A 57,671-nucleotide genomic window follows, 5' to 3' on the forward strand; every position below is an offset into this window, starting at 1 on the left:
TCGAGCGCCGCACCCCAAGCCCGCTGCGCCGCAACACGATCCTGCCCCGCCAACCACGTCACAAAACTGCGGTAGGGCGTCGCCGCGGGCAGTCGCTGCCCGTAGTACGCGGTGAACACTTCCTGCAGCAGGATCGGCAGCGACCAGCCGTCGATCACGATGTGATGCGCGGTCAGGACAAGGCGGTGCCGATTCGCGCGGTCGCTATCAGAGCTGCCGAGCCCCGAGACCAGCGTCGCCCGAAACACCGGCTCGGTGCGAATTCGGCAGACCGCGGCACGCTCGGCGGCGCATAGCTGGTCCACCTTGCCGTCGGTATCACCACTCAATTCGACATGCTGCCAAGCGATTACGGGCTCGACCGCGATGACCTGCACGGGCTCGCCGAATTCCTCGCTAAATCGGGGAGCCAGATTCGGGTGTCGTTTCACCACGGTGTACACCGCATCGCGCAGGCGGGCGGCATCGAGTGGGCCGCTCACGGTGAGCGCAAGCTGCACCGCATACACATCATCGTCTCCGGAGTCGCCGGTCTCCTCGGCGTAACCCGCCTGAAAAAGCAGCCCTTGCTGCAGCGGAGTCAGCGGGAGCACATCGGCGATCTCGTACTGCTGCACCAACACATCGATCTGCTGCTGAGTCAACCGTGCCGGCGCGAGATCCGACGGCGTCAAACCACCACCACCGGAACGCACATGGGAGCAGATGCCCTTCAACGCCTCAAACCAGAGCTGGCTCAACCGACTCACCTGCACGCCATCCAGCGCCGAGGGAGCCCATGCCCAGTTTGCCTGCAACTGAGGCCCAGCCCCGTCTTCCGAGTCTGTGTCTCCGCCCATTTCAAGGACGCCGGCATTGAGTTCCACCGAGTGGGCCAACGGCATCGAAATCGCCGCGGCCACATCGGTCATCGACAGGCTGTCGTGACTTATCCGCCAGAAATCGTCGGAGAGATCTGCCGCCCCGGCGCCGAGGCGTCCCAGGTAGTTGAATCCGATGGTCGGCTCCGGCCCCGCCAACTCGACATCGGTGTTGAGGTAGCGCAGTAGCCCATAGGTCAATCCGTCGGGCAACGCACGCAACTGTTCCTTGGCGGCCTTGATCGCCGGGCCTAAAGCAGCCTCGCCGGCCGTTACCTGTGCCCACGACAGCGCACCCACGGTCAACGATGCGGGGTACTTGGTGGTGAACCAGCCCACGGTGCGGGACAGATCGATTCTGGAGGAGAGCTCTCCTAATTCCTCTACGCGCCCGTGACCCTCGACATCGATACCGATCGGCCCCCCACCGGTGCCCAGGAATTCATTGCAGGCCAATCCGAAGGCGATCAGCAGAATGTCCTGCACCCCAGCGTGAAACGCGGCCGGGACCTCACCCAATAGCTGCCGCGTGGTCTCGGCATCTAGGGACACCGACAGTCGCCCCGCGTTGTCGTAGGTGTCGGTTGGTTGCAACGCCGACACCCGGGCCGGGACCGTCAAAACCTGCCGCCATACATCGGCGTGGTCCACCACCTCCGCGGCATGGGCATAGTCGGACAGCAGCGCGGACCATCGGGCAAATGATGTTCCACCCGTCGGTAGCGCCACATCCTGTCCGCTGTGGTGCTGCGCCCAGGCAATGTTCAAGTCTTCCAACAGAATTCGCCAGGACACCCCGTCGATGGCCAGGTGGTGAATCACCAAGGCCAACTGGCAGGTGCCGGGCACCCACACAGCGTTCAGCATCGAGCCGGAGGCAGGGTTCAGCCGAGAACGAGCCGTCACCAGCGCCTCATCGGACAAGGCATCGACAACACGCACGCAATCGCGAGCATCGACGGTCCCCGTCTCGGGTACCAACGCCGACCACTCACCATTGTTATCCGCCGTGTCTTCCCGCACGCGGAGTCGCAACGTCGCATGGCGATCGAGCAGTGCCTGCAGCACCACGATCACGTCGTCCTCGGTGACCCCCGACGGCGCCTGGACCACCAGGGTCTGGTTGAACTCGTCGGTCGGTCCATCCACTCCTTGCAGCCAGCGCATGATCGGGGTGATTTCCACGGGACCGATGCCTTCGTCGACGACATCTTCTTCACCGCCGGAGAAGGTCGCCAGCCGAGCTAACCTGCTGATGCTTTGCTCGATGAAGACATCACGCGGCCGGAACAACACACCAGCCGCCCGGGCACGGGAGACCACCTGCATAGACAGGATGCTGTCGCCACCCAGATCGAAGAAGGAATCGTCGATTCCCACGCGTTCCACACCGAGCACCTGCGCGTACACGCCGGCAAGGATCTCTTCCACCGCAGTACCCGGAGCCCGGTAGTCGGTGCCCAGGCCACCGTATTCGGGAGCGGGCAACGCCCGGGTGTCCAGCTTGTTGTTGGAGGTCAAGGGCAACGCTTCAAGTAGCATCACCGCCGCCGGAACCATGTACGGCGGAAGATGTTTGGCCAAAACGCTGCGCGCCTCGGCGGGATCGACGGTCCCCGTGACGTAACCCACGAGGCGCTTATCCCCGGGGCGGTCTTCGCGAGCGATCACCGCCGCCTGATCCACCCCGTCGAGCGCACTCAACGCAGCTTGCACTTCGCCGAGTTCGATGCGGTACCCGCGAATCTTGACCTGCTCGTCGGCGCGGCCGAGGTATTCGAGCTGCCCGGCTGTCGAACCCGAGCCCCACGCCACCAGATCCCCGGTGCGATACATCCGCTGACCTGGCTCGCCGAACGGGCATGCCACAAAGCGAGATGCCGTCAGATCGGAGCGGCCAAGGTATCCAACTGCGACACCGTCACCGGCGACATAAAGCTCGCCGATGACACCCGCGGGCACGGGTTGCATCCAGGTGTCCAACACAAAAAGGGCCGCCCCGGGCACCGGCGAACCAATCGGCACCGGACTGGGTTGCTCTGCATTGAGCGGTGCACTGATTGCCACGCACATGGTGGTCTCGGTGGGACCGTAGGCGTTGATCATCAGCCGGCCCGGCGCCCATTGCTCGACGACCGTGGCAGGGCAGGCCTCGCCCACTACCGCCAACGCAGTGGACTCCAGTCCTTCCGGTGACAGCATCGCCACCGCCGATGGGGTCTGAGTCAGTACGGTGATCTGTTCGGATACCAGTATCTCGTGGAAGTCCTCGGGCGAGCTGGCGACCGTTTCGGGCACCACGACCAACCGGCCGCCGCGCAACAGCGGTCCCCAGATCTCCCAGACAGAAACGTCGAACGCCAGGGAATGGCACAGCGGCCACACCCCGGGGTTGGGCAGGCCGGCATCGACGGACGCCATCAGCTGAGTGACATTGTGATGCGTGACCGCAACGCCTTTGGGTGCGCCGGTAGTTCCCGAGGTGTAAATGATGTAGGCGATGTCATCGGGCTCTGGCGCCGATGGCGGCACGTCCGACGATGCGTCGACTCCGACATCTTCGAGGTCAATGACGGTGAGGCCGGAACCGTCCAGTCGCGACCTGAGACCGGAGGTGGTGATCGCCGCGACAGGCGTGGCGTCCGCGAGGATGAATTCCAATCGCGACGCCGGAACGCCCGGATCGATGGGCAGATAGGCGGCCCCGGTCTTCAGCACCGCCAATATTCCGATAACGGCCTGAGCCGATCGCTCGGATAGCAGAACTACCCGTTCACCTGGGCCCACGCCCTGGGCCACAAGATGATTCGCCAGCCGGTTGGCTGCGTCATCAAGGTCGCGGTAGGTAAGTGTGTTGTCTGCGAAGGTCAGGGCGGCCGCCTCGGGAACGGCGGCCACTTGTGTTGCGAACATCTCCGCAATCGATATTCGCGTGGGTGCGGGCTTGGTCAACACGGTGGTGTTTCCCATGCCCTCCAGAGCGGCATGCTCGGCGATATCGAGCGCATTCAGCGCGGACAACCGCCGATCCGGGTTGGCCGACATCTCCGATACGAGCCGCTGCAACCGCGCGGCCAGATTCGGCACCCCGAATTTTGAGAACGGCAGTCCGTCGCCCGACGTGCTGAGGAGCAGCTGGTCACTGGCTCCGATAAAGAAGAGTCCGAAATGCCCCATGGGGCCGTGGTTCGTGTAACTCGCGGTGGCAGGCACCCCAGCGAGGTCCAAGGTGAGTCTCATGGGAATGAAATTGATGGCTACGCGATTTCCCGCCTGGCGGGGGCCCCGGAGACCGAATTCCCCGCCTTCGAGAATATGCGCGGGGAACCGTTGATGCTTCAGCAGTTCGCGAATGCGCACATCAACGTGCTGGCAGAATTCGGCGACCGTAGATTCCGGCGGAGCGCTGAGCACCAGCGGCACCACACCGGCCAGCATGCCGGGCAGCATCTTCGACTCGGGACGCACACGTCGGCTGACCGGGAAGTCAAGCGCCACTTCCGACCCGCTCGTGGACCATCCGCGCACCAACAATGCACAGGCTGCCGTGATAACCGAGTACCGGCGAACACGCAAAACCTTTGTTAAATCTTTGATTTGGCCGACTACGGCGTCATCTATCTGAACCGTCGCGGATGGCGTGTAGCCGTCGTGACCCTCATGGGCGTGCGGCGCCCGAGGATCGAGCCCGCTGTCCGGTGGAAGATTGCGGCTCCAGTACTCCCGATCCTCGATGTAGTCGCTGGACGCCTCGTACTCGGTCTCCAAATCGACCAGATCCTGCAGCGTGCCGAAGTAAGCATCGGGGACCGGCTCTCCCGCGACCAGCGCGGAGTAGATCGAGGCAACTCGGCGGCTCACGATCGCCATGCCCAAGCCATCCAGGTTGATGTGATGGCACAGACCGAATAGGTAGTACTCGTCGTCCGCAGTCCGGATTAACGCGAACTTCAAGAGCTGGTCGGTCAAGGGCATCAGTGCGCGTTGGATCGATGAGGCGATCTGGCGAGCGTGCCCGACAGGGTCCTCTGAATCGCGCACGTCGTGGAAGGCCAATTCCAGATCCGAACGGTCCATCGCCTTCTGGACGATCCCACCATCGACTTCGAGGAACGCGGCCCGTGCGGGTTCAGCTTCACAGATTGTCTGACGGATAGCCTGCCCAAGTAGAACTCGTTCTACTTTTCCCTCGATCCGAACCAAAAGGCCTAGCTGCCACTCCGCACCGACGAGTCCGCTTTCCTGTGAAAGCCAGATATCCAATTGTCCGCGCGAAAGCGGCAATGCACCGCCTTCAGACTCCAACACTCGACTGCCGCCTCTCCGAAGGTTCAGCGCTCGACGCCCCCACCCTGCGCCAATCTCTCACGCAGGCTCTTCGGCCGGATATCGGTCCAGTTCTGTTCGATGTACTCAAGACATGCGGCGCGGTCCGCCTCGCCGAAAACCACCCGCCAGCCGTCAGGGACATCGGCGAACCCTGGCCATAGGCTGTGCTGCTCCTCGTCATTGACCAAGACGAAAAAGCTTCCCTTGTCATCATCGAATGGATTGATGCTCACGCTTTCTCCAGGTTGCTTGGGTGGACATCGCAAACATACGACTGAATTTATAGCGGCGTACGGGGTTTCACAAAGTTCTAATCTTCGTAACTTTGACACATCGACGCTCACTGCCGCAACTAATTAGCCATAATCTCAATCGAGCCATATAAAACCAGGTCAACGATGTTAATGACAAATCCAGCCGTTGCGAAGATCGTGCATACGAGTATACCAAGTCTGCACGCATTGCGTAACCTGAACGTAGGCCCACCCCCGGGAGCAATCGGATCCCGCGAACCCTTCATGATCTACAGCAAACTATAGTGCTAGAACTGGAGACGGCTGTTACCTGATATGGAATCTCCCCAATGGCTCTTGATTAATTAACTTGAAGAAGTAGCCGATACTTCAATAGTGCAGAAGTTTTGCGAGCTCAAAGACACCTCCAAGAACGGCGCTACATAGCGAGTCGCGCTGCCAGAGTTACGACTAGGTGCGCACCAAATGAACTCATCGCGACCTGAATTGAGATTCAACCTAAAAACGTCGACACGAGGGCCACGCTAGCAACGGGCACCGGCAGAAGCGCGGATACTCGGAAGTAAATGTGGTGACAGACCACTACGAATTAAGTTCTCATCCATAAGAAATGCCGTATAAATCCACAATCGTTTGGCGGCACGAGCGCCCTCGATCGGCGACCCATCGAATTCCAAGGAAAACGTCGTTATGGGCGTATGACCGATAACGAGACGACCACGGCGACGATCATCCATTGCGCCACCCGAGGCACGCGCACAGCGTTCCGCGTCGCGCACCGACAACGGTCGCCGAAGAACCCGGGACGACCGCTCGGGGAGTGGTTAGAGGTGCCCGATGAGGCAATATCGAACGAACCGCATCCGACGAATGTCTAATCCGTCGGATGTGCTACGAAGCTGGCTGATCGCCTGGCTGCTCGGAGCGAGCCTGGGAACCGTCAATCGGAGACGATCCGGCCGGCATCACCATCATGAACACCGGAATCCGCACCACCGCGCCGTCGCCGATCGGCAACCGGATGGCGAGCGAAACAACTTCCAGCTCGAGACGCCTGCCCCGGCGAGTCTCCATCTCTAGGCGCCCAGGTAAATGTCGGGGCGTCGCCAGCCAATCCAGACCGCGCTCTATTGACTCGACGACGTTCATGATTCGACTATACCTACCGAACTGTGCGGGCATGCGATGAAATTCCTTGCCGTACGAGGAATCTGCCGCATCGCCTACGCTTTCGTGAAGTTGTACATCCGGTACTCGACCGACCCGCCGCTACGCAGGTCATCGTAAGCGCGCTGGGCCGGGGCAAGGCGGCGGATCAGACCGCGCAGTAGTGCAGGCGTGGCGCGATCGATCACGTACCGCCACCGTTCCAGGTTCTTTTCCATCCCCCGCCTGACCTCGACGTTGATTCCTCTCTCGGACACCATCCGCAGCGGCGCATTCCCGAGCGCCACGTTCCACCCGGCCACGTCCGGGGCGCTGCGCGCATCTGCGTAGAGGAAATGCCCACCCGGGCGAAGCACGCGCGCCACCTCGGTGAGGAAGACCGGAAACTGGGGGTAGAGGTGTGACGACTCGATATTGATTACCGCATCGAAGGACTCGTCCGCGAACGGTAGATTCTCGGCGTCTCCCTGGGTGAACTCCAGGCCCGACTGCTGATGGCGTCGACGGCAGAACTCGATCCCGTCCGGGTTCAGATCAAGCCCGGTGTACGAGGTCGGATGCAAGGTGCGTACGAGGTAGGAGGCCCCGCCGCCATGGCCACAACCGACCTCCAACACTCGCCGACCATCGAGCTCCGTCTGCGTAGCGGTGCTGTGGTACAGCTGAATGGAATACCGGTCCGGCTCATCGGAAGCCGACAATGGCACACCCATCGCCGGGTCTTCTTCGTAACCATAATTGAGGAAGACGACGTCCTCAGTTTCGAGCTTACGGGTGGCATGCCGATAGATGAACTTCTGAACCCGCTGCGTGAACTGTGCGTTCAGCTTGAAGATGACCCAATCTCGCGACTTCTGAACCGGACGACTGCGCACCATGGGCGAATTATGACAGAGTTTCTCTGTTTAGGACTGCCGTATCGAACTCCGAACTGCCTTGCGACAGTTGGAGTACCAGAGATAATGGCAGTACTCGAGTCGACCGACTCGGGTAACAATTGAAGGGCCTGGGACGGTATGAAGTTTGCGCTGGCGTGCTACGGGACTCGCGGCGACGTCGAACCGTCGGTCAGCGTGGGATGCGAGCTCACCCGCAGAGGGCACGACGTGTGTCTCGCCGTGCCCCCCGATCTCGTTACCTTCGCAGCATCGGCCGGACTCACCGCTGTCCCCTACGGACCGGAATTGCAGGATTTCCTGCAAGAGGAGTTCCTACGGAATTTCTGGAATCATTTGGTACGCAACCCTGTCGGCTCGCTGCGCGAACTGTGGGCGCCGATCGCTCGGTACTGGGGTGACACCAGCGCGACGCTCACATTGCTGGCAGACGGTGCCGATCTGCTGTCGACAGGACTGAATTTCGAACAATCCGCCGCCAACGTTGCCGAATACTTCGGCATCCCATTGATGATGCTTCACCACTTCCCGATGAGGCCCAACGGCCAATTGCTGCCGATGCTCCCGGCGCCCCTCGTCCGATCGGGTGGAATGCTGTCCGAATGGCTGCTGTGGCGCGCGACGAGGGACGCCGAGGACGCGCAGCGGCGCGAGCTCGGCCTCCCCAAGGCGATCGGACCCTCGCCGCGCCGCATCCCGCGCGGCGTGGCGGTGGAAATCCAGGCCTACGACGCGGTTTCCGTGCCCGGACTGGCGGCGGAGTGGGCTAGATGGAACAGCAAACGACCGTTCGTCGGAGCACTCACGATGGGGCTGAAAACTGAAGCCGACGGGGCCGTCGCCTCCTGGATCGCCGCGGGGACGCCACCGGTCTGCTTCGCCACCGGCAGTATTCCGCTCGAATCTCCCTCCGACACAATCGAAATGATCAGCTCTGCATGCGCAGAACTGGGCGAGCGGGCATTGGTCTGCGCGGGCGGCACCGACTTCGGTGACATCGCGCTTCCGGACCATGTCAAAGTTGTCGGCGCGGTCAACTACGCGGCCGTCTTCGCGGCCAGCCGAGCCGTTGTTCATCACGGCGGCTCGGGCACCACTGCCGCAAGCCTACGGGCCGGCGTCCCCACCCTGATCCTGTGGAGCTCGGCAGATCAGCCGTATTGGGGAAACCAGCTCGGCAGACTGAAAGTTGGTGCGGCCCGTCGTTTCTCGGCGACTGACCGGAAATCACTAGTCGCCGATCTGCGCCGGATACTTGCCCCGAACTACGCGGTTGCGGCCAGCGAGCTCGCCACCCGGATGACCAGCCCCGAGGACAGCGTCACCAAGGCCGCCGATCTCTTCGAAAGCGCCGCCCGCCGCTAGCCATACAACCTTCGCGCAAGCGGCTCATGCTGTCCGGTGAGAATCCCTCGCTATTGGGGCGGCTTGATGATCAAACCCTGGCCCGTGGGCAACGCGACGACATACACACCCAATTCCCGGGCCACGTCATCCACGGCAATACGCTGCTCATCGCGACCACGGTTCGCGTAATCGTCCAGGAGCACAAACGCCCCTGGTGACAATCGCGGCCAAAAGTACCGTAGCGTCGCGACTTCAGGTGGGGCACAGTTCATATCGATATGCAGGAACGCCACCGCATCCGCGTCGACTTCCTCGAGCGTTTCGGGAACGGCGCCGGCGATAACGCGCTGATTCTTCCACTGCGCGAAGTTCGCCTTGACGCTGTCCACCGAGCTCACGTACATGCCGTTGCGTACCAGCTCCTCGCTCTTCTCAAGCGCACCGGCATCGCGCTCACCCGCGCTGACGAAGCGGGGATCGAGTCCGGCGAAGGTGTCGAGCAGGTAGAACGTCCTACCCAACCGATCCCAGTCGAGGTATTCCATGATGGCGCTGCTCAAGAATCCGTAGCTGACACCGCATTCGACGAAGTCGCCCTTCACCTTGCTGGCACTGGCAGCCGCCCACAATCCGACATGCACTCGCCAATGCCACTGGTACCAGTCCGTGCCGCCAAGCGCGCGGACTCCTCGCGCATAAGCGCGTTGAAAGTCCGGGTCGTCAAGGAACGCATGACTGTTGAAACAGATCAGCGCGTCATTCGAGTAGACATCCGGCAAGAGCTTGCGCGCAAGCCAGTATTCCGCGCGAACTGCCCGCAGGAAGATACGAGTACGAAGCGATAGCTCATCTGCCACAACGGAAACGATAGCATTCGCGGGCGCAGCGACGGCCAGGAACCCGGCACGCAAGTTTATTCCCGAATTCCCCGAATCACTGTGGCTCACAAGCCGATCGGTTCATGATCCGTATTGGACTCATGATGAACGGCCCCGACCACACAGCACTCCACCGAGTACCGCACGTCATCGGCGGTCGGGGCTGTCGCCCCGGCACCGAGTTCGGCGTTGCGCGGGGAAAGTTCGGGTGGAACGCCCGCGCTTAACCCGCCTCGCGATCCGCCGGCACCGACTGTGCCGCCGTCGAGCTATCCACCTCTGCGGGAGGCTTACGTATGAGCCGAGACTTCAACGAGATCGCATGCTTTTCCACCACAAACCAACTGAAGGCCGCCAGCGGCACGGTAGCCGCCGTCGCAATAACGAAGAACAGCAACAGATTCAGACTACCCAGGCCCAGCACAACCAACAGCTGCTGCATCGGATAGGCGTAGATGTACGTGCCGTATGACAGATCGTTTCGCAGATTCAATCGGTGATTGTGAATGAGAGCACCCGAAACGATGACCGCGTACGCCAAGGGCAGCGCCGCGATATCCCGATAGTTCTCCAACAACCCGGAAACCAGCACGATGGCGACGCTGAGCGCGACCAGCGACCACCGTGCAGGGATGAGATCCTTGTACTGGTTCAGCAGCGCGCCAGCTGCGAACATCACCGCGAACCGAGCCACCATCTGCGGAATAGACGTCGCGGCGAAGACCGGGTACGAGAGATACGCCGTCGCACAAAGGAAAAAGACAAAGGCCGCCGGAACAACCCATTGCCGCTTCAGTAATCCGCACACGCCCAAAACAGCTACGGCGATGTAGCAGATCAGCTCGAAAACCAGGGTCCAGATCGACCCGTTCCACACCCCGGGCCATGGAACGCCTCTCGGTGTCCCATCGACACCCGCGTAATACACGTTCATCAGACCGTTGTTGATGACGTAGTCGATCGGCTTGTGCGAGGACATCAAATCCCCGACGGAGCCCCCCTGGATGAGAACGCTGACCGGAGCAATGACGAATGCAATGATCAGGAGGCACACCCACAGCCCCGGGAAGATCCGCAGGCCGCGGGCAATGGCGAAGTCTCGAAGCTTCGGCTTGCGCAACCAGCTTGCGGTGATGAGAAACCCCGAAATCGCGAAAAAACCGTCTACCCCAACCTGTTCGATGAGCTGCTCAAACGGCCGGTAGGTGATCGTTCGACCGGTTAGCGGCCATGAATGCCAGAAGATGACGCTCACTGCCAGCATCAACCGCCACGCGTTCAGCGCGTTGTTTCGCGGGTCGAACACCTCACCAAGCGTCGAGCGCCCGACTGGTTGCGATCCGCCTGCCCCGCTCACGCGGAACACCTTGAGAGCGCGAACCTCTCCATGGCATCGGCAGCGGCGACAGCACTTTCACCGGGTTTGGTCATGCCGTTCGCCAGCTCACGCGCCCTGTCGACGTAATCCGGAGCAAGGATCCGTCGCAGGTCTGCGACCAGAGATTCCCGGGTCGTTGTCGAAAAGCGTCGCGTAGTACCCACTTTCAGCTTCTTGACCTGACCACCCCAGAGCGTTTGATTGGCATCCATCGATAAGATCAAGGTGGGGACTCCAGCACGCAGACTCGCTGCCGTAGTACCTGATCCACCGTGATGCACGACCGCTCGACAGGCCGGAAAGACGGCCGCGTAATTGATCGCACCCACCACCTTCACGTGGTCCGGAAGCTGCGCATCGCTGAAGTCAGTCCATCCGGCACCCACCAACGCCCGCTCCCCGAGCTCCGCGCACGCCGAGCCGATCATTTCGAGTGCGGCAGATGGCGATTCGACCGGCATGCTGCCGAATCCAAAAAAGATCGGCGGAGTCCCCGAAGCGATCCATGACGCAACGTCGTCATCAGCCTCGGCAGTCAACGCCATTGTCAGCGAGCCGACAAACGGCCGCAGGCCGTCCCATTTCGTCCACTCGGCCGCCAACCCCGGAAAACACACCTCGTCGTAGCCCTGTATCTCCAACGATCCGCGCTCGGCAATCCGTTCCGGCGAGGGCGCTGACGCCCTCGGCAAGCGCAGTTCACGCCGCTGGGTGTCCTCCACTTTCTTATTCAGACGCCAAGCCAGCCAATCAAATACGGTCATCGCCAGGCGGCCCAATCGCGACGGCAGGATAGTGACAAGCTGACCATTAGGTCGCATCGGGATGTGATGCAATGTGACCAGCGGAATGTCGTGGTACTCAGCGACGTTGGCGGCCGGCTCCTGGTAGCTCTGCCCGGCGAACAACACGTCGGCGTCCTCGGCCGCGGACATCAGCGTGGTGTTCATCTGCGCCCAGCACTCGTCGCTGAGCTCCCACATCTGACGCCACATCCGCCGTATGTCCCGCACCCGCCAGAAGGTGTGAAAGAAGAACGTCCAGAAACTGCGGTACACATCCAGCCAGGTCTTGGTGTCCAGCCCGTAGGAAACCGTCTCCAGCCCCGCCGCCTCCGTGAACCCCATCAAGTCGGGCGGGACCGCCATGACCACATGGTGGCCCCTGCGCTGTAGCTCACGAGCAACGACGACGGAGGGCTCGACATCACCCCGCGTTCCGTAGCTCGCCAGCACAAACTTCATCGCCTCTAACGCCTTTCGGGTGTCGCGGTTCAGTAGAGCGGGGTCAGACTCATTCCTTGCGCCAAAACACACCGGTACCGTCAATTTCCACGATCTCCGCAGTTATCCCGTGCTTCGTGCGGTAGTCCGTAACGGCCTGCTTGCACGAGTCGAGGGCGTGGTAATCGTCAATGATGCAAAAACCACCGTGAGACAAACGCTCGTAGAGCCCGTCCAACGCCTGGATTGTGGATTCATACAGGTCGCCATCGAGGCGCAATACGGAGATTTGTTCAATCGGGGCGTCATGCAGCGTGTCTTTGAACCAGCCAGGAACAAAACGCACCTGGTCGTCCAGCAAGCCATAGCGCTGGAAATTGGCCCTGACATTCTTTTCAGTCACTGCCAGGATGGGCGCTGCGAGATGCAGCCTATCGCCCTTGTCTGCCTTGTAATTCGCGGTATCCGGAGGAGGCACTCCCTCGAACGAATCACAGAGCCAGACGTTGCGCGAGGTGTCCCCATATGCGGCCAAGACCGCGCGCATCAGGATGGACGCGCCACCGCGCCACACTCCACATTCGACCAGGTCCCCGGGTACGTTGTCGGCGATCGCCGTCTCCACGCACTGCTGCAGGCTCGTCAGGCGGCGCATCCCGATCATCGTCAGCGCGTCCGCCGGCCAGTCCAGGCCCAAGTCGCGCTTATGCGCGTCGAACGGACGCTTACGCACGAGCACGTAGTCACCGAATTTGAAAAAGGGGCGGTGCAGCCAGTTCCAGCCCACTGGCACTAGTTCGTCGACTCCGTATCTCGTGAGGTCCTGCCGTAGCAGATCCAGATAAGCGGATCGAGTGTCGTAATCGGTCACGGTCAAGAACTGCCCCTATCTCCAAATGCCGGTGTCCCGTCCCAGCGCTAAGAATAGCGGTCCTGCGACGCCGTCGACACCTTTCGGTGCCGTCCACTCCCCTTGTGGGGAATACATTTTCGTTAGTATCTGTCAAGAATTCTTATGAACAAATGTAGCCAAATATCGGACGCCCACTCCGAGCGAAGGCCACACGGTCTTTCATTAATATTCAGCCTCATCGGAACACCGCGCGCGGGAGCCGCTTCGGCTCCTCCGCCCGGTGAATCACAACCACGGAGTCGTACACCTCGATCCGGTCGATGATGGTGGCCGCGAACGGCACCTGAACCTCCCCGATCCGCTTGGGATGGTCCTCCATGATCTGGTAGACCGAGCGCATATCCAGATAGTGAGCGTGCATCGCATCCATCAGCCACTTCGTGAAGTCTATGAACGATTCGCGCTGGTCGCGATAGATCGTCCAGTAGTTGGCGCATACGTCCTCCACGATGTAGACCCCACCGGGTCGCAACCGCGGAAACAAGTACTGAAAAGATCCGATCATCTGCTTGGGCGTGTGCCCGCCGTCATCGAGAACCGTGTCGAACGGCCCGAATTCGTCGACCACGGTTCCCAGAAAGCCGGTGTCCGTCTGATCACCGATCCGCACGTGAATGTGGCGCTTTGGATCGTCATGTTTTGCGGCCTCGGGATTGATGTCGAGGCCCACGATGGTGGCGTCGGGCAAATGTTCGCGCCACATCTGCAGGGATCCACCCCGATCGACCCCGATCTCAAGCATTCGCTCGGTCCGAACCAGAGAGCGTTGGTAAATCGGCAGGTAGTGACGCAGCTTGTGGACGTTGACGGCCTTCTCGAAGATGCGGCCGATCGGGATATCGGCAGGTGACGAGTCGTCAGCCGACATCGAGACCGTCCGGGCCAGGTCCGGGCCCAGCGCGTCAAGCATGCGACGGCGGCCCGCGTACGGATAGCGCCGCGCGATGAATGGAGGTTTGCGCTGCAGCGCCAGGCGAAAGATTGGCATAGTCACGAAATCCTTTGCTGTTCTTTGATGTTCAAAGAACTCGGTCCACTCGCAGAATCCCGAATTGCCATACAGATCAGCCCGCCAACACGTTGTTGGCAACAAGCTATGGGCTAGCTGTCCTCGTGAGGTGACAGTGCGCGTTCGCGCCGTCCCGAAGTGTCCGAATCCGCTGGCCCGGCCCGCGCTGCCGCGGCCTGATCGGCGTACTTCCGTTTGAGCCGCGATTTGAGCGCCAGCGCACGTTTCTCGACCAGGAACCAACTGAACGCCGCAGGCACTAGTGTCGCCCCCGCCGAAACAATAAAGAAGGCAAACGGATTCAAGCTGGCGAGACCCGCGACGGCTAAGAGCTGCTGTGTCGGCGAGGCATAGATGTAGACGCCGTATGACAGATCCGTACGTATGTTCATGCGCTTGTTCTTGATCAGCACACCGGAAACCACGACGGCATAGGCCAGGGGAAGAGCCCCGAGCACTCGGTAGTCGGGCAGCGTGCCCGAGGCCAGCACAATCACGACACTCACCGCGACCAGCGACCAGCGAGCGGGTATCACGTCGCGCCACTGATACAGCAGAGCGCCGGCCGAGAACATGATGGCGCTGCGCACCGCGAGTTGCGGGATGGACCAGTACCCGGGGAATGTCAGCGGCGGCAGGAGCATTGCCGCAATGGTCGCCGATATCAATATCGCCGGAGCGGTCCACCGACGGGACGCGAGCCCTAGCAGCCCGAGCCCGGCCACGGCGATGTAGCACATCACCTCAAAGACCAGCGACCATAACGACGCGTTCCAAATTCCCGAGTAGGGGATATCGCGCGGCGTACCACCCACATCGAACTGGAGCTGCACCAACGCACTGTTCTTCAACATGTACTCGATCGGCGCGCTGGAGAACAGCAGCCTCGCGGCCGAGCCGCCCTGGATCAGCACACTCAGCGGAGCGATCACAAACGCCGTCACCGCCAGCACGACGTAGTACCCCGGCAGGATGCGAAGAGCCCGTGCGATGAAGTAGTCACGCACGCTCGGGTCGCGGAGCCAACTCGCCGTGATGAGAAACCCTGAAAGTGCGAAAAATCCGTCAACTCCCACCGAGAAAAGCAGTTGGAGAATTGCCTTCGATTCCACGACACGCCCGGTGAGGGGGAACGAGTGGAAAAGAATCACCTCGGTCGCCAAAGCGAGCCGACACGCGTTCAGCGCGTTGTTTCGCGGATCGAATACGGAACCGAGCTTCATTCGCCTCCACCACTCTTCGCCGGGAGCGTCATCGTATCGCCATCTCGGTCCAAGATCCGGCTTTCCGACATATCTCCGCGGAGTTGGAAAACATTGTCACAAACAATAATTCATGGCCAAGGTAGGACCACCGGCCGCGACACAGCGGCCATGCCCAGACCCGCTCAAAAACGATTCGGGCAGCCCTTATCGATCCATTCGAGAAGTGCGTGCAACCCATCCTCGAGCGTCCACTTCGGGCTCCATTCAAGCTGTTCGGTGGCCGGTCCGATATCGCAGCTGGCCGCGCGCACGTCCCCGTCTCGAAACTTCCCGACAACGACGGGTTCGGGCGCTACACAGAGGTCGGCGACCTTCCGGGCCAACTCGTGAATGGTTGTCGCAGTGCCAGAACCGATGTCAAGGGTGCGTCGCTCCGCTGCCGGCGCGTGCACCGCGGCGAAGAGCGCATCGACAACATCGTCAATGAACACGAAGTCGCGGACTATCCGGCCGTCTTCGTAAACCTCCAACGACTGTTTCTCACGTGCCAGTCGCGCGAAGAGCGTAACGATTCCGGTGTACGAATTGGTGAGCGACTGGCCAGGCCCGTACACATTCTGCAGGCGCAAGACGCTGAGGTTGGTGTCGTGGGCGGCGGCCCACGCTGCCAACAAATGCTCCTGGGCAAGTTTCGTGGCCGCATAGATATTGGTCGGACGGGGTTCCGTTCGGCCGGCGGAGCTCGGCAGCGGCTCCGACGATTCGCCAGCAGACCTCTTCGGGTCCCACTCACCGGCCAGCAGCTGCGCATGGCTGCGCGGGCGCGGATAGAAGACCTCCGCACCCGATTGCCACGCACCTTCGCCATACACCGCGCGCGACGACGCCAGCACCAGCTGATCCGGCACATAGGCCGCACGGCTCAGGCCGTCAAGAAGTTGGGTCGTGCCCACCACGTTGACCGAACCGTGGCGCGTCGCCTCCGAAAGCGACTGCGCCGTACCAGTTTCCGCAGCCAAATGGACGATTTGCGACGGTTCAAACAACCGTAGTACGGCATCCCAGTCGGGGGCATGGGTGACGTCTCCGGTGAACAACCGCACCGTCGGGGGAAGGTCGATCTCTCGGCCTCCGGCGTGCACCTGCGGGTGCAAGACATCCATCACAGCAACGTCGTATCCCGCTTGGACAAGACGATTGGACAGCGTGGATCCGATGAATCCTGCACCACCGGAAATGAGGATGGATTTTGACGCACTAGCCTTTGACAAGCCGAGCCTCCCGTTCATTGCAGAGCAGCTAGGTGACCCGCACGCACCGGTAATGCGTTCCGGGTCAATGATATAGATCGATTCGATGGCACCGCGCAGGGCTCCGTCGCCAGCGACCGCCAAGAGGGGTTCACCGACCTACGCATGGGCGGCCCTCCTCTCAAACAAGTCGGCGGCCCTCTCGACACTCTCGTGCGGTTTGGACATACGGGGAGCGGTCGCCCGCGCGCGGGCGACGCATTCCGGAGTGAGGATCTGGCCCAGGTCCGAGATCAGCGACTCTCGATTCGTGGTCGAAAAGCGCCGAGAGGTACCTACTTTCATGCGCTTGAGCTGGTTTCCCCAGAATGGCTGATCACCCACAGTCCAGAGGATCAAGGTAGGCACGCCAGCCCGGAGGCTGGCCGCCGTGGTGCCCGAACCGCCATGATGAACGACAGCTCGGCTGACCGGAAAGACTGCCGCATAGTTCACCACGCCGACCACCTTGACATGCGGCGAGGTTCGAACAGTGCTGAAGTCGGTCGCGCCGGCGCACACCAACGCGCGCTCCCCCAATTCCGCGCACGCTGAACTGATCATCTCGACTGTCTCCGCAGGAGATTCGACCGGGATGCTTCCCGAGGCGAAACAGATGGGCGGTCGCCCCGCGGCGATCCATGACATGACCTCGTCATCGGCGGAGGTCGTCAACTCCATGGTGAGTGCGCCCACGAAGGGCCTTCGTCCACCGTATTTCGCCCACTCGTCTGCCAGCCCATGGAAGCAAACATCGTCGTACGCTTGGATTTCCAGCGATCCGCGCTGGCCGATCCGCTGCGGCGACGGGCACGTCGCCTTCGGCAAGCCGAGCTCACGCCGTTGCGCATCTTCGGCCTTCTTGGTCACGCGCCAGGTCAGCCAGTCGTAGGCGGTCATCGCCGTACGCGTCAGCGGCGGCGGCAGGAGCGGGAAGAGCTGACCATTGGGGCGCCACGGCATGGTGTGTAAGGCAACCAACGGGATTCCATAGAACTCGGCGACATTGGCAGCCGGCTCCTCATAACCCACGCTGGTCGACAGCAGATCGGCACCATCGGCCACCGACACCAGGGTCCTACTCATTTCTGCCCACTGCTCGGTAACCAGTTTCAGGGCCTGCCGGCATAACGCGGCCAGATCCTGAGCCCTCCAAAAATGGCGGGTCCACGACATCCACAGATCGCGGTACACGTCGAGGTGCGGCCCCACCTGAATGCCGTAGGGAACCGCCGAAAGCCCGACCGATTCCGTGAAGCCAATCAGGTCAGGCGGGACAGCCATCCGCACGTCATGACCCCTACGCTGCAGTTCCCGTCCGACAGCAACGGCAGGTTCGATATCGCCGCGCGTGCCATAACTTGCCATGGCAAATTTCATTGACGGTGTTGACCTCCCCGATGTGAGTACGTGGTCGCAGAATGGCCGTCAGTGCTGTCGGTCATTATTACCGATCTCGCCCGTAACGGATAGCCTCAAATAATGGGCGTACATGCGTCTCCAAATTCCAAAACGGCAATGCAGCTACGGCCCAAAGAATTCCGTTTCGGGGATTTCCACATGTAAGACAAGTATTTCGATGGAAGCGGCAATGCAATTAAAGCCGGCCCGAGCTCGCCCAACCTCACGATATCCATATGCACAGCACGTGCGGTGCGGAACCGTCCCGACAGACTTGCGTGGCACACCGTTCACCAACGCCACCCGGACGCCCGCTTCCGACCTTTGATTCCGTCGGCATTCTGCCTTCACACACGATAGGGTGGCGTACGTGTTGCGCCACGACAACGTAGAAATTGTCGACGCCGCAACCGAACTCAACGAATCCTTCGTATTTGTCGTCGAGTAGGAGCACACATGCGCGGCATCATTCTCGCAGGCGGCTCGGGCACTCGCCTGCATCCGATAACGATGGGTGTCAGCAAGCAGCTGCTGCCGGTGTATGACAAACCGCTTGTCTACTACCCGTTATCGACGCTGATCATGGCCGGTATTCGCGACATTCTGGTGATCACCACGCCTGCCGACGCCCCCGCCTTCGAGCGGCTCCTCGGTGACGGCTCCGCCTTCGGTATCAACCTGCGTTACGCGGTCCAGCCGGAACCCGAGGGACTGGCCCAGGCGTTCGTCATCGGCGCCGACCACATCGGTTCCGATACGGTGATGCTCGCATTGGGCGACAATGTCTTCTACGGCCCCGGATTGGGCACGAGTCTGCGGAGATTCGAGAACGTCAGCGGTGGCGCGATTTTCGCGTACTGGGTGGCCAACCCCTCGGCGTACGGTGTGGTCGAGTTCAGCGCCGACGGAGTGCCGCTGTCCCTGGAAGAGAAACCGGCAAAGCCAAAATCTCATTACGCGGTCCCGGGGCTGTACTTCTATGACAACGAGGTCATTGAGATCGCCCGCTCGCTACGGAAGTCTGCGCGCGGTGAATACGAAATCACCGAGATCAATCAGATCTACCTGGATCAGGGTCGACTCGCCGTTGAAGTACTTCCGCGCGGGACTGCATGGCTGGATACCGGCACCTTCGATTCATTGCTGGACGCGAGCGACTATGTGCGCACGATCGAACGCCGCCAAGGTCTGAAGATCGGCGTACCTGAGGAAATTGCATGGCGGGCCGGTTTCATCAATGACGACCAGCTCGGCGCGCGCGCCCAGGAGCTACTCAAATCTGGGTATGGGAGTTACCTACTTGAGCTCTTGCAGCGGAAATAATCCGATGTCTTGGCTGGCGGTAACAGAACGGATTGGTGGACGTATAAATAGTTGTGGGTCTGGGTGCACCCCCGGCCTTGTGTTTCGCTGAATACGAAAAGTTGATGTGGTCGGTACGAGGAGGCAACAGAGAATATGAACAAACTGTCACTGACGAAAACCGTCGCGGCCGTCGGAAGTGTCGCGCTGGCGTTGACCGCTGGGTCCGGGCTCGCATCCGCCGACCCCGCTACCGATGAAATGGTGAACAGCACCTGTACGTATGATCAGGCGAATGCTGCATTGCACGCAGAGAACCCCACGGCTGCACAGTATTTCGACCAATCGCCACCGAATCAGCAGTTCATGCAGGAGTTCCTCAGTTCACCGAAGGCCAAGCGAGTGAGCATGATCAACCAGGTCAGAGGTAATCAGGGCATCGAGTTCGTCATCCCGGTGTTTCAGCAGATGGTGCGCAGCTGCCAGAAGTACTGATTCTTTGCTTACAGGGGCCGGGCCGAGGTGCACTCGCGCCCGGCCCTTTCCTATGTGCACCATCGCCTGAAGCATCAAACTAGCTGAACTGCACCGTGATCAGTCGGTGAGCTTGGGCAGCTCCGTAGTCGGCTGGTCATCATCCGGTCGTGTCGAGGCAGGTGCCGCGACACTGGCGCGAATTGGCTCAGGGAGGGCACTCGGTGGACGCTGACGCACCCGTTGCGGCCACCAGAACCAACGCCCGAGTAACGCGGCGATCGACGGCGTCATGAACGAGCGCACAATGAGCGTGTCGAACAGCAGGCCCAGACCGATGGTCGTACCGATCTGACCGATGATCTGCAAATCGCTGACAACCATCGATGCCATCGTGGCCGCGAACACCAATCCCGCTGACGTGACTACCTTTCCGGTACCACCCATGGCGCGGATGATGCCCGTGTTCAGGCCGGCGCCCAGTTCCTCTCTCATCCGCGATACCAGCAGCAGGTTGTAGTCAGAACCGACCGCCAACAGGATGATCACGGACATCGCCAACACCATCCAGTGCAAGTTGATGCCCAGGATGTACTGCCACAGCAGCACCGACATACCAAAGGATGCGCCCAGCGACAGCGCCACCGTACCCACGATCACCAAGGCCGCAATGAAGCTTCGAGTGGTGATGAGCATGATGATGAAAACCAGGCAGATCGCCGCGATTCCGGCGATCAGGAGGTCGTAGGTCGAGCCGTCCTTCCAATCCTTCGCGGTCGACGCGGCGCCGGCAAGGAAGACCTTGCTGCCCACCAGGGGCGTCCCCTTCAGCGCTTCCTCCGCAGCGGTCCGGATCTGCTCGATCCGGGTGATGCCTTCCGGTGACATCGGATCGCCATTGTGAGAAATGATGAACCGCACCGCCTTCCCGTCAGGCGACAGGAAGGAATTCATCGCACGCTGGAAGTCAGCGTTCTTGAAGACCTCCGGCGGCAGGAAGAACGAATCGTCGTTCTTGGAGGCATCGAACGCCTGCCCCATCGCGGTGACGTCTCCGGTGGTTTCGTCCATTTGCTCGAACTGCCCCGACATGGTCGCGTACATGGTGAGCGTCATGGTCCGCATGTTCTGCATGACCTCGATCATCTGCGGGAATTGGACTAGCAGTTTCGGCATGATCGCGTCGAGTTGATCCATATCGCGGTTGAGAACTTTCAACCCGTCCGCGAGTGCGTCAGAGCCGTCCAACGCATCGAAGATGGACCTGATCGACCAGCAGATCGGAATGTCGAAGCAGTGTTTTTCCCAATAGAAGTAGTTGCGAATCGGCCGCAGGAAATCGTCGAAAAGCGCGATGCTGCCGCGTAAATCATCCGTGAGCTTCTCAAGCTCGTGGGTGTGACCGACCATGCTGTGAGTGACATCTGTCATTCGGCGCATCACATCGTAGGTGTGCTGCATCGACTTGATCATCGTGCTCATGTCGTCGGCCTGCTTTTGCATGTCCGCAATGCGCTTCTTCTGAAACCTGGTCGCCTGGACCTGGCCTGCGGTCTGCAAGCTGAGCAAGAAGGGCACTGAGGTGTTCGCGATCGGTGTTCCCTCGGGACGCGTTATCCCCTGTACCCGAGAGACTCCACGGACCTTGAAGATCGCCTTGGCCAGCTTGTTCAGCACGATGAAGTCCGCCGGGTTCCGCAGATCGCGGTCGGCCTCGACCACGAGAACGTCGGGCGTCAAGCGTGACTCGGTGAAATGCCGTTGCGCGGCAGCGAATCCCATGTTGGCCGGAATGTCGCTCGAGATGTACAGCCGGTCGTTGTAACTCGTCTTGTAGCCGGGCAGCGTCGATAGTCCAACCAAAGCAACGGCCAAGGACGCCACCAGAATCGGAGCCGGCCATCGGACGATCGCGGTGCCGATCCCCCGCCACCGCTGAACCTTCATCTTGCGATTGGGTTCCAATAGCCCGACCCGGCTGGCCAGCGCAATGCCCGCCGGAACCAATGTCACCGCAACCGCGACCGCCGCCAACATGCCGATGGCACAAGGGATGCCCATGGTTTGGAAGTACGGCAGCCGGGTGAAATGCAGGCACAGAATGGCTCCGGCGATGGTCAGCCCGGATGCCAGGACGACGGGGGCGACACTCCGATACGTGGTGTAGAAGGCCGTCTCTCGGTCTTCGCCGGCCTGGCGCGCCTCTTGGTATCGGCCGAAGAAGAAGATGCCGTAATCGGTGCCCGCAGCAATGCTGAGGAAGACCAGCATATTGATGGCGAAGGTCGACAAAACAAAAACATCATGATGCCCCAGATACGCGACAATCCCTCGCGCCGCGGCCAATTCGACGCCCACCATGATCAAAAGCAGGATTACCGTGACAACCGACCGATAAAGGATGAGCAGCAGCGTGAAGATGATGACAACGGTGACCGCGGTGATCTTCAGAATGGACTTGTTGCCGGCATGCTGCATATCCGAGGCGAGTGGCGCCGCGCCGGCCACATAGACCTTGACCCCGTCCGGCGCAGACTTGGCCGTCCGATCGACGATCTCACGAATGGCCGCCACCGATTCGTCACCCACGTGAGTGCCTTGGTTACCCACCAGATTCAGCTGCACATACGCAGCCTTTTCGTCGGGGCTTTGCACACTCGACGATGTCAGTCGGTCGCCCCACAGGTCCTGCACATGCTCGACGTGTTTGGGATCGTTTCGTAGTTCGCGAATCAATCCCGCGTAGTACTGATGAGCGTCTTCACCGAGCGGTTCCTGCCCCTCGAGCACGATCATCGCGGAGCTGTCTGAGTTCGACTCGCCAAAGTCCTTGCCCATGCGCATGATGGCCTTCACGGCCGGCGCATCTTGTGGCATCAGCGACACCGAACGCTCTTCCCCAACCTGTTCCAGGGCGGGGATTGCCTTGCTCCAGTCCCAATTGACCGAAGCCAGCGTTGTATACAGAATCAGCGCAATCCACCCCAGGATGATGAGGGGCGACAGCGTCCGGATTACTCGCGCGATGAAGGGCTGGGGGCGCGGTGAGCGTGTGTGGGCACTCATTGGCGACTATCAGTCCCTCTGCAGCAAGGAACGCACCAGCGGACGAGGTCCCTTCCACCTACGCACCGCACCGGCCGGCCGAGGAACCACTTTCAGCGGCCACCAGAACCACCGACCGAGCAGAGCTGCGATGGACGGTGTCATGAAGGCGCGCACGATCAATGTGTCGAACAACAGACCCAAACCGATGGTGGTGCCCACCTGTCCAATGGTCAGCAGATCGCTGACGATCATGGACCCCATCGTGGCCGCGAACACCAATCCTGCAGCGGTGACCACCTTTCCGGTGCCTCCCATCGCCCGAATGATGCCCGTGTTGAGGCCGGCGCCCAGCTCCTCTTTCATTCGCGATACGAGCAGCAGGTTGTAGTCGGAGCCCACCGCCAACAAGACGATGACCGACATCGCGAGCACCACCCAGTTGATCTGGAGTCCGCAAATGTATTGCCAAACAAGAACAGACAACCCGAAGGACGCGCCCATCGACAGCGCCACCGTACCCACGATTACCAGCGCGGCGACGAAACTTCGGGTCATGAGCAACATGATGATGAAGATGAGGCAGAGCGCGGCAACACCGGCGATAAGCAGGTCGTACTTAGATCCGTCGACCAAGTCCTTAACGCCCGCAGCCGTACCGGCCAGCGAGAGTTTGGCGTGTTCGAGCGGCGTTCCCTTGACCGCCTCCTCAGCCGCGGTCTTGATGGGCTCAACCCGCGAAATGCCTTCGGGCGTTGCGGGATCGCCGCGCTGCGAGATCAACATGCGCGAGGACTTGCCATCGGGCGACATGAAGATCTTCATCACCCGCTGAAAGTCCTTGTTCTTCAAGACTTCCGGCGGCAGATAGAACGAATCGTCATTCTTCGACGCATCGAAGGCCTTCCCCATGGCCGTCGAATTCTCGCTCGACTCGTCCATCTGGGCGAAGATGCCGGACATGGTGCTGTGCATCGTGAGCATCGACTCGCGGGTGCTCTTCATGGTGGCAATCATCTCGGGGAACTGCTCAAGCATCTGCGGCATCAGCTTGTCCAACTGATCGAGATCCTTGACGAGATCCGACATCTTGTCGGTCACCTGATCGATCCCGTCGAGCGCGTCGAAGATGGATCTGATCGACCAACAGATGGGAATGTCGTAGCAGTGCTTTTCCCAGTAGAAGTAGTTGCGGATCGGCCGCCAGAAATCCTCGAAATCCTCAATGTGGTCCCGCAATTCACCCATGTCGGCCTGCAGGTCATGGGTGGTGCCAACCATGCGATGGGTGGTGTCCGCCATCTGCTTCATCAGGTCCTGCATGCGCTGCATGAGGGTGATCGTCTTCGACATGTCCTCGGCCTGCTTGAGCATGTCCTCCATGCGCGCCCGCTGGAACGGCAGACTCAGACGCTGACTCGCGTTGGACATGCTGAGCATGAACGGCACCGACGAGTGTTCAATCTGAGTTCCCTCGGGCCGCGTTACCGACTGCACATTGGCAATGCCCGGCACCGCGAACACCGCCTTTGCCAGTCGGTTCAGAACCAACAGATCCGCCGGGTTCCGCATGTCGTGATTGGCCTCGATCAACAGGAGGTCGGGCGTGGCCATCTTCGATTCCGGGAAATGTCGCGCGGCGGCATTGAATCCCTGATTCGCGGGAATGTCCTGCGGGATGTACTTCTGGTCGGAGTAGCTGGGGCTGTACCCCGGCAGCGTCAGTAGCCCGATGAGCGCGATCGCCATCGTGGCAGCGAAAATCGGGCCAGGCCACCGGACGATCGCGGTACCGATCCGCCGCCACCGGCGCGTCGCCATCTGCCGCTTGGGATCGAACCACCCGAATCGGCTACCGGCCGCGATAACTGCCGGAACCAGCGTCAAGGCGACCGCCACCGCAACCAAAATGCCCACGGCGCCGGGGATGCCCAACGGCTGGAAGTAGGGCAGGCGAGTGAAATGCAGGCAGGCGATCGCACCGGCGATCGTCAAGCCGGATGCCATGACGACCTTGGCGACACCCTTGTACGTGGTGTAGTAGGCGGTTTCACGATCCTCGCCCGCTTGACGAGCCTCTTGATACCGCCCGGCGAAGAAGATTCCGTAGTCCGTTCCCGCCGCGATACCGACGGACACCAAAAGATTGACGACGAACGTGGTCAGACCGACGATCCCATGCAGGCCAAGGAAGGCAACCAGTCCCCGCGCAACTTGCAGCTCTATGCCGACCGTAAGCAGCAGCAGGAGGACGACAATGATCGATCGGTAGAGCAGCAGCAACATCAGGAAAATTACCCCGACGCTCACCACGGTGATGAGGATGACCGTCCTGTTTCCGCTGTCTGCCATGTCCGAGACGATGGCGGCCGGGCCCGTGACATACGTCTTGACCCCCGCCGGCTGCCCCGGCGTATTTTTCACGATGTTCTGAACGGCCTGCACGGACTCGTTCGCTTCGGCCTGGCCAAAGCGTCCGTTGAGATTCAATTGGACGTACGCAGCTTTGCCATCAGCGCTTTGCGCGGCACCAGCCGTCAGCGGGTCTCCCCAGAAATCCTGGACATGCTGCACATGCTTGGGATCGTCTTTCAATTGACGAATGACGGCGTCGTAATACTTGTGCGAATCTTCGCCGAGCGGCTGTTCGCCCTCGAGCACAACCACCGCAACGCTCTCGGAATTTGATTCCTGGAAGACCTTGCCCATCTGCGTCATCGCTTTGACGGACGGCGCATCCGGCGGGCTTAGCGAAACAGAATGCTCTCTTTCGACTACCTCCAGCGGCGGCACTTTGAGAGTAAGGAGAACGGTGATCGCGAGCCAGCCCACGATAATGAGCAGTGAACCCTTACGGATTATGGTCGCGAATATCGGCCGGTGCGTTCGCTCCTTGCCGGCTTTCTCCTCGCTCATGCTGCCTTCAGCAGACACGAGGTAAAGGCGTTCGTCTGGTTGGTCACCTTCTCGGATTTGACCTCATCATCCACGGTGATACGGCAACCGATGCTGCGACTGTTCCCCTGCGCCATGATGCTGCCGACCGCGGTAGTCTTGCCGACCTCGAATTTCACCGACCACGGAAGCGTGACTTTCTGTATGTACAGCGGATCACCATTCACGTCGAAATAGCTGATATCTGCCACGGTCCCAGGTGAGCCGAAAACTTCATACGACATCTTCTTGGGGTTGAAAGATTTGGCATCGCTTACGTTCGTATCGGCGTACGACGGACGATTATCGGACCCGAAGACGCCATGGAGTCGCGACACCGTAAATCCACCAGCGCCAATTACGGCGAGCACCAGTAGCGGAATCCACAGACGCATCAAAAGCCGAAGAATCTTGACCCTCCTCGCCTATCTCAACACCCGACACAAAACGTGGAACACCTCGCAGGCGCTCCCTGGCCGTTAAAGATTAGACCATGTCCGTGACCCACGTATGCGCCCGTTGCAGACCCGATTTGCGAACGGAAACAAGCTATTTGGGATACGTGCGTGTACAGATTTACTGCGCGGCAACGCGAGCAACTGCTGCTTGCAGATTTCCATTTCACAGAAATGTGCGATCGGAAGGCTAATCAGCAGATGGGGACTATTACATTGCCTCTCGACCCGGATGACCAACCTCGGGGTCGGCTATGCGTAGCGAGAAGCAGTTCGGCCAGACATGTTCGCCCCGCCCACCTCGCCAGACCGGCCTAGTAAGCAAACCTGCTTCATCAATCTGCTTCACCAGACGCAATACTCTCGGCGAATACCTCCGCACGGGGTGCGCGGACACCTTGCCAAGACTGCGAAGGCGGGGTTGGCAAGACGCGTAGGCTGGTCACCGTGTCCAAGACGTACGTTGGTGGGCGCCTTCGTCAGCTCCGCAGCGAACGCGGGTTCAGTCAGGCCGCGCTAGCCCAGATGCTGGAGATCTCCCCGAGCTACCTGAACCAGATCGAACACGATGTCCGGCCGCTGACAGTCGCGGTGCTGCTGCGGATCACCGAAGTGTTCGGCGTCGACGCAACATTCTTCTCCTCCCAGGACGACAGCCGCCTCATCGCCGAGCTGCGCGAGGTGGTGCAGGACAAGGACCTGGATATCGATGTCGACGCCGCGGAAATCGCCGACGTGGTCGCCGGGCATCCCGCGCTAGCCCGCGCGGTGGTTAATCTGCATCGGCGCTATCGGATCACCACCACGCAGCTGGCCGCGGCCACCGAGGACCGGTACACCGACGGAAGTGGTAGCGGTTCCATCACCATGCCGCACGAAGAAGTACGCGACTACTTCTATCAGCGGCACAACTACCTGCACGAGCTCGACACCGCCGCCGAGGACCTGACGGTTCGGATGCGCATGCACCGGGCCGACCTGGCTCGTGAGATCGCCGACCGACTCACCGAGGTACACGGAGTGCAGATCGCCCGGCGAATTGATTTGGGCGACAGCGTCTTACACAAGTACGACCCGGGAACCAAGACGCTCGAGATCAGCAATCACCTCTCCGGCGGACAACAGGTTTTCAAGCTCGCCACCGAGTTGGCCTACCTGGAGTACGGCGACCTCATCGGCACCATGGTCGACGACGGAAAGTTCACCTCCGAGGAGTCGCGCAAGCTGGCACGACTGGGCCTGGCCAACTACTTCGCCGCGGCCACCGTGCTGCCCTACCGCCAGTTCCACGGAGTGGCCGAGGACTTTCAGTACGACATCGAACGACTGTCGGCGTTCTACTCGGTGAGCTACGAAACCATCTGCCACCGGCTGTCCACCCTGCAGCGCCCGTCGATGCGCGGCGTCCCGTTCTCGTTCGTTCGGGTGGATCGTGCCGGAAACATGTCCAAACGCCAGTCTGCCACCGGCTTCCACTTCTCCTCCAGCGGCGGCACCTGTCCGCTGTGGAACGTCTACGAGACATTCGGCAACCCGGGCAAGATCCTGGTGCAGGTGGCGCAGATGCCCGACGGACGCAACTACCTGTGGGTGGCGCGCACCGTCGAACGTCGTGCATCCCGGTACGGCCAGCCGGGTAAGACCTTCGCGATCGGGCTGGGCTGCGAGTTGCGGCACGCACACCGGCTGGTCTATTCCGAAGGTCTCGACCTATCGTCCGAGGGAGCGACGACGCCGATCGGCGTGGGCTGTCGGGTGTGCGAGCGCGACAACTGTCCTCAGCGCGCGTTCCCGGCACTTGGGCGGGCGCTCGACCTCGACGAGCATCGCAGTACGGTGTCGCCATACCTCGTGCAACAAGAAAGATGAGGCCCCCGCAAGCGGGTGGGGGCACCTCCCCCTCGTGGGGGCGTGCCCCCGGCTTGCGCGAAGACCAACAAGAAGGAGCCCGACAGTGACCGCCGAAGGCCGTATCCCATCCGCCGGGCTCCGCGAGCTGGGCCCCATCAACTGGCTGATCGCCAAGGGCATGGCGCGTGCCGTCAGCGCCCCGGAGATGCATCTAGCGACAACGCTCGGACAGACAGGCACGCGGTTCTGGCCGTGGCTCGCGTATTCGGGCGCAATCCTGCGCGGCACCAAGCTGTCCACCCGCGACACCGAGGTGGTCATTCTTCGCGTGGCCCACGTACGCGAATGCGAGTACGAACTACAGCACCACACCCGCATCGCCAAGGCTGCCGGAATCGATCCCGCGCATCAGGAACGGATCTTCGCCGGCGCCGACGCCGACGGACTCTCCGACAAGGAACGCGCACTCATCACCGGTGTCGACGAAATCCTTACCACTAGAACGCTTTCCGATGACGCATGGGACGGGCTCTCGAAGTTCTTGGATCGCAGGCAGCTGATTGGCTTCTGCCTGCTCGTCACCCAGTACGACGGGCTGGCCGCCACCATGTCATCGCTACGCATCCCGCTGGACCACTAGTCGTCGAGCAGGGCCATCAGGTCCTCGTGGTAGCGGTCGCCTACCGCGGGCTCGACAATCTCCAGCTGCGATAACTGTGCATCGGAGAGGGGCACATCCACGGCCGAGGCATTCTCCTCGACGCGAGCCGCCTTCGTGGTCCCGGGGATAGGCACGATGTCCTCACCACGAGATAGCAGCCAGGCCAGCGCGATCTGAGCCGGAGTCGCCCCCGTCTCGACGGCGACGGATTCCACGGCGCCGACGATCCCGCGGTTGGTGTCGAGGTTCTCCTGACTGAACCTGGGCAGGTTCTTACGGAAGTCGCCGTCTGCCAACTGATCCGCAGACCGTATCGCTCCGGCCAAAAATCCCCGACCCAACGGCGAATACGGCACCAGTCCGATGCCCAGCTCCCGCAGCGTCGGCAACACCGTGGACTCGATATCCCGCGTCCACAACGAGTACTCCGATTGGACCGCGGCTATTGGATGGACCGCATGCGCACGACGAATGGTCGCCGCCGATGCTTCCGACAAACCGATATGGCGGACCTTGCCCTGCGTCACCAGTTCGGCGACCGTGCCGATCACCTCTTCGATCGGCACCTCGGGATCAACGCGATGCTGGTAGTACAGATCGATGTGGTCGGTCCCGAGTCGGCGCAACGATCCCTCAACCGCCACCGCGATATTCGCCGGAGAGCTATCGGGGTGGAACGTCGCACCGGTGGCATGCGAAATCAATCCGAACTTCGTGGCCAGCACCACGGCATCCCGGCGATCCGAAATTGCCTTGCCGACGAGTTCCTCGTTGGCATACGGCCCGTAGATCTCGGCGGTGTCGATCAAGGTGATGCCCAGATCGAGCGCCCGATGGATGGCCTGGATGGACCGATCGGCATCCGGGCCCTTATCCGCGCCGAGGGGTTGATACCCCGACGACATCGACATGGCTCCCAAGCCAATTCGCGATACCTCTAACGCACCGATCTTCGTGTACTTCATATCAGCTCTTCTTCCCTCCAGTGGATTGAGCCGAGGCACCGTTGACCGACTCCGTGTAATACGCGACCTTGAAGTCGACAACCTTCAGGTCTTCGGTGAGCCGCTCCATCGCGGCCAAGATCCGGACGCGTTGTGCGAACAGCAGCTCCAAACGTTCGGCGTGGGTCTCTTCGCCGCCCACCAACAGCTCGATGAACCTCCGCATGTCGCGCACCGGCATGCCGGTCCTGCGCAACCGCAGCATCAGCTCGACGCGCTCGATGTCGTTGTCACTGAACCGGCGGCGACCGCCAGTGTCCCGCGCCACGCGGGGAAACAGGCCCTCACGTTCGAACCAGCGCAGTGCATCGATCGACAGCCCGGTCCGCTGGGCGACGTGCGAGATGGGAAACCCGTCATTCTGCGGCTCACTTGTGCTCACAGAGCCACGGTAGAACCTGGAGTCGACTCCAGGTCAAGTGAAAGATTCCGCGCAGGGCGCGACGAAAGTCCTCGCAGGTACCGGCTACGGCCTCGCCGACGCCGTTGACACGTTCTTGATACCGCCTCACTATCTGTTCATGCGCTTGGCCCAGGACTGTAGGTAGGCGCGCAATCTCGTTGCGCGCAATCTGTTTCAGTCCACCTCCAGCCAAGCGAAGGTATCCGCGCATGTCCGATCCAGCCCATCAGCTCGCCGTCAACGGCAGGTCCCTTCAGAGCGCCGAGTCTCACGGACTCGAACGCGACGCCGTTGGCTCTTGGGGCGTCTTCGCTCAGGGATTGGCGGCGGCGGCGCCCAGCGTCGCGGTCGCGACGGTACCGTTCTCCCTGTTCGTAGCGGCCGGTAAGGGAGCGGCGTGGGCTGCGGTGATCGGCCTGGTGGCGGTGGTCCTTATCGCCACGACCATCAGCTTCCAGGCCACCCGCACAGTGTCCTCCGGTTCGCTTGGCACGTACGCAGGCAACGGGCTGGGCCCCGGCGCCGCGTATGCCGCCGGCTTCAGCCTGCTGATCGGATACATCACCTTCGCCACCACAGGGACCCTCGGCGGTGTGCTGTACTTCGAATCATTCCTCGATGCGATCGGGATCCACTCGGAGGCAACCGCGTTCAAGCTGGCGCTGGTGGCAGTCGTCGTCGCGGTCGCCGTCTACCTGCCCTACCGGGGCGTTTCTATCTCCGCGAAGTACGAGCTCATCTTCGAAATCATCGCCACTGCACTGATTCTCATCATCATTGTGGCCTCGTATGTCAGCTATGGCTGGCGTATCGACACCGAACAGTGGTCGCTGTCCAACCTGGGTAACAGCACCACCTTCATCGCGGCAGTCACCGCGGTCGGTGCGTATGCAGGATTCGAGAGCGTCGCGTCCCTTGGCGCCGAGTCCCGGGACGCGCACCGCACGATTGCCCGCTCACTGCTACGCGTCGTATTGATCATCGGCGTGCTGTACATCCTGGCCACCTACCCGCAGATCCTGCAGTTCCGGAACATCGATGGCGACAGCGCAATACTGCCCCAGGTCGCCACGAATTCCGGTGTTGCATGGTCGATTTACCCGATAGGTCTCGCAGTGACCATCGCGTTCATCGTGTTCGTCACCGCGGTCATCAACTCGGCGGCGCGAGGGCTGTTCACCCTCGCCCACGAGGGAGCACTCCCAGCAATACTTGCCCGGGTACACCCGGTCCACAAAACCCCTATCGCGGGCATCTTCCTCATCGGGACCATCGCGGCGGCATTCTCTGTGACCGCGACGCTCAGCTCGGTGGGCCGTCTGGTCTTCGATGTGTACGGAAACTATGTGGCCAACTGGGGCTTTCTCATCAGCTACCTGCTTGTGGTGGTGTCCACCCCCATCTGGCTGTACCGGATCAAGGCACTCACCCCTGGCCGGCTGGCGATATCGATCGCAGCCACTCTGGCCATTGGATATGTGATCTTCAGCAATTTCCATCCGGTTCCGAAGTTCCCGTTCAACATTCTGCCGCTCATCTTCGGCGCGATTCTGTTCGCGGGGCTGCTTCGCTACTGGTACCTGAGAGCCCGCCGCCCCGAGGTCGCGGCCCGAATCGGCTCCATCCAAACGCTTTCCGAATCCGAGAAGGAGCGGCTCACCGAGCTCGGGATACTCGAAATCCTCCACCAAGAACCGGCCGTCCACCACGAACCCGCCGCCGCCAACGATTCAGGAGTTCTCGTCAAATGACCGCCGCCGCCACATCGCCGGTACTTGCCTACCAAGGGATCAGTGATACCGACTTCTCCGAGTGGAAAAGTACCGCCCAACGTGTCGCCGATGAGCTTGCGGCCACTGCATTGGAGCGCGATCGCGCCAACCAAAATCCCATCGCCGAAATCGAACTACTGCGCAAACACGGCCTGTTGTCCTTCGCCACCGCCCGCGAATTCGGCGGCGCCGGAGGAAATCTGACTCAGGCGCTGCAACTCAGCCGGATCATCGCGGCGGCCGATGGTTCCATCGGCCAGCTGCTGGTTTACCACTACTCCAACGGAGTGTGGACGTACATTCTCGGATCACCGGCGCAGCGCGAGTACGTCGCGCGTGGAGTCGGCGAACATGGTTGGTTTCAGGGCAGTGTCAGTAATCCACGTGACCCCGGCATTACGGTTACCCGGACCGACGAGGGTTATCGAGTCAACGGCACCCGGACATTCGCCACCGGCGTCGCGATCGCCGACCTGATCACCGTCTTGCTCTATGCGGAGGAACCGATCAATGCGATCATCCCCCGCGAGCGGGAAGGACTGCGGTTCAACGACGATTGGGACAACCTCGGGCAACGGCTTACTGCAAGCGGCAGTGTCGAATTCGATAATGTGCTGTTACGCCATGACGAGATACTTACCGGTCTCGGCGAGTACGGCGTTGACCGCGAACGTCGCGATGGTCTACGTGCATTGTTCAGCCAGCTGATCTTCGTACATCTGTACCTCGGGATAGCCGAGGGTGCACTCTCCGCCGCCGTCACGTATATCAGGAAAAGGGGCCGCCCGTGGCCCGAGGCGCATTCCGCGGAGGTGACCGAGGACCCCTACCACCAGCAGCTGCTGGGCCGTCTGTCGGCAGGTATCGCCGCGGGTATCGCCCTTGCCGACGCGGTGACAAGGGAATTCGAACAGGTGCTGGCAGCCGGTGACGCACCCAGTACGGCCCGCTGGGGTGCGCTGGCCGTCAGGGTGGATCAGGCCAAGTCCGTCGCCACCGAGGTGTCCTTGGACGTAACACACAACATCTACCAGGCAACCGGCGCCCGATCGACCGCCAATTCAGTGGGTTTGGACATCTATTGGCGCAACGCGCGCACCCACACCACCCATGATCCGCTGCCGTATCGGCAGCGCGAAATCGGCCGGTACCTGTTGACCGATGAGTGGCCGTCGCCGCGCAGCCTCAGTGGTCTGGGACGCCTCGCCGATACGACACAAGGCAAGGGTTCGTGACCGACGTCCGCTTTCTGCACACCTCTGTGGAGCGTGCGCGCGCCTTCGCGGTGTTCTGGCGGGCCATGGTGGGACTGCCGCCCCTGGGCGATATCGCGGTCGACGAATTATTGGAACCAGGTAGGTATTTGGGTGCCTTCGATGGCACGGAGCTGGTCGGCGGGGCCGATTCATATACCAGCTGGCTGACCGTCCCCGGCGGCTCGCGGGTTCCGCATGCGGCCGTCACACATATCGGTGTGCTGCCCACCCACACCCGACGCGGAATCCTCACCTCTCTGGTGACCCGACAGCTCACCGATGTCGCCGAGCGAGGCGAGATCGTCGCCAGCCTGCGTGCCTCCGAAGCGGTCATCTACCGCCGCTTCGGTTACGGGGTATCAACCAGCAGTGCGGGTTACCGTATCCAGCGGCGGAGGGCGCATCTGCACAGCCCTGTCGACGCCGGGTCGCTCACTCTGCTCGATGCCGCGGCAACACCGGAGCTGCTCGCTGCGGTCTACGAACGTGCGGCGTGGACAGGTTCCGTGGCACGCCCGCCGCAATGGTGGCGGCTGCACAAGCTGTTCGACGCGGTCGACCCCGTGAAGCCCTATGTGGTCACTCACCCCGATGGCTACGTACGGTACCGGCCACGGGATACCTCCGCATGGTTCGCCAGCAGCGCGCGCACCATCTTCGTTGATGATCTTGTCGCACATAGTGATGCCGCCTATCGCGCGTTGGTCGGTCACCTGTTGGATCTGGATCTGGTGGATGTCATCGAGCTTGGACCGCGCCCGGTCGACGACCCACTCCCCCATCTCGTCGTTGATCCTCGGGCGGTGACCGTCACCGGCATCCGTGATGAGACCTGGCTCAGGCTGATCGACGTCGAAGCCGCATTGGCAGCACGCGCGTACGCGGACACCACGCCGGTGGTGGTCCAGGTGAACGACCCGCTGTTTCCTCATAACTCGACTCGGTTCGCCGTCGGCCCCGACAAGGTGCGACGCACCCAGCACACCCCTGACCTGTCGGTCGATGTCGCCACCCTGGGGTCGGTCTATCTCGGCGGCAACACCTGGAGGCAACTGGCGCGGGCCGGACTGGTGTCCGCGCAGTCGACGGAGGCGATCGGCGCAGCCGACGCCCTGTTCTCCACCGGTACACAGCCTTTCGCCGGTACCAACTTTTAGGAGCCGCCTCGTGTCTGATGGTCTTCGCGCAAGCGGCTCATCCACAAGTGACCGCCAACTTCATCTCCTTGCCTTCGGCAATGTGCGCTCCGGTGGCGCATGGCGACTGCCCGGCGTGCAGAACGGCCCACCCAACCAGCTCGAAACCCTGGTCGCGACCGCGAAAGCGGCCGAAGCGGCCAAGTTCGATGCCATCTTCTTCGCGGACGGCCTCAACTTCGGACCGGAGGCCACCTGGGCCCATAAGTCCACCGAGGACTTCGAACCACTCACGGCCACCTCGTATCTCGCTGCAGTCACCGAGCGTTTGGGCCTGGTTGTCACCGGCTCGTCGACGTTTCAACCCCCGTACCACCTGGCGCGCCAACTGTTATCCCTCGATCATCTGAGCGCGGGACGTGCCGGATGGAACCTTGTGACGAGCTTCGCGCAGGCCGCCGCCGCCAACTTCGGCGAGCGTGGCTTCCTCCCGCACGATGAGCGCTATCGACTCGCGGAGGAAACGCTGCGGGTAGTGAAGTCCCTGTGGCATTCCCTCGAGCCAGACACCGTCGTCGAGGACCGAACAACCGGAATCTACAGCGATGTCACCAAGATTCATGTCACCGACCACGAGGGAGAGTTCCACAAGGTCAAGGGGCCACTCGGCGTCGCACCCTCTCGGCAAGGGCGACCGGTGATCTTTCAGGCCGGGTCTTCCACCACCGGAAGAGCATTCGCCGCTAGGCATGCCGAGGTGGTCTTCACCGGGCAGACGGATATCGAGCGCGCCAAAGCCTTCTACAGGCAACTCCACGAGGAGGCCCGCGCCGCCGGACGGACCTCTGCCCCCTTGATCACCCCTTCCCTCGGAGTTGTCGTCGGATCCACTGAGGCCGAGGCGCGTGCCGTCGAAAGCACCGTCTACGAACACTTCATTCCCGAATACCAGGCGGGATGGCTGCTTGAGGTCGACGTCAACGTCGTCGGCGCCGACCTAGACGGACCGGTACCGGCGTCGGCGTTCCCGGACAGCACCGAGACCCATCAAACCGCGCTGGCCGGATACAGACACCTCGCCACAGTGGGCAGTCCCACGGTTCGTGAATTCTTGTACCGCACCTTGAATGCGTTTGGCACTCGGTTTGTGGGCTCCGCGGAGCAAGTGGCCGATCAGATAGAGCTGTGGTTCACCGAAGGCGCGGCCGACGGCTTCGTTCTGAGCACCTCGGGACTTCCCGGCCAATTCGAACTGTTCACCGAGCAGGTGGTGCCTATCCTGGTGCGTCGCAGGATCTTTCGTTCCGAATACACGGGCTCGACATTGCGTGAGCACCTGGCCTTGCCGTGGCCGGAGCCGCTTCGCACACCGGTATCGACACGGAGCGGAGGCTAACCCTGGCGCTCTTCGCGAAGCTCGGCAGTGACCGCCCGTATGGAGGCTGCGGCGTACGAAGCGATGATCTTCGATGGGTCGGTTGACGTTTTCGACAGCGCCCATGTTTCGACTGCGACGCGTAGAGCGGCCGTCACCTGGGCGGCCAGTAATCGGGTCTCAAGCCCATCTGGGCGTGCACCCGTGCGTTCAGCAAGCAGGGTCAACAGATCCTGCTCGGAATCGTCATTGACCTTTAGCCACACTGCACGCAACGCCGGATCTTCCTTTGCGGCTCTCAACAATCCGCGTGTCCACTCATACGAGGACAGCGTCGCCGAATCACAGTCAGTCAAGGCTTGCCTGGCGGCATCTTCAATCGCATCGGGCAACGCAACTTCCGCTGGTATGTCTGCAAGCAACTGCAGCCACCTGCGTGCCCCCAACGCCAACAGCGGTGCAATCGCATCTTGTTTGGTCCGAAAATAGCGGTAGAAGGTGCGTACACCCACTTCAGCCTGATCGCAGATCACCTCGACAGTGGTCTCAGAAGAGCCACGCAGGGTAAATAGCTCGGCAGCTACGCGAGCGATGTGTTCCTGGGTAGCCAACTTGCGACGTTCCGTGAGGCCCATCACTTCATCTTAGGCATAAACTGAATATATGGCATATTGTGCCAATTAGGCAAGATATGCCATATGCTAGATCTGCGCTAGGAGAGGGTTATGTCAACGCAAACCATCGTGATCGTGGGTGCCGGACCGGGGGTTGGGTACGAGACCGCCAAACGTTTCGCCCAGGCCGGGTGGGCAATTGGGCTGATCCGCCGTAACACCGACGCCTTGGACTCCTTCGCCGCAGAGCTAAGAGCGGCAGGCGCGAGCGTCGCAACTGCCGCGGCGAACGCCGAACAACCCGCCTTGATCGCGTCAGCCGTCACCCATCTTGGTCGCGAACTCGGTGGTATCGATGTGCTCGTCTACAACGTCCCAGGCCCGCTGCGCGAGGCCTACGGGCGATCAACGGACGTCTCGCTATCGGCTCTGCAGACATTCCTCACCGTGCGTGTGGTCAGCGCTCTGGCCTCATTACAAGCCGCACTTCCGTTCCTCGAACTCTCAAAGGGGGCAGCATTTTTCACCAGCGGCCAGTCCGATCGCCACGCCTATCCAAACACCGGTTTGATCGGTGCTCCGCAAGCGGCACTACGAATGTTGGCGCAGCATCTACATACGGAACTGAGAACCAGTGATGTCTTTGTTGGCTACCTGCCGCTGGACAATCCACCTTTGTATTCCGATCCAGAGCAAGAGAAGCTGCGTACCGACATCCCGGAAGGATTCTCCATATCCGAACGAGTGGTCGCCAGCGATGTAGCGGCCCAAATTTTCACGCTCAACCGCACCCGTGACGGCTTCGAACACCCGGTAAAGCCCTCGGTCCGTGTCGTGCCGTGCGCATATCCGTGAGGAACGACTCCGCCGGTAGAGCTAGACCACTTCTCGTAATGAGCCGTCTGTGACGTCGTAGATAAAGCCACGCACGCTCTCCTTGCGCGGAACGAACGGGTTGGCGTTGATCCGCGCAACGGACTGACGGACGTCCTCATCTAGGTCGGTAAAGGCCTCAGCAGACCACGACGGCTTGATACCCGTCTCGTCCTGTATTGAGCGTTTGAACGCGTCATCGGTGAAAGTCAGCATGCCACAGTCGGTGTGGTGAATGAGGATGACTTCCTCGGTACCGAGCAACCGCTGCGAGATGGCTAGCGACCGGATCTCGTCCTCGGTGATCACACCGCCCGCGTTGCGGATAACGTGCGCGTCACCTTCCTGAAGGCCAAGCAATCCATAGGGATTCAGGCGTGCATCCATACACGCAACAATCGCGACCTTCCGGCCCGGGGGCAGCGGCAGATCGCCTTTGTCAAAGCTCGCCGCGTACGCCCTGGCGTTGTCAAGCAATTCATCAGTGGTCGACATGGCGCGAAGTTACGCGCGACCACTTACCCGGTCAACCGTTACCAGCACCGTGGTCTGAACCTAGATACCGAAGGTCCAGGTGCGCCCGTCCGACGCGACAAATCCAGAGCTCTTGTTGCCACCGAAGAAGCCACAGGCCACGCCGCCATCCGCGAGGGCCATGCACGCGCCTTGGTTTCCGTATCCATACACGCTATCCCCCGGGGGCAGTTGCTTGACCTCATCCTTTGGCGGATTCATAGTGCCAAAACCGATCCCACTCGGATTACCGGGAACATTCGACACGGATACGTAACCACTACCACCGGTAAACCCCGGCAGTTGTCCCATGCACGCAATGCTGCCACCGCTGTACGTCAAGATGCTGCACCGTAATCCGTTGGCAACGGTAAACATACGCTCGATGCCTTTGGGTCCGTGACCGTCATACTTGACCTCCGAGACCACGAAGTCGTATGGGCGGGGAACGCCGTCCGGCAGCGTGAGCCCACTATCGCGTAGTACCGTCTTGCCCGTACCGATGGTAAGAGACTGTTTTCCGTTGTCGCAGATGGTGATCGGCCCCGACTCTGCCCGACAGGTGACGCGATTCGAGGTGACCTGCTGGCCCACCTCCAGCCGCCGGGCACCCGCAACCCCAGGACCGCCCGCTAACACCCGGTAGTAGCCGGCGGGCTGTCCTGATCCCGCGCCCATCCGGACCCGGACGACACCCGGCGGCACCCCCGGCAGAGCTCCGGTGCAATCGACACTGAAGTCGCCCCCGATCGAGCACGCCAACCCACTCGCAGTCACGAAGTTGCCGTCGAAACCCGGCGTGTCCGACGTCGGGATGGGCGACGACAAGGCAGGCGGCGGCGTACTCGCCGGCGATGGCACGGAGGACGCCGTCGCGGATGTCCGCTCGAGCGGGTGTGTTGGAGCGCAGGCGGCAAGCAACACCGCCAGCACCCCAATCCCCCACGCTCGCATCGGATCAGAAGTTGATCATGTGCCCCGCGAGCCCGTGGAAGGCTTCCTGCAGCGCCTCGGACAAGGTCGGATGGGTGTGCACATTGCGAGTCAGTTCATTGACCGTCAGATCCCACTTCTGCGCCAACGTCAGCTCGGGCAGCAGCTCCGAAACATCCGGACCGATGAGGTGTCCGCCGATCAGCTCGCCGTACTTGGCGTCGGCGATCAGCTTGACGAAGCCGGTCGGGTCGGCCAGCCCGTGCGCCTTGCCGTTGGCGGTGAACGGGAACTTGGCGACCTTCACGTCGTATCCCTCGGCACGGGCCTGTTCCTCGGTGAGTCCGAAGCTGGCGACCTGCGGCTGGCAGAACGTCGCCCGCGGCATCATCCGGTAGTCGCCGAGCTCCAATGTCTCTGCCCCGGCGATGGTTTCGGCGGCGACGACACCCTGCGCCTCGGCGACGTGAGCCAGCTGCAGCTTGGAGGTGACATCACCGATCGCGTAGATATGCGGAACGTTGGTGCGCATGCGCTCATCGATGGCAATGGCGCCGCGGTCGGTCAGCGCGACGCCGGTCTTGTCCAGACCGTATCCCTCGACATTCGGTGCAAAACCAATGGCCTGCAGCACCTTATCGGCGACGAGCTCGCTCTCTTGGCCGTCCTTGCTCACCTTGACCGTGACTTGCGACCCGGAGTCGGTGATGGACTCCACCTTGGTGCCGGTCAGAATCTTCACGCCCAGCTTCTTGTACTGCTTCTCGATCTCCTTGGAGACCTCGGCGTCCTCGTTGGGCAGCGCCCGCGGCAGGAACTCGACGATAGTGACGTCGACGCCGTAGTTCTTGAGGACGTACGCGAACTCCATGCCGATGGCGCCGGCGCCGGCGATGACGATGGACCCGGGCAGCTCGCGGGACATAATCTGCTTTTCGTAGGTGACCACGTTCTCCGAGAGCGCGGTCCCGGGCACCAACCGCACGCTACTGCCGGTGGCGATGATCGCATTCCCGAACGTCAGCGTCTCGGTGCCGCCGTCCGCCTTCTTCACTGCCAGCGTGTTGGCATCGGTGAAGGCGCCCACACCCTCGTACTCGGTGATCTTGTTCTTCTTCATCAGGAAGTGCACACCGGCCACACGCCCCTCGGCGACCTTGCGGCTGCGGTCGAAGGCGGCACCGAAATCAAAGGTGGCCTCACCGCTGATGCCGAATGTCTTGGCTTCCTTGGTGAAAATGTGGGCCAGCTCCGCATTACGCAGCAGCGCCTTGGACGGGATACACCCGACATTGAGGCAGACTCCGCCCCAATACTTCTCCTCGACGATGGCTGTTGTCAGGCCCAGCTGGGCCGCGCGAATAGCCGCGACATAACCACCGGGACCGGCTCCGAGAACGACGACGTCATAGTGTGCAGTCACGCGCTCCACCCTAGTAGGGCGCCGTCAGACAGGGAGCCTCAAGCCCGGTCTCGGTACTGGATGCCCCAACTACGCAGCGGCTCCGGGCATAGCGACTGCACGCCAGGTAAGTCCGCTGCGGTGCATGCCACATACCCGTACTTGACGCCGGCTGCCGCCACCGAAATGGCCGGTGCCGTCAGGACGGCAAAGGCGAGCGCGACCACTATCGGGCGCGGTTCGACCATGGCCAACAGCAGCGCGACCAACACGCAGGCAAACGCCCAGAACAGCACATACGCGACAGACATGATCCGGTCGTGCGGAAGCAGCGTGCCGAACCAATGCTGGTACAGCAGCAATCCCATCGCACCAGCCGGAATCCACACCCCCAGCAGCACCAGAAGCAGCACCCAACGTTTAAGGAAAGCGGGTTCCCGCTCGGCCGGCACCCGGACGGGTTTGGCGGGTTCGTCGGCCTGGACGGGCACCGCGCCGGTAAGCGGATCGGGAGTCATCGACTCCGCCCTGGATCCACCGGCGGCCACGGGCACTACCCCCGTCTGATCGCTGCCGACGTCGAATGCTTCGGTCAGCGGCAACGCATCGGTATCCAGTCGGCCGGTGGTTTCGTTGACGTTGACGTTGACGTTGACGTCATCGTCCCTGAACGCTGAGAAGGCGGTGAACGTGGCGGTATCCAGGCCGTCCCTGGTCCTGCCGCCATCAGTGCGGCCACCGTTCGTCTCCGGCATGGCCGAGAAGGCAGTCACCGCGACGGGCTCGGGCGCATCGTTGTCGATCGGCACGGCCAGCGGATCGGCCAGATCGCCCTCTACGAGGCTCGGCTTCTCCACCTCGTCCACCAGCTCGGTGGTCTCAACCCTCTTCTCGGTTGCTTTTTCGCTGTCAGACACCCTGAATCACCTGTATCGCCGCCAACATCCCGAACCACCCGGGAGAGATCGCCAAAACAAAGGCCGCGATCGCCGTCATCCATTTACGCGTGGACGCAATCAAGATCAGAAATCCGATCAGGCTGGGCACCGCGACGACGAGACCAATGAAGAGGTCCGGCCGCACCGGCTCATGCACGATCAAGGTGCCAGACATTGCGGCACCAAGTCCTACTGCTATCCCTAGCAGCATCGCGCTAGCTACAACCTGCGCGCGTGGAAGTGGTATCACGAAAAAGCTCCTGCTCGGTGTTCAATGACGCCCCCGGGCCACCTCCGACCATACTGCGATCACTGGCACACTTGCTCAAATGACGTCGGCGCGCCGCTCCACAGACCCACATCTCTGGCTTGAGGACATCGGCGGTGACGAACCGTTGACCTGGGTGCGTGAACGTAATGCGATAACCACCAGCGAGTTCTCCGGCGCGCGTTTCGACGAGATGCGGGGCGAGGCGCTGTCGATCCTCAACACGGACGCACAAATTCCGTACGTGCGCCGTCGGGGCGAGTATCTCTACAACTTCTGGCGCGATGCCAACAACGCCCGCGGCTTGTGGAGGCGAACCACTCTGGATCGGTACCGTCTGGATGATCCCGCATGGGACGTCATCATCGACGTCGACGCCCTGGCCGCCGCGGAGGACGAGAACTGGGTGTGGGCCGGCGCTACCGCGCTGCGTTCCGACTACCGCAGGGCGCTGGTCAGTCTGTCGCGGGGCGGTTCGGATGCGGTAGTGGTTCGCGAATTCGATCTGGAATCACGGCAGTTCGTGGTGGACGGCTTCACGCTTCCCGAGGCCAAGACGCAGATCGGCTGGATCGATGTCGATACCGTGTTTGTGGGCACCGACTTCGGGCCCGGCAGCCTCACGGACTCGGGATACCCCCGCCTGGTCAAACGCTGGAAGCGCGGCCAGTCGGTCGACGACGCCGAGTTGGTGTTCAGCGGAGAACCCTCGGATGTCATGGTGGGCGCAAGCTTTGACGACACCCCGGGCTTCGAACGCACCCTGATCAGCAGGGCCACAGATTTCTTCAACTCCGAAGTGCACGAGCTAAGCGTCGACGGCGAGCTGCTTCGCATCGAGGTGCCCACCGATGCCTCGGCATCGGTGCACCGCGAGTGGCTGCTTGTCGAGCTCAAGTCGCCATGGCAGGTGGATGGCGCCGAGTACTCGGCCGGCACATTGCTGGCCGCCAGATACGCCGAATTCCTCGCCGGCGATCGCAGGCTTACCCCGGTGTTCGTCCCCGATGCGCACGCGAGTTTGCACCACTACGCATGGACCCAGGACCGCCTCACCGTCGCGATCCTGCGCGACGTGGCCAGCGAGATCCTGGTGTTCACCCCGGGAACCTGGGACTCGGCGCCGCTGACGGGGGTGCCGGGCAGCGCCACCACACAAATCGTCGCGGTCGACGATCTGGGCGACGAAATATTCCTTGACACTTCGGGTTTCACTCAGCCATCGACGCTGCTACGCGGCGAAGTAGGCACGGGAAGTGCGTCCGTATCCCCCATCAAATCGGCGCCATCCTTCTTCGACGGCGATTCCTTTGAGGTGACACAGCATTTCGCGCAGTCCGATGACGGGACCGCGGTTCCCTATTTTGTGGTGCGCCCGAAGGGCTCCGACGGTTCCGGACCCACCCTGCTCGGCGGCTACGGCGGCTTTGAGGTCGCCAGAACTCCCGGGTACGACGGGGTGCTGGGCAAGCTGTGGCTCTCTCGCGGCGGCACCTACGTGCTGGCCAATATCCGCGGAGGCGGCGAATACGGACCGGTGTGGCATACACAGGCCATGCGCGAGGGTCGCCATCTGGTTTACGAGGATTTCGCCGCCGTCGCACGGGATCTGGTGGCGCGGGGCATCACCACCGCGGCGCAGCTTGGTGCGCAGGGCGGTAGCAACGGCGGACTGCTGATGGGCGTCATGCTCACGGCGTACCCGGAGCTGTTCGGTGCGCTGGTGTGCCAGGTGCCGCTGCTGGATATGCGGCGGTATCACCTGCTGCTGGCCGGCGCCTCCTGGGTTGCCGAGTATGGCGACCCCGACAACCCCGACGATTGGGAGTTCATCTCGAAATACTCTCCCTACCAAAATATTTCGACATATGATCCTCTTCGCGCAAGCGGCTCATCGGCCGAGAAGCGCTACCCTCCGGTTCTGGTGACCACCTCGACCCGCGATGACCGAGTGCATCCCGGGCATGCGCGCAAGATGGCCGCGGCGCTGCAGGAGGCGGAGCAACCGGTCTGGTACTACGAGAACATCGAGGGCGGCCACGGCGGCGCCGCCAACAACGACCAGTCGGCGTTCAAGGCCGCCTTGGCCATCGAGTTCCTCTGGCGGCAGCTGACACCCTGATCTCAATCTCAGGGCGATCCCCGATGCGGCGGGGTGGGTGAACACCGCACAATTTGTGTATGAGCGAATCCAACACCGTTCCGCCGTGGCTCAACAAGATCGTCAGGGGCATGCTCCGCAGCCCGCTGCATTTCGTACTCAGCAGCAACATCGCCTTGTTCACCTTCACCGGCCGCAAAAGCGGCACCGAGTACACCGTCGCCGCGACCTACGTCCAAGACGGGGACGTGCTGACCGTGTTCACGGATAGGGCGTGGGCAAAGAATCTGCGCGAGGGCCGGCCGGTGACGGCAGTGGTACGCGGTAAGACGCTGCACGGCACTGCAGAGCTGACTACCGGACCTCAGATCGCCGGTCCCTTGGCCGAACTATTGCGCCGGGTACCGCGCGACGCCAAGTACCACAACGTGCAACGCAATCCCGACGGAAGCTTCAACCAGTCGGATATCGACCGTGCCGCCGCGGTTGAGTACATGGTGACGATTCGTCTGGCATGACGTACGTCACTTTTTCCCAGGAATAATTTCACACTGCTCTCAGATTCAGTTTGCCCAGTCGGTAACGCTCCTCGTGAATCAACGTCGGTCAATTATCACAAACCCGCAGCTCAGTAGTGCTAACTACTGCAAGCAGTGCTAGCAATTGACAGCATTTACCCAGCTCAGAAACATGCAGTGATCACCCGGGCAGACCCGCGCCCATCGGGCTCCGTTACCGAAATCGAGACCTAGCCGTGACCGTCGTGGGTTGTTGCGGGCCAGTCGGCTCAGCTAGCTTGGTAGCTAGATGAGTTGTTGGCCCAGGCAAGGTTGCCAGCGGGGCCGAGGGTATTCACCACCGTTTCGTAAGCGCACTGATGCGTTACCAAGTGGCCGGTAGTTGAAGCCAGATTGACGTGAGGTACACGATGAGAAACGACCTGTTTATCGGGTTGAGCGAGAACGGGTGGGACAGTGCACCCTGGGACACCGAACCACAGTTCTCGCCCACCGAGCTAGACATCCTGCTGGATCGTCGGCTGTCCGTCATTGACGCAGCCGAGCGCGTCGGCTGCGTCCCGCACGACGTCGAGCGCATCCGCCAGGCTCACGCGGCGTAGGGCCCCCCTGCGCTAACGCCGCAGCAGTCCGCCCAACACGCCCGAGACGACGCCGATCAGGATCACCAGGCCGCCGGCTGCCATCGTCAGGCTCAGCCAGTGATGTGCATTGCTCACGGCCTGGGTGACCAGGCCATCGGCCAGGTCACGCAGATTTCCAGTGACGCGGTTCAACGGGCGCTCCAGATAGCGCCGCCCGATTTCGAGTCCCGCCCAGCCTGCTGCGCCCACCAGTAGAACCGAAATGCCCAGCCCGGCAAGGCCCTTGGCGCGACTACGGACCGACAGCTGGGTCAACCCGGCGAGAACAAGAGTCAGGCCGACGGATATCCATACTGCGAGCTGACCAAAGCGCGACACCGGTACCAGCCGGCCCGGCGTCAGGCCACCCAGATTGTCGTCGGTGATCGAGACCTCCAGCGTCTCCGGCGCCTTGATGGAAAGACCTTGCGGCACCAGGCTCTTGATCATCGGAGCCAAATCGATCTGCCAGCTGCCCTGCGAATCGCGGTGCGCGGAGTTGGAGTTCGTGAAGAGCCACTGGTGCGCCATCCGATTCACCGACGCGAAGTCAGCGCGGAACTGCGGCCCGCGTGTGTATCCGGCGGTCAGCTCCGCCACCTGCGTCTCGTTGACGCGCGAACCCTGCTTCTTGCCCAGCGACACAATCTGGGCGGTGAGCTCCTCGGCGATCGCGCGTTGGACATTCGGATCGGCTGCCGCTGGCGCCGCCAGCGCCACATAGCCGTTCTCGTCGACAATCCTGGACTGTGCCCAGGTCGCCGTCACTGTTATGGCCAGTACAGCGGTGGTGAGCAGCCACAACAGGACCGCGAAGAGGAATCGCACCCCGCCCAGGTTAGTCGGTCATCACCACCCGCCCAGAGTGAAGCCGTGGCGAGAAAGTTCGAGTGAACGCCTACCGAGTTTCAATCTCGGCGGAGCCAGAGTTGGGGCAGCCCCGGTTAGTCGGTGAGCGCGCGCCCCAGGATCAGCGGATCGGCCTGGCCGACGACATCGTGGTCCTTATCGTCGTAGTCGAATTTGCCCAGGACATGCCGCATCGCATTGACACGGGCCCGCTTCTTGTCGTTGCTCTTCACCACAATCCACGGTGCGTGGTCGGTGTCGGTGAGCGAGAACATCTCTTCCTTAGCCTTGGTGTAGGCATCCCACTTGTCCAGAGATGCCAGGTCCATCGGCGAGAGCTTCCACTGCCGCACCGGATCAACCTGCCGGATCGCGAACCGGGTGCGCTGCTCGGCGGACGACACCGAGAACCACAGTTTGGTCAAGCTGATGCCGTCGTCGACCAGCATCTGCTCGAAAAGTGGTGCCTGGTGGATGAATTCGGAATGCTGCTCATCGGAGCAGAAACTCATGACCCGCTCGACACCGGCGCGGTTGTACCAGGACCGGTCGAAGTACACCATCTCCCCGGCGGCCGGCAGATGCGGCACGTACCGCTGGAAGTACCACTGGGTGCGTTCGCGCTCGTTCGGCTTCTCCAGCGCGACGACGCGGGCACCGCGCGGGTTGAGGTGCTCCATGAACCGCTTGATGGTCCCACCCTTGCCTGCGGCGTCGCGCCCCTCAAAGAGGATGACGTGCCGGGCGCCGGTGCGCTTGCTCCAGTTCTGCAGCTTGAGCAGCTCGATCTGCAGGAGCCGCTTCTCAAGCTCGTACTGCTGACGACTCATCCGCTCGTCGTACGGGTAGTTCTCCCGCCAGGTGTCCACCGCGACACCGTCGGGCGCAATGAGCACCGGATCGTCGTCGTCATCGTCGTTGACGGTGTATCCCTGCGCGGCGGCGGTGATGGTGTCGGTCACCAGCGGAAACTAACCCCAGCAGGTGGCCGGTGAGTAAACGGAAGGTGTCAGCGTCGACGCTCTTCGCGTGTACAGCTCATCAGCGACGGAAGGGGCGCAGCGCCTTGTTCGACAGCTTGGAGAGGCCCTTGAGCGCGACCGGCGCCAGCCAGCTCGGTCCGCTGTACCAGAGCGGCTCGCTGGGCAGCGTCACTCGCGTGTCGACGATGGCCTCGGTGCGGCAGTACTTGAGCAGACCGCTGGCGCCACCGAAGCGCGAGCCCATCCCCGAGCCCTTCCAGCCACCGTGCGGCGCGGTGAGGCACGACAGGTTCATGATCACGTCGTTGATGTTGACGGTGCCGCAATCAAGTTGCAGCGCAATGCGTTCGGCGCGCTTGCGATCCTTGGACCAAACGCTGGCCGACAGCCCGTACTCGCTGTCGTTGGCCAACGCAATCGCCTTTGATTCTTCGGAGAACCGCATGATCGGCAGCGTCGGACCAAAGGTCTCCTCGCGCATGCAGTCCATGGAATGGTCCACGTCGACCAGCACGGTCGGAGCGTAGAAGGTGCCGCCGCCCGGGACCCTTGCGCCGCCGGTGAGCGCTCGCGCGCCCGCGGCAACGGCTTGTCGCACATGCCGATCAACGACCTCGAGCTGATTCTCATCGATCATGGCACCGACGCTGTGGTCCATCCCGGCGCCGATCTCTAGGCTCCGGACCTCGTCGACCACCAGATCGACGAACCGCTCGTAGATCGAGTCGTGCACGTAGACCCGCTCAACGGATACACAGGTCTGGCCGGCGTTGAACATGCTGCCCCATACCGCCGCATGCGCAGCACGTTTGACGTCGGCATCGGAGAGAACCAGCATCGGGTCCTTGCCGCCGAGTTCCAGGCTGACGGGGGTAAGCCGGCGCGCGGCGCGCTCCATGATCTTCTTGCCGGTGGCCGTTGATCCGGTGAACTGGATGTAGTCGACGTTGTCTATCAGGGCCTCGCCGACCTCACGCGCGCCGTGGACAATCTCGAACACCGGTGGCGCACCGATCTCCTCCCACCCGCGCGCAATGAGCTCATCGGAGAGCGGAGTCCGCTCGGAAGGCTTGAGCAGCACCGAACAGCCCGCCAGCAGCGCCGGAACTACGTCCCAATATCCAAGTGCCACAGGGTAATTCCAGGGCGAAATGACTCCCACGACTTTGCGGGGCCGCTGATGAAGAGTGATCTTCTTCGTGTTCATGGCAATTGACGACGCCGGCCGTGATTCGGGGGCCAGGAATTCAGCGGCGCGCGGCACGTAATACGCGATGATCGCGAGAATCGACGGAATCTCGATACCCGCGTCGATCTTGGACTTCCCGGTCTCGGCGATCAGCTGCGCCTCGATGCGCGGGGTGTTGTCGGTCAGCCACTGCGCAAAGCGGGCCAGCACCTTGCCGCGCCCCTCGGGGCCCAGTCGTTCCCACGACGGCTGCGCCTTCGCCAGTTGCGCGGTGATTACCGGGATATCCGATGGATCGGTCCAGCTCACCTGGCCGATAACCTGCCCGTTCGCGGGATTGCGCACGTCGTGGCTGGTGACGGCGCGGGAAGTGCTGACGAGATTTTCAGACGTCGTTGTCATTACTGGAGTCTAGGCATGGGGTGGCCTGAACCGCACCCCCGACTAGTTGGTTGACACGATGCCGTGCCTGGTTGGCACGATCCCACGCAGGTATGCGGCCTGGCCCAGGTGCTGCGCACAGTCGTCGACGATGCTGACTAACCGGACGCTCGCCGTGACCGGCGGATCCCAGTGCTCGTCGACGATGCGCGCGAGTTCCGGATCGGTCAGGGTGTCGACGTAGCGCAGCGTCATCTCGTGCACGTCCTGGTAGTAGCCGCTCAGCAGATCGACCGTCGCGACGACCTTGGCCGCGTCCTCGGGGGTATGCCCGTACCCGTTGGAGTCGACGGGAAGGTCGAGACCGAACCGCGGCTCCCAGCCGCGTGCCGTCCACACCGGTTCATCGCCCGTGATGGCGCAGATCTGCACGTCCTGGCAGCGCGCCGAATGCCAGATCAGCCAGGCGATGCTGTTCGCGGTCGAAGTGGGCCGGTAGGCCAACGCCGCGTCGGGAAGACCGTCAGTCACCTCGCCGACGTGTTCGATGATCCGAGTGAAGCTGTCACGCAACAGTTCCCGCGCGGAGGCCGCCGCCTCGAAATCCGTCATGGTTTGACGGTACGCCCGGGCTTGCGCGCCGGGTCGGCCACCGCTTTGCCCGCCGGCGAGGAGACGGCGAGCGCACCTGCCGCACAACCACAGATGAGTACCGCGAAGACCGGCAACACCAGTGCGGTGTTCAGCGTGAGCGCGTCGGCGATCCAGCCGATGAGCGCCGGTCCGCCCAGCACCGCGACGTACCCCGTCCCGACCACCCGCGACAGCACCCGGCCCTCATGTTGCTCGTCGATGTTGCCCGCGACGGTAAACACCTGCGGGACGCCGCCGGCCAATCCCAGGCCCACAGCCGCCCATCCGGCCATGGTCAGCGGCAGCACCGGCGAGGCGATGACGACCAACAGACCAGCCGCCGCCAGCGCACAGCCCCAGCGCAGCACCAGTACCCGGCCCACGCGTTCCACCACTTTGTCGACAGTGAACCGGCCCACCGTCATGGCGAACATAAACACCAAGAAGACGAGCGCCCCCGCGGAATGCGACGCACCCAGGTGCTCCTGCGAGTGCAGGTTGCTCCAGTCGGTGGCCGATCCCTCGGAGAGCATCAGCAGGAACGCGAGGATGCCCAGCATCCAGACCTGGCTCCGTCGATACTTCACGGCCGGCGGCAGGGTGTACGGAATCGTGTCCGGCGCTTCCACCTCGCCTGCACGCAGCTTGTCGCGCAACAGCACGGTGCCCGCGCAGGTCAGCAGTGACAGGCAAAGGACGGTGATGACAAGGACTGTCACGAATACCGGGATGTGCAGCGCGAACGCGCCCGATCCGATGCCCGCGCCCACCACGTTGCCGACCGAGAACACCCCGTGGAACGAGGCCATGATCGGCCGGCCGTAGAAGCGCTCCACATCGACCGCGGCGGCGTTCATCGCGACATCGGTGATTCCGACCGCGATACCGCAGAGGAACGCGCCGACTCCGGCGACCCACACGGTGGTGGCCGACAACGGGATGTTCACGCCGAGCGCCATGGCGGCGCCGCCGGCGACGGCGATGGGCCCACTGCCGAATCGGTCGACGAGCACGCCGCTGAGCTGCATCCCCGCCAGTGCACCGCATCCAAGGATCAGCACCACAAAGCCCAGCACGGTCGAGGACATGCCGGCGGCCTGCTTCATCGTCGGCAAGTGCACTGCCCAGGTGGCGACCACGAGTCCGAACGACGCGAATACACCGATAACGGCTACCCGCATACGCAGCGGTTTCGTCAAGAAAAAGTCCTCACCTAGGGCGTTGAGCCAGCGATCGCGGGGCCCACCACGACCTCGGCGAGCAGCACTCGCCGGTACCTCTTGACCACAGTACTGACCACGGCTAGGCCAGGGCGATGGGCCACACCAAACATATACCTTGACATTCATATGACGCTGTGGTGATATGAAACTCATGGACGCCTTCGCGGTGATCGCCGATCCGACTCGACGCCGGATCATCGACACCCTCCGAGAAGGGGCGGCCGACGTCACGACGCTGATTGAACGTCTCGACCTGTCGCAGTCTCTGGTGTCTAAGCACCTCAGTGTCCTGCGCGACGCCGGCACGGTTCAGGTGGAGGTCGCCGGGAAGCGCCGTGTCTATCACCTAGCCGACGATCCCCTGCCCGCCGTGCTGGCCTGGGTGACGCCGTATCACCGCAAGTGGGCCGGTGCCCTGGACCGCCTGACCTCTCTCCTCGATAACGAAGCCGACAAGGAAGAAGATGACCGTGACTAACCCCCTGGCCGCCACCCTCACCCCGTGCGACGACCTTGAGGGCAGGTGGGTGCTGACGATGTCCCGCGACTTGTCCCACCCACCGCAGAAGGTGTGGCGGTGGCTCATCGACCCCGAGAAGCTGCGCCAGTGGTCGCCCGCCATACCCGATCGTCCATTGGATTCCGTGGGGGCTGCGCAGGTTCAGGAAACCTCGGCAGATCCGGTGCTGGACGGCGAGGTGCTCACCGTCGATCCGCCGCGCGAGCTCATCCATCGTTGGGGTCCCGACGATTTCCTGCGCTGGCGAATCGAGCCGACGGAGACCGGCTGCCGGCTGACCCTTGAGCATTCGATGTCCGATCGCGAAAATGCCTCGGGCAATGCCGGGGGTTGGCACATCTGCCTGGACACGTTGACCCTCGCCGTCGACGGGACGCCGCGGGGTCGGGTGGTCGGCATCGATGCCATGACTCACGACTGGCAACGCCTCAACGATAAGTACGCAATGATGCTCGGCTGAACTCCCACAGAATTTGCCCGTCGAAGCTCCCGCCATCGCCATCAGCCAGCTAATCTGGGCACGCGACGGTGCCTAAAATTGCAGCTCACGGCCCACTACACACGTAGTGGGCAATCCACGGGGATCGTCTGTGTCAACCGTTCAGGCTATGGCGGAAACGCTTTGCCCTTTTTACTCTCAAGCCACCGCATTCGGCATCGGCGCCGAACGCTGGCACGGGAGGGTCCGCGATGGTTGCGCAGCATTTGGTCTCGGGGAAACGGCGTTCATTCAAGCGTTCGGTGGCGACGGCAGCTGCGGTAGCGGCCACGTGCACCGTGCTGGCCCCGGTGGCGATGGAATCGAAGACCATCGCGACGACGCTGGCGTCGTATGTCATCGGCGTCGGCGGACGCGGTGACGGCTCCGGTGCGAACATTCCCGCCAAGCTCAACGGCCTCGGCGGCTTTTACGACAAGACCACCGATACCTATGCCCCAGTGAATTATCCGGGCACGATGTGGCCGATCGACGGCATACAGTCCGCGACCTTCCGCCAATCGGTGGCCGAGGGACGCACCGCACTCACCGCTGAAATCGCTACGCACCCAGGCGAAAAGATCATCGTTGGCTACTCTCTCGGCGCGGCGGTCGTCAATGAGTCCCGGAAAGACCTCGAAGAGCAGTACGGGCCCGCCGGAAATCCGGACATCAAATTCGTCATGATCTCTAACGCCTACAAGCCCAACGGCGGCATCCTGGCCCGCTTCCCCGGGATCTGGATCCCGTTCATGGATATCAACTCGACCACGCCGGCCAAACCGGAGATCTTCACCACGACGGATATCACCAACCAGTACGACACCGTCGGCGACTTCCCTGCCTACTTCAACCCGCTCGCCATCGCTAATTCCCTTGTGGCATTTCCATACACGCATCCAGACGCGTTCTATGACAATACCGATCTGACTAACTACGCCGACGCAAACGCCCTTCCCGACAAGACTCAGATAGACGGCGGCAAGACCACCTACCACTTCGCGGACGGCACGACCAAGACCGTCATCAACAACACCAACGGCACCAAATCCACGTACTACGTGGTGCATACCGAGCATCTGCCGCTGCTGCGTCCGTTGCGCGACCTCATGGCTCCCATCGGCGCCTCGTTCGTGCTCGATGCCATCGAACCCACCCTGCGAGTGTTCATCGATATGGGCTATGACCGCGTGACCAGCCCCGCCACCGTGAAGCCATTCAGCTTCTTTACCCCGCCGAAAAACATCATCGACGGCATCAACAAGCTGCCCGGCGCCATCCAGGAGGGCGCCGAGAACTTCCAGAACGGCCTGCCGGGGGCCGCACCCAAACAACCCGCACCTCTCCAGAAGCCTGCCAATACCGCTGTACCCGAAGAAAATCCGGCGAAGTCCACGCCGCCAGCGGTCCAGACGCCCGTACCTCAGGCCCCCGCGCCAATCGTCACGCTCACCACCCCGACCCCGGCGACCCCTGCGGCGCCGACTACGGTTCCCGACCCCGCAGCCATCGCGGTGAGCGCCTCGATCCCCGAAAAGACCGGACCCGCGGCACCGGATGTCGTGTCGACAACGCCCGCGATCTCGGGCACCGCGTCCACGCCTACCCAAAGCACCGACACCAAGACGGAGGCCAAGACCAAGACCCAGGACACCGCACCCACCGAGAAGGCCGCCGACAAACTGGACAAGAAGCCCACGCTGACATCGGTCAAGGACACCGAGAAACCGAAGAACACCTTCAAGCCCACCCTGCGGCTTCCGAAACTTCCTGCGTCACAGCCCGGTACGACGCCCAAGAGCCCGAAGCTGCCCTCGCTCAAGGATCATCTCAAGTCCATCCCAGGCCTCGGCGACAAGAAGGACACCGCCCCGGACGCCTCGGGCAACCCCGCCGACGCCACCCACACCTCTGAGCATTCCTCGGAAAAGCACCACGACGCCGCCTAACTCGGATCAGCGACCGGAGGCGGGTAGTCCTGCCTCACTACGTAGCGGTATGCGCTCACCTCCCTGTCATCGAGGCGCACGGTGCTCACAATGCCGTGGCATTCACCGAGATCCCGGGTGGTCAAGTTGTTCCGACGGCAGAACGTAAGCCTGTTCCTGGGGTGCGATGGAGTATGGATTTCGGTCGTGCCGGTAGGCGGTGTCATCGGTCACGACCTTCCCGTCACCGACCGGCAGCCGGCCGTCGTCGCGGGCGATATCGAGGGTCGGTGGCCTCGGATCCACAGAGGCTGAACCCGAACACACACCCAAGTCCCCGACACAAATCACCCAGATCGAAACCCCCGGGGCCACGCACTAGGACAGGTCGGACATCACCCCTCTGGGTAGAAGAGAAAAAGCACGCAACCCTGCTCAGACTGGGGAATGTGCCAGGACTGAGCGGGTGCATGCAGGAAGGTGCCCGCCGAATAGTCATTTACGCCGTCATTGAGTACCCCCGAAACCACATACACCTCCTCTGGCCCGGGCCGATGGTGGTCCTCTCCAGCCCACACCGCGCCCGGAGCAATGGTCGTGATCAGCGCTTTCGCACCGTTCTCGCCCTCCCAGAGCGGTTGAATAGTCACGCCAGGGAACAGTTCGATGGGCTCGACATCGGCAGCCGATTTCCACGCATATCCGGGGGCAGCGGGACCGAATTGGGCAGGATCGCCATGGGTCGTCGTCATGTGTGAAGCAACCCGATCGGGCGCTCTGAGCATTCCTCCTGTGGGCCGCCGGCGCCGCGTCGCCTAGACTGGGGGAATGCCAGCCAAGACCGACCCGGCCGCGATCGACGAGCTCGAGCCTCTGGCGGACGAGACTGCCCACCAGGCGCAGCGCGTCGTCGCCGCCTACGCCAACGATGCCGACGAGTGCCGCATGCTGCTCGCGATGCTGGGTATCGGGCCCACCAAGGTCGACGCGTAGCAGATACGCCTCCCCTTAAATCATCAATATGGTGCCGAGATCGGATGAGCAATCGCCGGTAGAGGCTGTCACCGGCACCTCTGACTTTGTCGTTGTTGCCAATCGCCTCCCGATCGACCTGGTGAAGCTGCCCGACGGCTCCAACACCTGGAAGCGCAGCCCCGGCGGGCTGGTCACCGCGATGGAGCCGCTGCTCCGAAAGCGTCGCGGCGCCTGGGTCGGCTGGCCGGGTGTGCCCGATACCGACGTCGAACCGGTGTCCGAGGACGGCATGGTTCTCTACTCGGTACGCCTCTCCACCCAAGAGGTCAACGAGTACTACGAGGGATTCTCCAATGCCACCCTGTGGCCGCTCTATCACGATGTGATCGTCAAGCCCGAGTATCACCGCGAGTGGTGGCAGGCGTACGTCGACGTCAATCGCAAGTTCGCGGAGGCAACGGCTGCGGTCGCGGCCGAGGGCGCCACGGTGTGGGTGCAGGACTACCAGCTGCAGCTGGTGCCCAAGATGCTCCGCATGCTGCGTCCCGACCTGACGATCGGTTTCTTCCTACACATCCCCTTCCCGCCCGTCGAGCTTTTTATGCAGATGCCGTGGCGTACCGAGATCGTCGACGGCCTGCTGGGCGCCGACCTCATCGGTTTCCATCTGGCCGGCGGTGCCCAGAACTTCATGTACCTGGCACGAAGGCTAGTGGGCGCCAGTACATCTCGCGCCTCAATCGGCGTGCGCTCACGGTTTGGCGAGATCCGGGTGGGATTCCGCACCGTGAAGGTCGGCGCCTTCCCTATCTCGATCGACTCGACTCAACTCGACAACGTGTCCCGCAGCAAGCAGATCCGCCAGCGTGCCAAGGAGATTCGCGCGGAGCTCGGCGGGCCACGCAAGATCCTGCTCGGAGTGGACCGACTCGACTACACCAAGGGCATCGACATCCGGCTGCGCGCGTACGAGGAGCTGCTCGCCGAGGGCCGCGCCAGCCCCAGCGACACCGTCTTCGTCCAGCTCGCCACGCCCAGCCGGGAACGTGTCGAGAGCTACAAGAAGATGCGCGGCGACGTGGAACAGCAGGTCGGGCACATCAACGGCGAGTTCGGCGAGGTCGGACACCCCGTGGTGCATTACCTACATCGCCCGATACCGCGTGAGGATCTCATCGCGTTCTTCGTCGCCGCCGATGTCATGCTGGTGACGCCCCTGCGCGACGGTATGAACCTGGTGGCTAAGGAGTATGTTGCCTGCCGCAGCGATCTGGGCGGCTCCCTGATCCTCTCCGAATTCACCGGGGCCGCAGCCGAATTGCGCCAGGCATATCTGGTCAATCCGCACGATATCGACGGCGTGAAGGACGGCATCGAGTCTGCGCTCAACCAGACCCCGGAAGAGGGGCGGCGCCGGATGCGCGCGCTGCGCCGCCAGGTGCTTGCGCACGATGTCGACCGGTGGGCGCGCGCATTCCTTGAGGCACTATCTACTCCCGCCACCGGCGACTCGATCGCGCCAGAGCAGCCTGCGGTCCTGGGCGGCGAACCGCTCTAGTTCTCCGTGTGGATCAAAGCGGCGTGATGTATGAGATCAACCATTTGTCGCCGACGCGCTTGTAGTCCACCTGAATCGACGACGAGTCATACACCGGGGTGCGCGACTCATCGGTGATGGTGCGGTTCATGTACACCACCATCTGCGCCGAGTCTCTGTGCGCGGCAATGATTCCGGTGCCCACGATGCTGGTCTGGCTAACGATCTTGCGCTGCTTGGCCTGCGGAATGATCTCCTTGTTGGCCTTGTCCTCGAATTCACGCCGGTACTCGGGTGTCAGGCCCTCATACTGTTCGTCCAGGCTCCGCTCGACAGTCTGGTAGTCGTAGCCGAAGATGCTTCCGACCTGCTTACCCGCCTGCTTGGTCAGCATCTCACCGGCGGCTCGGGTGGCCAACGTATCGACTCTGTTCCAATACATTCCGCCGGCCACCGCCGCCAGTCCGACCACGGCGAGCACCACGGCGGTGGCGAATATCCTTGTCAGCCAGCGCATCAGTTCTGCCCGTCCGGCCACCGGAGATCATAAGCGGTCATATTCCCGTGCTGATCTTCGGCGACGATCATCCGCATCCGGTACGACTTGGAGGGCTCGTTGACCCCCGTGTTGGCATTGGTGAGCGTCACCCGTGCGGAGATGAGTATCGACGCCTTATTGCTCACCTCGTCGACGTTCTCCAGGCTCGCCTTCTTGATCACTACCTCCGAGCTGGTACCGGTTTGGTGGTACAGCGCTTTGAGATTGGCGGTGTTATCGGGGTTGAAGGTGCCGCGCAGCGGCCCGCTGATGCTACTGACGAACTGGTCGACGTTCTTGTCGATGCTGTCCGGGCTATAGGTCATCATGTTCGTCACCGTCTGCACGGCGGTGTCAACGAATCGCTGATCACGTGCGGCCTGCAGGTCGTCGCGATGCTGGGCGCGCCCCATAAGCGCCACCGCCACACCCAACGCTCCGATGAGCACAACCGCGAGCACAGCCGCCACCCGGGACACCCCGCGCGTGTTACCCGAGCGACGTGAATCGGAAACAGACGGTTCAGGTTTGGACCGGACTTCGGTGCGCCCCAACGAAACACTGATGGGCTCGATGCTGACCTCACCCGTCGGACCGGCGGGTCGAGCCGCCCGACGCCTGGTGGCCTGCGGTTGCCCCGTCGTGCCTTCTTCGGTCATACCTTCACCGGTTTCGGTCCCAACATCAGATCCGCCCACGTCTCTGCCTCAATACCGTGATCCAGCGCGGGTGCATAAACGCTCGGCTGGTTGTTGGCGTCGAGGAAGACGCCATTCTTTGGATCATAGGCACGAGCTAACGCCGGCCCCGATTTCGCGGCCACCGGCATCACGTCACCACCGGCCGGCGGCAGTTCCACAGCAGGCGGAGGCGGTGGCGGCAACGTCGGTGTACCTGGATCCGGTTCGGCGCCCGGCGGGATGTTCGGGAACTTATTGGGCGGCAGGATGTTCCGCGGGTCCTCCACCGGTGTTCCGTAAGGAACAGGCGGGCCACGCCACGGGTTGCTGCCGATCGGGACATATCCACGCGGATCACGGCACAGATCGACGGTGGGCGCCCGCTTACCGGGGAACTCCTGGCACGGGTAGTTGCGCGCACCGCGCACCGCGCTCGGGTCGTTCTGAGCGGTCTTGCAGTACATGTCCTTGGGCAATTCGCGCAACGTCTCATCGGCCGGGGTGCGCATCAGCGGCGCCGGCACGAAGCCCGTCAGACACGGCGGCGGATCGCCCAGATTCAGGCGGAAGTCCAGCTTGGCGCCCTCGTCCTGCGGCAGGCCGCCGGCCACCGTGAGCAGCGCGGCAAACAACGCGGGAAAGATGACCAGCGACTGCTCGATCGACTTGTTGTAGATCACGCCGACGCGACCCAGGTTCGCCAGGCTCGCCGCAAGCACCGGAAAGGACGGTCGGATGCCCGTGAACAGTTCCGTCGCCTTGTCGGCAGCGCCCGGAGCCACCTTGAGGAACTGACGGAACTGCGGATCGGCCTTCGCGAAGTGTTCGGTCAGCGCACCCAAATTGGACGACAATCCGCGGATGTTGTCACCGCTGCGGATCTGCGCGTCCAACAGCGGCCCCACCTGGTCGATCAGCTTGGTGGTGGCGTCGTAGTTGGTGTTGGCCTCCTGGATCAGCAAGCGCGAGGAGTCGATCAGTCGCGCCAGCTCCTGGCCTGATCCGTTGAACGCCTTGAATGTCTCCGCCAGCACCTCACGCAGCCGGGTGTCGGCCACCGTATTCACCAAACCGTCGGCCTGGCGCAGCAGCGTCGACACATCGGTGGGAATCGACGTGCGGTCGGTGCCGATGACGTCTCCCTCGCCGAGTCGACC

At 62.1% G+C, this 57,671-nt stretch carries 51 protein-coding genes (1 of these 51 running past the window's edge); 18 read left to right on the plus strand and 33 right to left on the minus strand.

Features of this window, described 5'->3' with window-relative positions; all coding sequences use genetic code 11:
- The 4 genes from FZI91_RS05440 to mtf2 form a co-directional block, all read right to left on the minus strand.
- The coding region (locus FZI91_RS05440; protein ID WP_166548234.1) for a non-ribosomal peptide synthetase at nt 1-5,168 on the minus strand (5,168 nt) is incomplete at its 3' end.
- Between the two features lie 23 nt (nt 5,169-5,191).
- Nucleotides 5,192-5,422 (minus strand): MbtH family protein, encoded by a 231-nt coding sequence (locus tag FZI91_RS05445; protein WP_162525875.1) that lies wholly within the window; start codon nt 5,420-5,422, stop codon nt 5,192-5,194.
- A gap of 912 nt (nt 5,423-6,334) precedes the next feature.
- Complete coding sequence (locus FZI91_RS05450) at nt 6,335-6,592, minus strand: hypothetical protein (RefSeq protein ID WP_155937884.1); 258 nt, start codon at nt 6,590-6,592, stop codon at nt 6,335-6,337.
- 74 nt (nt 6,593-6,666) lie between these two features.
- Nucleotides 6,667-7,446: a fatty-acid O-methyltransferase Mtf2 gene (gene mtf2, locus FZI91_RS05455; protein ID WP_162525884.1), complete on the minus strand. Its 780-nt coding sequence runs from the start codon at nt 7,444-7,446 to the stop codon at nt 6,667-6,669.
- A 180-nt stretch (nt 7,447-7,626) separates the two neighbouring features.
- Here mtf2 and FZI91_RS05460 point away from each other — a divergent pair, with 180 nt between their 5' ends.
- The gene (locus tag FZI91_RS05460; protein WP_155937886.1) at nt 7,627-8,871 is read left to right on the plus strand and encodes a glycosyltransferase; all 1,245 of its coding nucleotides are present in this window, start codon (nt 7,627-7,629) and stop codon (nt 8,869-8,871) included.
- 50 nt (nt 8,872-8,921) lie between these two features.
- Here FZI91_RS05460 and FZI91_RS05465 read toward each other — a convergent pair whose 3' ends face one another.
- From FZI91_RS05465 to FZI91_RS05500, 8 genes are all read right to left on the minus strand, one after another.
- Nucleotides 8,922-9,710, minus strand: a complete 789-nt coding sequence (locus FZI91_RS05465) for a TylF/MycF/NovP-related O-methyltransferase (RefSeq protein WP_162525876.1) — start codon at nt 9,708-9,710, stop codon at nt 8,922-8,924.
- Between the two features lie 244 nt (nt 9,711-9,954).
- Nucleotides 9,955-11,088, minus strand: a complete 1,134-nt coding sequence (locus FZI91_RS05470) for an acyltransferase (protein WP_309224094.1) — start codon at nt 11,086-11,088, stop codon at nt 9,955-9,957.
- Nucleotides 11,085-12,353 carry a glycosyltransferase gene (locus FZI91_RS05475; RefSeq protein ID WP_155937887.1) on the minus strand — a complete coding sequence of 423 codons (1,269 nt, stop codon included), beginning with the start codon at nt 12,351-12,353 and terminating at the stop codon, nt 11,085-11,087. The genes FZI91_RS05470 and FZI91_RS05475 overlap by 4 nt, the downstream gene beginning before the upstream one ends.
- 49 nt (nt 12,354-12,402) lie before the next feature.
- Nucleotides 12,403-13,203, minus strand: coding sequence for a TylF/MycF/NovP-related O-methyltransferase (locus FZI91_RS05480; RefSeq protein WP_162525886.1), 801 nt, complete (start codon nt 13,201-13,203; stop codon nt 12,403-12,405).
- Nucleotides 13,204-13,420: 217 nt separating this feature from the next.
- Nucleotides 13,421-14,155 carry a class I SAM-dependent methyltransferase gene (locus tag FZI91_RS05485; RefSeq protein WP_162525887.1) on the minus strand — a complete coding sequence of 245 codons (735 nt, stop codon included), beginning with the start codon at nt 14,153-14,155 and terminating at the stop codon, nt 13,421-13,423.
- A gap of 191 nt (nt 14,156-14,346) precedes the next feature.
- The gene (locus FZI91_RS05490) at nt 14,347-15,477 is read right to left on the minus strand and encodes an acyltransferase (RefSeq protein WP_155937889.1); all 1,131 of its coding nucleotides are present in this window, start codon (nt 15,475-15,477) and stop codon (nt 14,347-14,349) included.
- A gap of 164 nt (nt 15,478-15,641) precedes the next feature.
- Nucleotides 15,642-16,703, minus strand: a complete 1,062-nt coding sequence (locus FZI91_RS05495) for an NAD-dependent epimerase/dehydratase family protein (protein ID WP_162525888.1) — start codon at nt 16,701-16,703, stop codon at nt 15,642-15,644.
- Nucleotides 16,704-16,868: 165 nt separating this feature from the next.
- Nucleotides 16,869-18,128, minus strand: a complete 1,260-nt coding sequence (locus tag FZI91_RS05500) for a glycosyltransferase (RefSeq protein ID WP_155937891.1) — start codon at nt 18,126-18,128, stop codon at nt 16,869-16,871.
- 477 nt (nt 18,129-18,605) lie between these two features.
- Here FZI91_RS05500 and rfbA point away from each other — a divergent pair, with 477 nt between their 5' ends.
- Entirely contained in the window at nt 18,606-19,472 is an 867-nt protein-coding gene (gene rfbA / locus FZI91_RS05505) for a glucose-1-phosphate thymidylyltransferase RfbA (protein WP_155937892.1), read from the plus strand.
- A gap of 135 nt (nt 19,473-19,607) precedes the next feature.
- On the plus strand, nt 19,608-19,946 hold the full coding sequence (locus FZI91_RS05510) for a hemophore-related protein (RefSeq protein ID WP_155937893.1): 339 nt from the start codon (nt 19,608-19,610) through the stop codon (nt 19,944-19,946).
- Nucleotides 19,947-20,045: 99 nt separating this feature from the next.
- Here FZI91_RS05510 and FZI91_RS05515 read toward each other — a convergent pair whose 3' ends face one another.
- Genes FZI91_RS05515 through FZI91_RS05525 form a run of 3 tightly spaced genes read right to left on the minus strand, consistent with a single transcriptional unit; the run spans nt 20,046 to nt 26,299 of the window.
- Nucleotides 20,046-22,991, minus strand: a complete 2,946-nt coding sequence (locus tag FZI91_RS05515) for an RND family transporter (RefSeq protein WP_155937894.1) — start codon at nt 22,989-22,991, stop codon at nt 20,046-20,048.
- A gap of 9 nt (nt 22,992-23,000) precedes the next feature.
- Nucleotides 23,001-25,886 carry an RND family transporter gene (locus FZI91_RS05520; RefSeq protein ID WP_155937895.1) on the minus strand — a complete coding sequence of 962 codons (2,886 nt, stop codon included), beginning with the start codon at nt 25,884-25,886 and terminating at the stop codon, nt 23,001-23,003.
- A complete protein-coding gene (locus tag FZI91_RS05525) occupies nt 25,883-26,299 on the minus strand; it encodes an MmpS family transport accessory protein (RefSeq protein ID WP_155937896.1) in 417 nt (138 codons plus the stop codon). The genes FZI91_RS05520 and FZI91_RS05525 overlap by 4 nt, the downstream gene beginning before the upstream one ends.
- 507 nt (nt 26,300-26,806) lie before the next feature.
- On the opposite strand from FZI91_RS05525, the gene ramB reads away from it, so the two are divergent.
- Both ramB and FZI91_RS05535 read left to right on the plus strand, forming a co-directional pair.
- Nucleotides 26,807-28,228 (plus strand): acetate metabolism transcriptional regulator RamB, encoded by a 1,422-nt coding sequence (ramB, locus tag FZI91_RS05530; RefSeq protein ID WP_162525877.1) that lies wholly within the window; start codon nt 26,807-26,809, stop codon nt 28,226-28,228.
- An 85-nt stretch (nt 28,229-28,313) separates the two neighbouring features.
- Nucleotides 28,314-28,850 carry a carboxymuconolactone decarboxylase family protein gene (locus FZI91_RS05535; RefSeq protein ID WP_162525878.1) on the plus strand — a complete coding sequence of 179 codons (537 nt, stop codon included), beginning with the start codon at nt 28,314-28,316 and terminating at the stop codon, nt 28,848-28,850.
- Here FZI91_RS05535 and FZI91_RS05540 read toward each other — a convergent pair.
- Both FZI91_RS05540 and FZI91_RS05545 read right to left on the minus strand, forming a co-directional pair.
- On the minus strand, nt 28,847-29,836 hold the full coding sequence (locus tag FZI91_RS05540) for an aldo/keto reductase (protein WP_155937898.1): 990 nt from the start codon (nt 29,834-29,836) through the stop codon (nt 28,847-28,849). The two genes, FZI91_RS05535 and FZI91_RS05540, sit on opposite strands and share 4 nt — an antisense overlap.
- A gap of 1 nt (nt 29,837) precedes the next feature.
- Nucleotides 29,838-30,257: a MerR family transcriptional regulator gene (locus tag FZI91_RS05545; RefSeq protein ID WP_162525879.1), complete on the minus strand. Its 420-nt coding sequence runs from the start codon at nt 30,255-30,257 to the stop codon at nt 29,838-29,840.
- Between the two features lie 230 nt (nt 30,258-30,487).
- Here FZI91_RS05545 and FZI91_RS05550 point away from each other — a divergent pair, with 230 nt between their 5' ends.
- The 4 genes from FZI91_RS05550 to FZI91_RS05565 are packed head-to-tail and all read left to right on the plus strand — an operon-like array spanning nt 30,488 to nt 35,838.
- Nucleotides 30,488-32,029: an APC family permease gene (locus FZI91_RS05550; RefSeq protein ID WP_155937899.1), complete on the plus strand. Its 1,542-nt coding sequence runs from the start codon at nt 30,488-30,490 to the stop codon at nt 32,027-32,029.
- Nucleotides 32,026-33,285, plus strand: a complete 1,260-nt coding sequence (locus tag FZI91_RS05555; protein ID WP_155937900.1) for an acyl-CoA dehydrogenase family protein — start codon at nt 32,026-32,028, stop codon at nt 33,283-33,285. Before FZI91_RS05550 ends, FZI91_RS05555 begins: the two co-directional genes overlap by 4 nt.
- Complete coding sequence (locus FZI91_RS05560) at nt 33,282-34,463, plus strand: GNAT family N-acetyltransferase (RefSeq protein WP_162525880.1); 1,182 nt, start codon at nt 33,282-33,284, stop codon at nt 34,461-34,463. Before FZI91_RS05555 ends, FZI91_RS05560 begins: the two co-directional genes overlap by 4 nt.
- A gap of 10 nt (nt 34,464-34,473) precedes the next feature.
- Nucleotides 34,474-35,838 carry an NtaA/DmoA family FMN-dependent monooxygenase gene (locus tag FZI91_RS05565; RefSeq protein ID WP_162525881.1) on the plus strand — a complete coding sequence of 455 codons (1,365 nt, stop codon included), beginning with the start codon at nt 34,474-34,476 and terminating at the stop codon, nt 35,836-35,838.
- Here FZI91_RS05565 and FZI91_RS05570 read toward each other — a convergent pair.
- Nucleotides 35,835-36,452, minus strand: a complete 618-nt coding sequence (locus tag FZI91_RS05570) for a TetR family transcriptional regulator (RefSeq protein WP_155937901.1) — start codon at nt 36,450-36,452, stop codon at nt 35,835-35,837. The two genes, FZI91_RS05565 and FZI91_RS05570, sit on opposite strands and share 4 nt — an antisense overlap.
- Before the next feature lie 90 nt (nt 36,453-36,542).
- Here FZI91_RS05570 and FZI91_RS05575 point away from each other — a divergent pair, with 90 nt between their 5' ends.
- Nucleotides 36,543-37,286, plus strand: a complete 744-nt coding sequence (locus FZI91_RS05575; RefSeq protein ID WP_155937902.1) for an SDR family oxidoreductase — start codon at nt 36,543-36,545, stop codon at nt 37,284-37,286.
- 21 nt (nt 37,287-37,307) lie between these two features.
- Here FZI91_RS05575 and FZI91_RS05580 read toward each other — a convergent pair whose 3' ends face one another.
- From FZI91_RS05580 to FZI91_RS05600, 5 genes are read right to left on the minus strand one after another with little or no spacing between them, the layout of a single operon-like run.
- Nucleotides 37,308-37,799, minus strand: a complete 492-nt coding sequence (locus FZI91_RS05580; protein ID WP_155937903.1) for a carbonic anhydrase — start codon at nt 37,797-37,799, stop codon at nt 37,308-37,310.
- A 60-nt stretch (nt 37,800-37,859) separates the two neighbouring features.
- On the minus strand, nt 37,860-38,771 hold the full coding sequence (locus FZI91_RS05585) for a hypothetical protein (protein ID WP_155937904.1): 912 nt from the start codon (nt 38,769-38,771) through the stop codon (nt 37,860-37,862).
- 4 nt (nt 38,772-38,775) lie between these two features.
- Nucleotides 38,776-40,173: a dihydrolipoyl dehydrogenase gene (gene lpdA, locus FZI91_RS05590; RefSeq protein ID WP_162525882.1), complete on the minus strand. Its 1,398-nt coding sequence runs from the start codon at nt 40,171-40,173 to the stop codon at nt 38,776-38,778.
- 38 nt (nt 40,174-40,211) lie between these two features.
- Nucleotides 40,212-41,069 carry a hypothetical protein gene (locus tag FZI91_RS05595; protein ID WP_309224095.1) on the minus strand — a complete coding sequence of 286 codons (858 nt, stop codon included), beginning with the start codon at nt 41,067-41,069 and terminating at the stop codon, nt 40,212-40,214.
- The gene (locus tag FZI91_RS05600) at nt 41,062-41,340 is read right to left on the minus strand and encodes a putative holin (protein WP_309224096.1); all 279 of its coding nucleotides are present in this window, start codon (nt 41,338-41,340) and stop codon (nt 41,062-41,064) included. The genes FZI91_RS05595 and FZI91_RS05600 overlap by 8 nt, the downstream gene beginning before the upstream one ends.
- Before the next feature lie 79 nt (nt 41,341-41,419).
- On the opposite strand from FZI91_RS05600, the gene FZI91_RS05605 reads away from it, so the two are divergent.
- The 3 genes from FZI91_RS05605 (at nt 41,420) to FZI91_RS05615 (ending at nt 44,579) form a co-directional block, all read left to right on the plus strand.
- Entirely contained in the window at nt 41,420-43,480 is a 2,061-nt protein-coding gene (locus FZI91_RS05605) for a prolyl oligopeptidase family protein (RefSeq protein WP_155937905.1), read from the plus strand.
- A 59-nt stretch (nt 43,481-43,539) separates the two neighbouring features.
- Nucleotides 43,540-43,977 carry a hypothetical protein gene (locus tag FZI91_RS05610; RefSeq protein WP_155937906.1) on the plus strand — a complete coding sequence of 146 codons (438 nt, stop codon included), beginning with the start codon at nt 43,540-43,542 and terminating at the stop codon, nt 43,975-43,977.
- A gap of 410 nt (nt 43,978-44,387) precedes the next feature.
- On the plus strand, nt 44,388-44,579 hold the full coding sequence (locus FZI91_RS05615; protein WP_155937907.1) for a hypothetical protein: 192 nt from the start codon (nt 44,388-44,390) through the stop codon (nt 44,577-44,579).
- A gap of 12 nt (nt 44,580-44,591) precedes the next feature.
- Here the strand turns inward: FZI91_RS05615 and FZI91_RS23915 are convergent, their stop codons facing one another.
- From FZI91_RS23915 to FZI91_RS05645, 5 genes are all read right to left on the minus strand, one after another.
- Nucleotides 44,592-45,428 carry a hypothetical protein gene (locus FZI91_RS23915; protein WP_309224097.1) on the minus strand — a complete coding sequence of 279 codons (837 nt, stop codon included), beginning with the start codon at nt 45,426-45,428 and terminating at the stop codon, nt 44,592-44,594.
- A gap of 116 nt (nt 45,429-45,544) precedes the next feature.
- Nucleotides 45,545-46,411: a polyphosphate kinase 2 gene (ppk2, locus tag FZI91_RS05630; RefSeq protein ID WP_162525883.1), complete on the minus strand. Its 867-nt coding sequence runs from the start codon at nt 46,409-46,411 to the stop codon at nt 45,545-45,547.
- Nucleotides 46,412-46,490: 79 nt separating this feature from the next.
- Complete coding sequence (locus FZI91_RS05635; protein ID WP_155937911.1) at nt 46,491-48,023, minus strand: aldehyde dehydrogenase family protein; 1,533 nt, start codon at nt 48,021-48,023, stop codon at nt 46,491-46,493.
- Between the two features lie 42 nt (nt 48,024-48,065).
- Entirely contained in the window at nt 48,066-48,614 is a 549-nt protein-coding gene (locus FZI91_RS05640) for a mycothiol transferase (protein WP_155937912.1), read from the minus strand.
- Complete coding sequence (locus FZI91_RS05645) at nt 48,611-49,816, minus strand: MFS transporter (protein ID WP_155938499.1); 1,206 nt, start codon at nt 49,814-49,816, stop codon at nt 48,611-48,613. Before FZI91_RS05645 ends, FZI91_RS05640 begins: the two co-directional genes overlap by 4 nt.
- A 193-nt stretch (nt 49,817-50,009) precedes the next feature.
- On the opposite strand from FZI91_RS05645, the gene FZI91_RS05650 reads away from it, so the two are divergent.
- The 3 genes from FZI91_RS05650 to FZI91_RS05660 all read left to right on the plus strand — a co-directional run bounded on the left by FZI91_RS05650 (nt 50,010) and on the right by FZI91_RS05660 (nt 52,805).
- The gene (locus FZI91_RS05650; RefSeq protein ID WP_155938501.1) at nt 50,010-50,336 is read left to right on the plus strand and encodes a helix-turn-helix transcriptional regulator; all 327 of its coding nucleotides are present in this window, start codon (nt 50,010-50,012) and stop codon (nt 50,334-50,336) included.
- Between the two features lie 58 nt (nt 50,337-50,394).
- The gene (locus FZI91_RS05655; protein WP_243733956.1) at nt 50,395-50,838 is read left to right on the plus strand and encodes an SRPBCC family protein; all 444 of its coding nucleotides are present in this window, start codon (nt 50,395-50,397) and stop codon (nt 50,836-50,838) included.
- Nucleotides 50,839-51,068: 230 nt separating this feature from the next.
- Nucleotides 51,069-52,805 carry a PE-PPE domain-containing protein gene (locus FZI91_RS05660; protein WP_155937914.1) on the plus strand — a complete coding sequence of 579 codons (1,737 nt, stop codon included), beginning with the start codon at nt 51,069-51,071 and terminating at the stop codon, nt 52,803-52,805.
- 102 nt (nt 52,806-52,907) lie between these two features.
- Here the strand turns inward: FZI91_RS05660 and FZI91_RS05665 are convergent, their stop codons facing one another.
- The gene (locus FZI91_RS05665; protein WP_155937915.1) at nt 52,908-53,090 is read right to left on the minus strand and encodes a hypothetical protein; all 183 of its coding nucleotides are present in this window, start codon (nt 53,088-53,090) and stop codon (nt 52,908-52,910) included.
- Between the two features lie 89 nt (nt 53,091-53,179).
- Nucleotides 53,180-53,536: a cupin domain-containing protein gene (locus tag FZI91_RS05670; protein WP_155937916.1), complete on the minus strand. Its 357-nt coding sequence runs from the start codon at nt 53,534-53,536 to the stop codon at nt 53,180-53,182.
- A gap of 76 nt (nt 53,537-53,612) precedes the next feature.
- Between FZI91_RS05670 and FZI91_RS05675 the strand changes: the two genes are divergently transcribed.
- Entirely contained in the window at nt 53,613-53,777 is a 165-nt protein-coding gene (locus tag FZI91_RS05675; protein ID WP_070909115.1) for a hypothetical protein, read from the plus strand.
- A gap of 28 nt (nt 53,778-53,805) precedes the next feature.
- Entirely contained in the window at nt 53,806-55,317 is a 1,512-nt protein-coding gene (locus FZI91_RS05680) for a trehalose-6-phosphate synthase (RefSeq protein WP_155937917.1), read from the plus strand.
- 13 nt (nt 55,318-55,330) lie between these two features.
- Here FZI91_RS05680 and FZI91_RS05685 read toward each other — a convergent pair whose 3' ends face one another.
- The 3 genes in view from FZI91_RS05685 to FZI91_RS05695 are tightly spaced (each overlapping or abutting the next) and all read right to left on the minus strand, a layout consistent with a single transcriptional unit that may run on beyond the window.
- Nucleotides 55,331-55,834, minus strand: coding sequence for a mammalian cell entry protein (locus tag FZI91_RS05685; RefSeq protein ID WP_162526572.1), 504 nt, complete (start codon nt 55,832-55,834; stop codon nt 55,331-55,333).
- Nucleotides 55,813-56,493 (minus strand): mammalian cell entry protein, encoded by a 681-nt coding sequence (locus tag FZI91_RS05690; protein ID WP_155937918.1) that lies wholly within the window; start codon nt 56,491-56,493, stop codon nt 55,813-55,815. The genes FZI91_RS05685 and FZI91_RS05690 overlap by 22 nt, the downstream gene beginning before the upstream one ends.
- A protein-coding gene (locus FZI91_RS05695) for an MCE family protein (protein ID WP_155937919.1) crosses the window boundary here: on the minus strand, nt 56,490-57,671 show its 3' portion. Its footprint extends 354 nt past the window's final position; the window shows 1,182 of its 1,536 coding nt (coding positions 355-1,536); the start codon falls outside the window, past its right edge — the gene reads right to left on this strand; its stop codon occupies nt 56,490-56,492. Before FZI91_RS05695 ends, FZI91_RS05690 begins: the two co-directional genes overlap by 4 nt.

The organism is Mycobacteroides sp. CBMA 271 (genome assembly GCF_009729205.1).
In the GTDB taxonomy this organism is placed as follows: domain Bacteria; phylum Actinomycetota; class Actinomycetes; order Mycobacteriales; family Mycobacteriaceae; genus Mycobacterium.

What these genes read in the sequence shown, in the direction of transcription:
- FZI91_RS05515 (WP_155937894.1), bottom strand. Translation starts at nt 22,991, where the DNA reads ATGAGTGCCCACACACGCTCACCGCGCCCCCAGCCCTTCATCGCGCGA.
- FZI91_RS05670 (WP_155937916.1), bottom strand. Translation starts at nt 53,536, where the DNA reads ATGACGACGACCCATGGCGATCCTGCCCAATTCGGTCCCGCTGCCCCC.
- FZI91_RS05450 (WP_155937884.1), bottom strand. Translation starts at nt 6,592, where the DNA reads ATGAACGTCGTCGAGTCAATAGAGCGCGGTCTGGATTGGCTGGCGACG.
- FZI91_RS05650 (WP_155938501.1), top strand. Translation starts at nt 50,010, where the DNA reads ATGGACGCCTTCGCGGTGATCGCCGATCCGACTCGACGCCGGATCATC.
- FZI91_RS05575 (WP_155937902.1), top strand. Translation starts at nt 36,543, where the DNA reads ATGTCAACGCAAACCATCGTGATCGTGGGTGCCGGACCGGGGGTTGGG.
- FZI91_RS05640 (WP_155937912.1), bottom strand. Translation starts at nt 48,614, where the DNA reads ATGACGGATTTCGAGGCGGCGGCCTCCGCGCGGGAACTGTTGCGTGAC.
- FZI91_RS05675 (WP_070909115.1), top strand. Translation starts at nt 53,613, where the DNA reads ATGCCAGCCAAGACCGACCCGGCCGCGATCGACGAGCTCGAGCCTCTG.
- FZI91_RS05580 (WP_155937903.1), bottom strand. Translation starts at nt 37,799, where the DNA reads ATGTCGACCACTGATGAATTGCTTGACAACGCCAGGGCGTACGCGGCG.
- FZI91_RS05475 (WP_155937887.1), bottom strand. Translation starts at nt 12,353, where the DNA reads ATGAAGTTTGTGCTGGCGAGCTACGGAACGCGGGGTGATGTCGAGCCC.
- FZI91_RS05540 (WP_155937898.1), bottom strand. Translation starts at nt 29,836, where the DNA reads ATGAAGTACACGAAGATCGGTGCGTTAGAGGTATCGCGAATTGGCTTG.
- FZI91_RS05615 (WP_155937907.1), top strand. Translation starts at nt 44,388, where the DNA reads ATGAGAAACGACCTGTTTATCGGGTTGAGCGAGAACGGGTGGGACAGT.
- FZI91_RS05660 (WP_155937914.1), top strand. Translation starts at nt 51,069, where the DNA reads ATGGTTGCGCAGCATTTGGTCTCGGGGAAACGGCGTTCATTCAAGCGT.
- FZI91_RS05550 (WP_155937899.1), top strand. Translation starts at nt 30,488, where the DNA reads ATGTCCGATCCAGCCCATCAGCTCGCCGTCAACGGCAGGTCCCTTCAG.
- FZI91_RS05490 (WP_155937889.1), bottom strand. Translation starts at nt 15,477, where the DNA reads ATGAAGCTCGGTTCCGTATTCGATCCGCGAAACAACGCGCTGAACGCG.
- FZI91_RS05520 (WP_155937895.1), bottom strand. Translation starts at nt 25,886, where the DNA reads ATGAGCGAGGAGAAAGCCGGCAAGGAGCGAACGCACCGGCCGATATTC.
- FZI91_RS05680 (WP_155937917.1), top strand. Translation starts at nt 53,806, where the DNA reads ATGGTGCCGAGATCGGATGAGCAATCGCCGGTAGAGGCTGTCACCGGC.
- FZI91_RS05570 (WP_155937901.1), bottom strand. Translation starts at nt 36,452, where the DNA reads ATGGGCCTCACGGAACGTCGCAAGTTGGCTACCCAGGAACACATCGCT.
- FZI91_RS05655 (WP_243733956.1), top strand. Translation starts at nt 50,395, where the DNA reads ATGTCCCGCGACTTGTCCCACCCACCGCAGAAGGTGTGGCGGTGGCTC.
- FZI91_RS05585 (WP_155937904.1), bottom strand. Translation starts at nt 38,771, where the DNA reads ATGCGAGCGTGGGGGATTGGGGTGCTGGCGGTGTTGCTTGCCGCCTGC.
- FZI91_RS05610 (WP_155937906.1), top strand. Translation starts at nt 43,540, where the DNA reads ATGAGCGAATCCAACACCGTTCCGCCGTGGCTCAACAAGATCGTCAGG.
- FZI91_RS05605 (WP_155937905.1), top strand. Translation starts at nt 41,420, where the DNA reads ATGACGTCGGCGCGCCGCTCCACAGACCCACATCTCTGGCTTGAGGAC.
- FZI91_RS05690 (WP_155937918.1), bottom strand. Translation starts at nt 56,493, where the DNA reads ATGACCGAAGAAGGCACGACGGGGCAACCGCAGGCCACCAGGCGTCGG.
- FZI91_RS05500 (WP_155937891.1), bottom strand. Translation starts at nt 18,128, where the DNA reads ATGAAATTTGCCATGGCAAGTTATGGCACGCGCGGCGATATCGAACCT.
- FZI91_RS05645 (WP_155938499.1), bottom strand. Translation starts at nt 49,816, where the DNA reads ATGCGGGTAGCCGTTATCGGTGTATTCGCGTCGTTCGGACTCGTGGTC.
- FZI91_RS05485 (WP_162525887.1), bottom strand. Translation starts at nt 14,155, where the DNA reads ATGCTTGACGCGCTGGGCCCGGACCTGGCCCGGACGGTCTCGATGTCG.
- FZI91_RS05555 (WP_155937900.1), top strand. Translation starts at nt 32,026, where the DNA reads ATGACCGCCGCCGCCACATCGCCGGTACTTGCCTACCAAGGGATCAGT.
- FZI91_RS05510 (WP_155937893.1), top strand. Translation starts at nt 19,608, where the DNA reads ATGAACAAACTGTCACTGACGAAAACCGTCGCGGCCGTCGGAAGTGTC.
- FZI91_RS05635 (WP_155937911.1), bottom strand. Translation starts at nt 48,023, where the DNA reads ATGACAACGACGTCTGAAAATCTCGTCAGCACTTCCCGCGCCGTCACC.
- FZI91_RS05460 (WP_155937886.1), top strand. Translation starts at nt 7,627, where the DNA reads ATGAAGTTTGCGCTGGCGTGCTACGGGACTCGCGGCGACGTCGAACCG.
- FZI91_RS05525 (WP_155937896.1), bottom strand. Translation starts at nt 26,299, where the DNA reads ATGCGTCTGTGGATTCCGCTACTGGTGCTCGCCGTAATTGGCGCTGGT.
- rfbA (WP_155937892.1), top strand. Translation starts at nt 18,606, where the DNA reads ATGCGCGGCATCATTCTCGCAGGCGGCTCGGGCACTCGCCTGCATCCG.